This window comes from Komagataeibacter ossonobensis (assembly GCF_057359305.1).
Genome location: NZ_JBXAYQ010000023.1, coordinates 1 through 50,582 on the forward strand (window position 1 = coordinate 1; position 50,582 = coordinate 50,582).

The window sequence follows — 50,582 nt, forward strand, 5'->3', positions numbered from 1 at the left end:
GAGCGCCTGCGCGATAGCGATACACAAACAGATGGTTATCTGATGCTGTTTCCCCGAAATGACCTTCATAACCGGGGAGGCACGCCGTTACTCACTCCCGCCGGAGGCAGTCAGTCCAACACGGCCAGGTCAAATGCGTGGCTGATATCAATACCATTTTTTAGCAGCCCATATGAGCGTAGGTTATCGTATAACTCTTTGGTTCCTTTTATGACATTTTCATCAATAACGATCGAACGGCGATCACTTTCTTCGATGGCAAGTGCAGCGATGTTGTGCGGGAGATGAGATATCCTCGCATAGGTTTCACAATAGGCATCCTTATGCGTACGTGCCCATTCCAGTGCCCGGCCCACGCGTTTTTCAAGGTCGATGATGGCGGCGCGCTTGAGAGGATTTTCCAGTACGGCCTGATGCGCAAGTGCAAACACATAAAATGATAGAATTCCCTTTGCATCACGCAGAATGCGTGCGTCATCCATCCCCGTTGCAAGGGCCACATAGGGTTGCCAGGTAACCCACGCATCAACTTGGCCGGTTGCAAGAGCCATTCTGGCTACACTCTGCGGCACATTGACGACCTGCACATCAGTCCGGTCAACGCCGCTTTGAGCGAGCGCACCATATAGCAGGGGTTCGCCAAGCCCCGCCCGGCTTAGCGCAACGCGTTTTCCCCTTAGGTCCTGGACCGCATGTATTGCAGATTTGTTCCTTACCACAATGGCTGCGCTGCGACCGCCATCCACACTGCCGCCAATGGCGACGATGGGCGCACCCGCAGCATAGGCAAACAGAAAGGCGACATCCCCCGCATGACAGAAATCAATCACACCGGCGTTTTGTGCCTGCAGGAGCGGCTGCGCCTGGGAAAACTGTTTCCATTCGATGTGATATGGAAAAGTTGTTGCCTCCCCCGCGGCTTCCAGCAATGAACGGAGACTTTCATTCTGGTCCCCTACGGACAGAACCGTCCGGTCATCAGACCACGATGGATCGGAAAAGGTAGTCATGCCTGTTGCCATCATGGTCATCAGGCACATGCGACGTGAGAGGGGCAGGGAATTGTTTACCATGTATATCGCATCTTTCCATAGAAATAGGAGCCTTCAGCGCCATAAATAGATGCCGTGCTGTAATTCGGATTGATCTGATACAATGATGATGCTGATTGTGCCTTGCTGCTAAGAACATTGGGCCGTTTGTTGAATACATTGTTGCCCCCTACCGAGACAATCCATCTTTTCTTGAAGCGGTACGCAATATCAAAGTCCATGAGCCATGCTGGTTCAACCTTTTCATCATAGGTAGAACCCAGGTTGGACAGGATTGTCGTGGATGAATAACGCGATATACGTACCGTAGTAGAAAGGGGGCCAAAGTTCCACGTGCCCGTCATGCGCAGGGTGTTGCGCGGGTAGATAGTTGTCAGGTTACCAATCTCGTTACGGAAAAGAGGCTGCACCGCAGACCCAAGATTAAGCGCAAGCGGGTTGATCCGCTTTATCATATGTTGTTGCTGATTCATCATTATAGTCCAGTTGACCGTGCCCGCCGGTCCAAAACGGGACAGGTAATGGGCCTGCAGATCAAGGCCTTCGGTTTCGGTATGCGCCGCATTGCGCATGAACGTGTATTGATAATAATTTCCATCATCAGGCACGGCGCCGCTCTGATGGAGTATATTCATGACCTGCGCACCGGTTACGCCGTTGCCGGATACATTAAGGGGAACAATCTGATTGAAAATGTCAATTCGATAAACATCAACCGAAATATCAAGATTCTTGATCGGAGTTAAGACAAAGCCTGCTCCGAAGTTATGTGATGTCTCTGGCTTAAGATTTGATGCCCCCAGTGCCCTTGCCCCTACACTGTTGACTGAGGAATACTCGTTTGTCGTTGTAACGAGGGCGTTGTTCTGCTGTGACAGTGTTGTGTAAAATGTTGCCGCGCTCTGGAAATATTCCTGCTGTAAGGTTGGCGCATGAAACCCGTTACTTGCAGACCCGCGAAGGGCCAGCCATGGCGTAACCTGATAGCGCGCTGATACCTTGCCGTTAAGCGTATTGCCAAAGTCACTATAGGTTTCATTCCGTCCAGACAACTGTACGGACAGTTTTTTGGTCAGGCGCTGGTCAAGTTCAAGATAAAAAGCGCCGTTCATACGTGAATAGGTGCCCGCGGCAGAAGGGTAATAGGCCCCGAGCCCGGCAGCACTGGCAAGTGACTTGGTACCATTGGGAAAAACGTAACCGCCATCTTCCCAGGCAGCCGTTTCGCCTGCAACGATCTGATATTCGTTATAGCGATATTCCACGCCGGCCGCGACTGACAGTGGATATTTTAAAATACCTGTATCGAATTTTCTATGTATATCGTAATCAACTGTAAGTTCAGAATTAATCAATGTGCCAAGATTGAAATTATGAGGACTTTCAGGCCCCATGGATACATTGATCGAATTACTCAGCCCGGGCGTTGTCTGATCGCGTCCATAATTTACACTGAGATCCCAGCCCCATCCGAAAAAGTTTCGCCCCCGCAAACCAGCCGTGACCTGAAAATCCTGATCTTTCGTTGATATGATGGGTAGGTAGCCCTCAGGATATACGCTGGCGATGTTCTGTGATGAATTGGCAGGGCGGTACCAGCCTGGCTCATATGCCGTGCGGTGCGCATATGTGGCAAATGAATAGAATTCGGCCCATTTCCCCAATGGCACCGCCATATCATAGGATACGACCTGCTTTTCCGTTTCGGGAACACCATAAAGCTGTCTGTATCGGTTGCCATATTCGCGTGGGTCAAGCTGCCCATTTGCCTGCAGGGGGTAAAGCTGCGTGGTGACACCTCCCTTCCGAAGGGGGGCATAACCTGCGGTATTGGTCCATTGGTTTCCGGTAATGTCTGCACTGATATTTATATATCCGCCATCATGACCGATTTTGAATCCATCGTTAAAAAACAGATTGCCACCACGACCATAATCACCCAGTGTACCAACGGTTGAGCCATATTGATTATAGCTCAGTTCTGCTGATCCACCATGGTCGGACTTTTTCAGGATAATGTTGATAACGCCTGCAATTGCATCGGACCCATACTGTGCGGCGGCACCATCTTTAAGGATCTCTATATGGTCAATGGCACTCATGGGAATAAGGTCCAAATCCACGGGAGACTGAGCCTCCATGGCACCACCGTAAAAAATAGACGACATGGTATGACGGCGTTTGCCATTAACCAGTACCAGCGTTTCGTTTGCTGGCAAACCACGTAAGGACGCTGTTTTAGTTGTAAAACCCAGCTGTCCCGGATAACCAGGCGTATTATTAATGGATGGATCAAGCGTAGCCAGGGCATTGCGCAGGTTAGGCTGACCTGTCCGGGTAAGATCCGCGTGCGACAGAACTACAATAGGCGACATGCTGTGAGATGCTCGCACATTACTGCGCGTACCAGTTACAATGACCTGTTCGGCCTGAGGAGGGTGCGCGGCGCTGTATGGATGGACAAGAGCGCCTTCTGTATTAACGGATTTATGTGCACGGGGCCGCGCTGGTTTCACCGAGGTCGATGAAACCGATTGGGCGTGGGATTTTTCGTATGCGATATTTATCAGGAACAGGAATGATAAATATTTATACATATTGCGATCGGAAATTATTTTCATAATAACACCATCATTTTTTCCGATGCTATTTTTTCTATATTTCGTATAAATGTCTATAATAGTTTTTAGAAATATATCAAATCATCTGTTTTCATATTTTCAATAGTTTTTATTTTATCATGTAATTTTTGAGTAAAACAGATATTGTTATTACGTAATATGGATCTTTTTAGCTTCTGATATATTCCTGCACCCGGCTAGAGCCATGGTCGTTTTGAATTCCTGTATCAGGATGGAAATGGCAGCACGCGCGCCTTCTTCTCCCTCTGCGGCAAGACCCCATAATGGTGCGCGACCAGCAAGTACTCCTGATGCTCCCAGCGCAACGGCCTTAAAGATATCGCTTCCCCGCATGATTCCGCCATCAACAAGAAGGGTCATGTCCTTTCCGACATGTTGTAATATCTGTGCCAAAACAGATAAAGCAGAGGGGGATGAATCCAGGTTTCTCCCACCATGATTTGATAGTACAAGGCCATCTACCCCAATGGATTTAGCCAAAAGGGCATTCTCCACGTCTAGAATACCTTTAAGGAGGATTTTGCCCCGCCATTTGTCCCGCTATGTCTTGATGTCTTCCCATGTTAGGTCATTTGCAAGGCCGATAGAGCCGTCATTAGGGGCATGCAATATATTGGGTTGAGCGTTCGTAGGGTAATGTACCAGTGAGGGGAGGCCGGTTTCCCACAGATGTGGCAGGATGGTTGAGATAAGCCATGACGGATGCCGGGCCAGACCCAGGATGGAACGACATGAAAAGCGAAATGGCATGCCAAAACCATTGCGCCCGTTATATTCCCGGTTCGCCCGCACGGGTCCATCAACGGTTATGATGAGTTTATCGATACCGGCAGTTTCCACACGTTTAATCAGATTGTAAGTTTTTTCGCGGTTCTTCCAGAAATAAAGCTGGAACCATGGCGGGACGGTTGTACCCTGAGCTATCATTTCCAATGAGGTAATGGACATCATTGCAACGCAGGTAGGCACGCCAAGATGCCCTGCCGCACGGGCAATAAGCTGTTCTCCATTGTTCCACACAAGACCAGAGAATGCCGTAGGCGCAACAATAAGAGGCGTTTGATATGTGCATCCGAGTATGCAGGTTGCAGTATCGACTGAATGTACATCTCTTAGAAAACGTGGTATAATTTCTATACAGTCAAAAGCTTCCCTATTTGCTCTTTAGAGCAATTTCATTCTCGGAGCCTCGGTCAATATATTCAAAAATACCTTTTGGGATACGCTTTTTTGCCAGTTTCCTGTAATCAGAGATATTATATGCATATCGTGTCATTTGACCACTGTCTTACTTTTTGGGTTATGATATTTCGGGTGTGAACCGAGAATAGATGCGTATTGTAATTTTAGTTATTAATATTTAAATATTATTATATCCTGAAATCGGCACGCAGATAGTAAAAGCCGCCTTCTTCTGATAATTGCTGACTTACAGTATCATATTTGTTGTTATTGTAGTCAGATGTGTTGACCGGCACGCGACTAGGATACGTATTCCCGATATTATTTCCTCCGAGTGCAAGATGCAGTTGCGGAAGAACCTGGTAACCAATTTCGAGATTTGTTACGAAACGCGGTTTATTAACCTGTTCATAAAATACACTGTTTGACCATGCATTAGGGCCTGAGACGTAGGTCAGATTGGATGTGCTATGACCGTAGCGGATCTCATGCACGGACACATTCCATTTTCCCTTGCGCCATGTACCACCAAAAATCAGTTTATTGGCTGGGTTTTCCGTTGATATGTAATTGATCTGCTGGGCATTCAGAACAGGATTGCCATTGCCATCTTTCTGTATATCACTGACATTTGTATGATTAAAATTGACTGCGGCATCCCAGGTAAAATGACCGATACGCCCAAAATCGGTATCGTAGCTCGCGGTAATATCCAGTCCAGTCGTGCGTGTGTTGGCACCATTTGTAAAGAACTGGGCGCTGACGGAGTTGGGATCGGCCCCGAAACCACTCACGTCAATCCCATTGGCCTTGTAAGCATTTATTGCCATTTGACCATTATAGACGCCTCCATCAACCACACGGTGTTTTATTTGTATGGTATAGGCATCAACATTAACATGAAGTCGCGGCAACGGATTGAGAATCATGCCGACACTGAAGTTAGTGGATGTTTCGGGATGCAGGCCCGTTGAGCCGAGATAACGCGCTGCGGCAGAATTTGGAGAAATCTGTCCATTGGCATAATTGGGGCTTACTGTGAGGTTGGCAAAGTTTTCCTCAGCCAGCGTCGGTGCGCGGAACCCTGTGCTTGCAGTGCCACGGAACCCGATATATCTGTTTACATCATATCGTGTTGAAATCTTTCCGGTGCGTGCATTACCCACGTCAGAATAATGTTCAAACCGGCCAGCAAGATCAAATTGCCATCCGCGCAGGAATTGGGTGGAAAAATCGACATAGGCAGCAGCAACATGTCGGGCTGCATCTACGCGGGATGCCGGCGTAATGCCCTGGTAGCCCTGGGCTCCAGAGCCAATATATGACCATGGCTCCCCGGTATGCATGGCATATGTTTCATGTCGATATTCTGCACCAAAGGCTATATTAAGTGGTTTATAGAGGTGGGGTATATCTACAGGTCTCCTAACATCGAGATTATTCGTCCATTGTTGATTGCTGTAAGTGCCTAGATAGAAACGTTTTTTTGTATAGCCGGTCTCGGCATACTCGGTGGCGTTTGCGGAATTGTAGTCGCTCAGATTATCATGGTCGCTCCCAATGGTTGAGCTGAGATCCCAGTCAAAGCTGGCAAATCGCTTGCCCTTTACACCTGCGGTAACGCCGTAATCATTTTCAGGTAACGTCTCGACCGGTTCAAACCCGGTGGGATAGACAGCAGATAATCCGTCAGCCGCTGTCGTGCTGGGTGCGCGAAGATAGGCCCATCGTTCAGCATCACGATGGGTAAAGGTGCCAAAGGCATAAACTTCAATCTTATTCGTGATGTGGTAGCCAAAATTGCCCTCAATGGCTTCCCGCGTGACCTGCGGCTGACCCGTTGCAAGGTCGTTATCGCGGCCGGTGCGTGGGTCAATGCCGGTGCGTTGCGTTCGGTCCTGATGCTTGTATTCCGCACTCAGATTAAAAAAACCACGATTTCCGAGGTTGAATCCGGCATTGATATTTTCTCCTGTAGTAAAGCCATCTCCCGCATAATAACCACCATTGGTGGATTGCAGATTAACACCTTTATTATTTGATTTAAGAATAATGTTGATAACACCGGCAATCGCATCGGATCCATATTGCGCGGCGGCGCCATCCTGAAGAATTTCAATATGATCGATTGATGATATGGGCAGCATATCAAGATCGACCGGTGTTGTACCCTGTTGGGAACCACCGTCAAAATTGAGAGCTGCTGTTGTGTGGCGTCTTTTACCGTTTACAAGCACGAGTGTCTGGTCGGCATTCAGGCCACGCAGGCTTAGGGAATCAACGATGGAGCCCTGATCGGAGCCATTAACTTCACGACTGATGGATGGTGAAAGTTGTACAAGGGCTTCGCGAATGTCTGTCATGCCAGTGGAACGCAGTTTATCTCCATTGATCACGGTAATGGGGCTTGAACTTTTGCGAGCCGTCTGTGACGGGTCGCGCGTGCCAGTTACGATGATCTGCTCGGAACTGTCCTGTTCTTTGTTGTCATGATGGAGACTGCGTACGCGGTGGCGGAGAGGTGTGAGGCTCTCTGTATGTTTTATGTTATCTGCCTGCCAGGAAGGACGATCGGCTGCGTAAGCGGTAGTTGAAAGCAGAACGCCCACGAAGGATAGATATTTAGGAATATATCTCATGTACAACGTATCATTTCCTCTGGTTTTTCATGTATTTTATATGCTATGGTGAGGAAACAAGATAATAAACAATTTTAAATCATGATGTTATATTTTTTAATTTTATATTATAAATGAAAATATCGCCATGGCCGATTTAAATATAAATAAGAAACTTCAAGTAATATTATATATTGGTATTCAGGCTTCCATCCATTCGCTGCAACGCGCGGCAAACCAGGTTCGCACAACGTAATTTGGCAGGTGCCGGAATGGACTGGCGATCGGGGTTATCGCCAATACCGGCCTGGTGAAGAGGGATTATCCTTTGCGCTGCGCCCCAAAAGTCCTTGAAAACAGCATTGCCTTTTTTTCAAGAAAAACGACCTGTCAAACAGTCCATTATTAGAGAATAAAGCCAGTATCCATAATCGCGCGTGCATCCAATCGATGGGAAAGCATGCGGGTATCATACATGAAGTCACATACGTCCTGCTGCTTCTGTATGACGTGCGGATCCAGGGTAACAACATTCCCAAGCATGGTCGGTACGACATGTCGGGCAACGGCCAGGGGCAACCCGACATCAGCAGCCCAGGCGGTGGCATATTCGTCCAGGTGGGCACGACCCCATTGATGGGCGGCTTTCAACTGGCGTATATAAGTAGCCAGGGCATCCTTCTTTGCATGCAGGGCATCGACCGTTGCCACAATATAGCTCAGGCCACTCATCAATTGCCCACCGTTCACGATTTCCCGTGCACCATCGGTGATGACGGCCGTGGAGACATACGGCCCCCAGGTTGCCCATGCATCAACGGCTCCTGTCTGCAACGCCGCCCGCGCAGAAACGGGCGGCAGGAAGACAAAGCGTACGTCATCATCATGCATTCCAGCGGCACGGAGTGCGGCCAGGGTCAGGTAATGCCCGGTCTGGGCACGAAGGGTGGCGATGGACCTGCCTTTCAGGTCGCCAACCGTGTGGATCGGGCTGTCATGCCGCGTGATGATGGCGGTCGTCGTCCCATCGCTCTGAATGCCAGCTATGGCGCGGATCGTACTGGTTCCGTCCTGGGCAAACGCAAGCGGGGCATCCCCGATGGCGCCAGCATCCACCGCATTGGCCGCAAGTGCCTGGATCAACATTGGCGCGCCAGCAAACAGGCTCCATTTTATCATGGCATTATCAATATGCCCGGATGTTGCCGCACTCAACAAGGCATGCGTTCCGCCTTTCTGGTCTCCTACGAGCAGGCTGTCCTGTGCAGAGGCTGTGCGCATGGAAGCCAGCAGCCCCATGCCTGCCAGGCCTTTCATCATGGTCCGGCGTGATGGATGCGTAAGCAGCCGGGTTTTGAGGAATTCGGACATGGATGTTCCTTATGAACAGGCGGCCTGCCGCTGACATGTTCAAGGCACGAAGAATGTCAGAAAAAGGATACCGGACAGCTTACCAGTCGGCGCTATGCCCGAGTTGGACCAGAATATTACGGCGCAATGCAAGCAGGTGTGGATCATCGCGATGACGGTGATAGGGCAGGTCGATATTGACATCCGACACCACACTGGCCGGGCGTGCACTGAAGGTAATGACCCGCGTAGCCAGCAATAGGGCTTCTTCCACATCATGCGTAACCATGATGACGGTAAAGCCCCGATCCTGCCACAGGCGTAGCAGTTCGGTCTGCATGGTCAGTCGTGTCAGGCTATCCAGTTTGCCAAGGGGTTCATCAAGAATGAGCAGGCGTGGATTATTGACCAGTGCCCGTGCCAGTGCGGCCCGCTGCGCCATGCCGCCAGAAAGCTGGTGCGGCCAGGCACGTTCAAACCCCTGCAGCCCGACCATGGTAATGGCGGCATCCACCGCCGCACTGTCCACCCTGCCAGAAATATCCTGACTGAGTGCGACATTGGCCCGTACGCTGCGCCATGGGTAAAGGGTCGGGTCCTGAAACATGACAATCCGGTCAGGGCCGGGGCCTGTTATGGGCGTGCCATCAGCCAGCATGCGGCCGTCATGCGGGGTTTCAAGGCCAGCTATAAGGCGCAGCAGGGTGGATTTGCCGCAGCCTGAGGGGCCCAGCAGGGCAATGAACTCACCCGGCGCAATGTTCAGGTTCACGTTTTCCAGAACGGGCGTAAAATGCCCCCCGATATCATAGCCGTGACTTACATTGTGAAGCTGGATACCCAGCGGGGTCATGGTGGCGTTTACCATTTCAGTCCATCCTTCTGCCAGCCAAGAATACGGTCACGTATACGGAACAAAATGGTAATCAGCCCGGTGCACATAAGGGACATGACCACAAGGGCGGCATACATGTTGGGATAGGCCGCCCACCCCTGTGCCCACTGCATGTAAAAGCCAAGTCCTGATTTGACGCCCAGCATTTCAGCCACGACCAGCATGGCAAAAGACATACCCAGCCCCATGAACAGGCCCACGAATATCTGCGGAGCAGCCGCAGGCAGTGCCACACGAAAAACCAGAAAGCGGTCACGTGCCCCCATGGTGCGGGCCACGTCGTAATAGGCCGGGTCCACCGCCGAGATGCCCGACCATGTCAGCACAATGACCGGAAAGGCCGATGCCAGCGCCATCAGCGCCTCGCTTGCCGCCCAGCTTGAGGGAATGATCACAAAAGCCAGAGGCAGCAGGGCAACAGGCGGGAGCGGGCCAACCAGCCTTATGACGGGCTGCACCCAGTAGCGGAACCGGGCCGAACGGCCCAGCCCGACCCCAATGGCAATCCCCAGCAGGGACCCCGTGATGTAACCAACCGCGAGCAGGCCCAGTGAATGGAGCAGGCTGTCCCCCAGTTTGTGCCAGTCCGTCATGAACACATCCAGCAGGTCCTGTGGTGTGCCAAAAAAGGGACGGGGCAGGAGCAGCAGTTTGGCCTGAACCCCTTCCCATGCAGCAAAGCCGAGGGCAAGGGCGATCATCCACGGTGCTTTTGCCGAAAAGCGCCGTAGCAGTGCTGCGGGCACAAGAATGATACCCATGATTGCAAATACAATGGCAAGACTGTCAGTGGCCGGAAAATCATCAGCATCCGGCCAGAACCATGTCACAAAAGCAGCGAGGAACCACGCAGGCCCCGCCAGCCAGGGCAGAAGGCCAGATGGCCATGCCTTGGGGGGTGCGGTGGCAGTTTCCGGCACGGTTGCGATGTCATGCAGGGGGAAGGACGTTGTCTGGGTCATGCGCTGAACAGGTCCTGTGTGACACGGTTGGCGTAACGTGCGCTGTCAAGGGAAGGGCGGAATACACCGATATCCTTTAACGCATTGGCATACTGAACAATTTCATCATGGAATTTCGGCCCCACGCTCTGGTGGTGATGACCTTCAATCCTGATCATCTGCGCCAGATCCTCGGCGCTGACCCTGGGGGCATATGGCTTGAAGATGCGCCCGGCCTCATCGGGGTTGCACGCCAGCCACGCACCGGCATCCAGTATGGCGCGGGTTACGGCAACGGCCACCTTTGGTTCGTTACGGATCAGGCTGCCCCGCAGGCCGATCACGCAGCATGCCGCATGGGCCCAGGCGTCTTTCATGTTGTTGTCAATCTCGACAAGCCCGAACTGCCGTTTCTGCACATAGGTAAACGGATCGGAATCCGTGATGACCTGCACATCTCCGCGCTGAAGTGCCAGCGGCAGCAGGTCGGCGGGATACTGCCGCCACTGCACCTCGGTTTCCGGGTTCACACCGGCCTGTTTGAGGCGGATGCCAAAGAAATTACGGTCAGGCCCACCGATATCCGTGACCCCCACGGTCTTGCCGCGCAGATCCGTCAGTTGCCGGATGGCACTGCCCGGGGGCGCAAGCATGTACATGCAGCCCGCATGCAGGCCACCTACCAGCTTGACATCAAAACCCTGCTGCAATGGCTTGAGCCAGCGCAGCGCCATGCCCGGGGCTCCATCCGCTTTTCCGGTTGACAGGGCTTCAAGCAACTGGTCGGTCGCACCACCAAAATTGACGTAATCAACATCAAGATTGTACCGGGCAAAAAAACCTTTTTCCCGGGCAACCGGTATGGCCGCAACACACAGTGCCGTTTCATTCCATGCAATGGTCAGCTTGCGTGGCGGTCCCGGCAGCGGCGCAATGTCCGTGTTCCCTCCTGCTCCCACACAGGCCCCATGAGCGTCCATGCCGGGCATTTCATCTGCCGCACGGGCTGACGACCGGCGCCCGGACACGAGTGCTGCAACTGTCAGCCCGGTGAGCGAAGTCAGGGCCGTCCGTCGGGAAATTCGGGGAAATGTGGACATCGCGGAAAAACCTTGTTCTGGGCCGGTTTCAGGCCGGGAGCAGCGGCAGGGTATGGAACTGACGGTTGAACCAGGTCAGCCCGGTCTCCCCGGCAGGATGAACGTGAATGGCCTCTACCGTGCAGAACAGTACGTCATGCGTGCTGGAGGCATGGATGAGGGCAATGGTGCAATCGAGCGTAACCAGGGCATCTGCCAGCAAGGGCGCGCCGGTTACATCAGTGCGCCACGCGGCGGCTGCGAATTTTTCATCCGGCGTGCGGCGGCGGCTGGCAAATATGCCTGCAAGGCCTTCATGCCCCCGCGAAAGAAGACTGATCCCCACCACACCGTTCTGAATGAACGCAGCGTGGGAACGGTTGTCGCGGTTAAGGCATACAAGCACTGTGGGCGGCGTATCACTGACGCTGGTTATGGCGGAAACGGTCAATCCCTGCCGGCCAGCCGGACCGCTGGTGGTCACGACGGTAACGGGAGCGCCCAGTCGGCTCATGGCGTTACGGAAAAGATCCGCCGTGACTCCCGATGGCTCTTTCACAGATATAATGACTTCAGATTGCATGAAGACTTTCCTTTACGGGCAGCCCCAGGGCGGACAGGATTGCCGGTGTTTCCGTGCGGTCCATCCAGTCGGGTGAAATATCGGCAAACTGCACGATCCGGCCGGGCCTGATGACGATCACGGCGGGTTTGGGCAGTTCCCAGGCATCCGTGCCGTTCAGGCCGCAGCTGGTGCCGCCTTTTGCTTCCGCAGCACTGCGCGACGGCGCATCAAACACATAGGTGATCCCCAATGCGCGGGAGAGGCCGAGGTTGCTGTCGGTTGCGACGGGGAAAGGCAGTTCGTGCCGACTGACAATTTCCTTGAGCAGGGCAGGGGGCTGCGGCGAAATCGCGATAAGGGGAATATGGGCCGCCTGCAGCGCGGGCCAGAGCGTGTCACGATAGTGCGGCAGCGCAATGTTGCAGGCGGGACAACCGGCAAAGCGGAAAAAGACCAGAACGGCCGGCCCCTGCGCGGTCAGGTCATCCAACGTGATCGTGCGACCATCCACAATGGTCAGGCTCGTTGGTGGCAGGCTGTCACCCACGACGACATGCGGCTGAAGCCCATGCCCGGCAACCAGTGTTGCACGCTGCCTGGCGTTTACGGCCAGTGCTTCAGGCGCCCAACTGCGTTTGCGCTCGTTTTCCAGCTCAAGAAAACGGCTCCGTAATGAGGCGCCGGTATTGAAATGGTCGGCATTCATGTCTCGATTCCTGCGAAATCACGATCAGAAGTCGCTATTATTAATTAACACTACACCAACCGACAAAAGAGTTTCCCTCAACCTGTGTGTGAGGATTATTCATTGGTTCCCCGCCGCATCAGCGAGCAGGTCGGCAAAATCATGGGCACTGTCCGCCAGCCCATCACGCCGGACCAGAATGGTTTCGATATCGGGTACGGGGGGCAGTGATCTGGCAGTTATGACCGGCAGGCCTTCGGCGGCGGCAAACCGGCGCGTGCGGCAACTGATCCCGATCCCCCCGCGCACGCCTGCGCGCAGGGCGGGCAGGTTGGGTGTCTCCATGACGATGCGATAATCCCGCCGTGCTTCCGTCAGGGTGCGCAGGGCCGCATCACGAAAACGGCAGGGTGGTTCCAGCAGCACGAGGGGCAGTTCCTCGCGTTCGATATTGGCGGGATCGCCCAGCCAGACCATCTGGTCATGGCCCACGATATTCCATGATGCACCGGCCCGGTCGCCGTTCTGGCCAAGGCAGAGCACCAGATCAAGGCGCGAACGGTCAAACATATCAAGTAGTTCCATCGACCCACCCACCCGCACGATCAGCCGCGCGCGCGGATGCTCCAGGCGGAAACGGCCCAGCACGTCAGGCAGGATGGTATCGGCAAAATCCTGGACCATGCCGACCGTAATCGGCTCGGGGTCGGACTGCTGGCCCAGATTCTGCATGATCCGGTCATTCAGCGCCAGCAACTGGCGGGCATAGGTAACGAGTTCCTCGCCCGTTGCGGTCAGCAGCAGCCTGCGTCCATCGCGCCGGAACAGCTTCTGCTGCAGCATGTCCTCAAGCCGCTTCATCTGCAGGCTCAGTGCGGACTGGGTCAGGAAGATTGTTTCCGTTGCCTGCGCCATGGAGCCTGCCTCCACAATGGCAACAAACGAACGCAGCAGTTCAGTCTGAACATTGCGCGCCATCCGCTGTGGCGCGCGTGGGGGAGGGGGATGTGACACGATGACTTATCTCCACGAGGCAGGAAAGAGCATCTCATATTAACTATACTAAACCGTTATATAACGGTTTTTAAATTGCCAATTAACGATTTAGTGGTGATATTTTTATCTAAACGACACGTTGGCGTCGTGCAATATGGAGATAGCAACAATGCCTGTGGAATTTATCGGCTTTATCGGCAGTCGCAATCAGTCGGAAACCATTCCTCCGCAGGGGGCGGTTGTTGATCTCAACCACATCGAGGCTTCAGCCAAGATCCATGAAAACGCCGGTTTTGACCGTACGTTGATCGCGTTTCATTCCAACTCGCCCGAGAGCATTCTTCTGGCGCAGCATGTCACTGCGGTTACGCGCGATCTCGGGGTTTTGATCGCGCACCGGCCCGGTTTCAACGCCCCCACCATCGCGGCACGGCAGCTGGCAACGCTTGATAACCTGAGCCGGGGGCGCGTTGCGGTGCATATCATCACCGGCGGCAGTGATGTCGAACTGCAGGCCGATGGCGATCATACGACCAAGGCCCGGCGCTATGCCCGCACCAGCGAATACCTCGATATTGTCCGCTCGGAATGGGACAGCCGCACCCCCTTTGACTATACGGGGGATTTCTACAATGTGCGCGGCGCCGGTTCACTGGTCCATCCTTACCGTGAAAGTGGCATTCCCGTTTATTTCGGCGGCTCTTCCGATGAGGCGATCGTGGTGGCGGGCAAGCATGCCGATGTGTACGCCCTGTGGGGTGAAACCTATGAACAGGTGAGTGAAACCGTAGCGCGCGTGCGGACCGCGGCCGCAAGGCATGGGCGTTCGCCACGCTTTTCGCTTTCCCTGCGTCCGATCCTTGCGGATACGGAAGAGGCCGCCTGGGCCAAGGCTGACCGGATCCTTGAAACCGCCCGTGCCCTGCAGGCCGAAACTGGCTATGTCCGTGCCGCTGACATACCGAACGAAGGCTCGCGCCGCCTGCTGGCCGCGGCTGAAAAGGGGTCACGTCTCGACAAGCGCTTATGGACCGGCATCGCCGCCCTGACCGGCGCGCGCGGCAACTCCACCTCGCTGGTCGGCACGCCCGATCAGGTGGCGGAAGCGCTGCTGGATTATTATCGCATCGGAATCAGCACTTTCCTGATCCGTGGCTTTGATCCGCTGGAGGATGCCTATGAATACGGGCGTGACCTGATCCCGCGCGTCCGGGCCCTGATTGCGGCCGAGGACGGACGCGACCGGACTGCGGCGGCCTGAGGAGGGGGGAATGGCCGTAATTACCCGGCCTCTGGTCGTGGTCAACCAGATTGGCGCGTTCGTGGCGCCATCACTGGCTGAGTTCGGCGAGCGGATAGAGGTTGTCGCGGGGGAGCGTGGATGCGCGGCACCGTGGGATGTCGGCCATGCAGATATTCTGCTGACCGCACCCACGCCAGCATGGCGCGGCGCGCCCCTTCATCCGCCACAAGGATGGCAGCAGCGCAGTCCGCGATGGGTGCAGATAGCCTCTGCCGGCGTTGACGGATTTCCGCAATGGCTGCTGCGCGGGCGCACGGTAACATGTGGCCGTGGTGATGCCGCCATCCCTATTGCTGAATATGTCCTCACGGCCATCCTGCTGCGTGCCAAACGGCTTGATGCAATTGCACCGGATGGCCCGGACGGGTGGCTGCAGGCCAAGGCCACGCCGCCGCTGGGCACGCTCGCGGGCCAGACGCTGGGGCTGGCGGGCTACGGGGCGATCGGGCGTGCGGTTGCAGTGCGGGCGCGGGCGTTTGGCATGCGGGTGCTGGCATGGCGGCGCGGCCCGTGGGATCATGCGGATACGGATGTGCAGCCCGTTGCCACACTCGAGGCGCTGGTCGAGCAGTCCGATCACCTTGTCCTTGCCCTGCCGCTGACGGTCCAGACAGCATTGTGCGTCAATGCCGCCCTGCTGGCGCGGGCCAGGATCGGCCTGCACCTGATCAACGTTGCCCGTGGTGGCCTGATCGATCAGGACGCGCTGCTCGATGCGCTTGATCGTGGGCAGGTCGGGTTTGCCACCCTCGATGTCACCACGCCTGAGCCACTGCCCCGTGGACACCCGTTTTACAGCCATCCCGCCATACGGCTGACACCGCACCTGTCGTGGACAGGGCCAGCCGTGAGCCAGAACCTCGCCCGCCGCATCGCGGAAAATCTGAGCCGTTTCCTCGGAGATCGTCCCCTCCTTGATGTGGTGGATGCAGACCGTGGTTACTGATCTTTCCTGACAGGAAATTTTCTCCATGAATGTAGTACCATCTTCCCCACAGATTCAGGCACGGGCACGCAGGCTGCAGCCGCGTCCGGCAGCCCCTTCGTTTGAAGCCGAGCGCCTGCACCGCAAGCAGCGGCTGGCTGCAACATTCCGGCTGTTTGCCCGCTACGGGTTCGATCAGGGACTGGCCGGGCATGTGACCGCGCGCGATCCGGAATTTCCCGATCATTACTGGATCAACCCGCTGGCCGTTCATTTCTCCCAGATCAAGGTGTCTGATCTGCAGCTGGTGGATCACGACGGCACGATCCTGCACGGCGAGCGGCCCATCAACACGGCGGGTTTTACCATTCATTCCGCCCTGCACCGGGCGCGGCCCGACGTCATTGCGGCAGCTCATACCCATTCCACCTACGGCAAGGCCTTTTCCGCGCTGGGCAAGAAGCTGCTGCCGATCACGCAGGATTCCTGTGCGTTTTATGAGGATCACGCGATTTTTGATCCGTTCAGTGGTGTGGTGCTCGATGACAGCGAAGGCGAGCGCCTGGCCCACGCACTTGGCCCGCGCAAGGCGCTGATCCTGCAAAATCACGGCCTGCTGACCGTTGGCCCGACGGTGGAAGCCGCGGCGTGGTGGTTCCTGAGCATGGACAACGCCGCCCACACCCAACTGCTGGCCGAGGCCGCAGGCCAGGTCAAACCCATTGCCCCCGACATCGCGCGCCTGACCGCAAGCCAGGTGGGCACACAGCAGGGTGGATATTTCAGCTTCCAGCCCCTGTGGGACTGGATCGTGGCCCTTGAACCCGATTTACTGGACTGAATGACATGAGCACCATTTCACCCCTGCGCGATTTCGTGACCGATTTTACAAGGCTGTATGATCGCGGTCTTTCACCGGTCGCCATTCAGGCTAAAGGTGCCGATCTGCTGCGCAGGCTGGTCCGGCACGATGACTGGCTGCCCGAACCGTTTACGCGCCCCAACCCGGCGCGGTACAGCCAGTACCTGCTGCACTGTGACCCGCTGGAGCGTTTTTCGGTTGTCAGTTTTGTCTGGGGGGCTGGGCAGGAAACCCCGTTGCATGATCACCGTGTCTGGGGGCTTATCGGCATGTTGCGGGGGCGGGAGAGCGAGACCCAGTTCGCGCGTGATCCTGATGGCACGTTCCGTGCCATAGAGACCACATTTCTTGAGCCGGGGCAGGTGGCCTCCCTTACGCCGGGTGTCAATGACTACCATCTCGTAGCCAACGCCCTGCCGGACCGGACCTCCATTTCCATCCATGTCTATGGTGACAATATCGGCGGCGTATCACGCGCTACTTATGATGTGGCCACAGGGGCAGAGAAAACCTTCATCTCGGGCTATTCCAGCGAGGAAGTGCCCAATCTGTGGGATCGCTCCCGCCGCGCGGAGGTAGCATGAACGTCCAGATTCCCGCGGCTTCCCGCGTCGCTTCCGTTAGTTTCGTGCGCAATCGCCTGCGTGCCGGGCAGGAAATCGCCCTGCTCGACCTGCGCGAGGAAGGGCCGTTTGCTTCGGCACACCCCCTGTTTGCCGTCAACCTGCCGCTGGGCCGCATCGAGGAACGGATCGGGGGCCTGATCCCACGCTGCGATGCCCCCATTGTGCTGTATGACAATGCAGAAGGGCGGGTAGCCCGTGCGCTGCCCGTTCTGGCGGCGCTGGGTTACACTAATGTCAGCGTGCTGGAAGGCGGCCTCGAGGGCTGGCGGGAGGCCGGGGCGGAGCTGTTCATCGATGTCAATGTCCCGTCCAAGGCGTTCGGGGAACTTGTGGAACACGTGCGCGGCACACCATCCATCGCGGCGCGCGACCTGCATGAGCGGCTGGAGCGGGGGGAGGATATTGTTGTCCTCGATGCCAGACGGTTTGGTGAATACAATACCATGTCCATTCCGACCGCCCGCTCCGTGCCCGGAGCGGAACTGGCGCTGCGTGTGCGTGATATCGCCCCATCGCCCGATACAACGGTGGTGGTGAACTGCGCAGGGCGCACACGCTCCATTATCGGCACCCAGTCCCTGGTCAATGCGGGTATTCCCAACCCGGTCTTTGCACTGCGTAACGGCACGATCGGCTGGACACTGGCCGGCTTGCAACTCGATCATGACGCCACCCGGAAGGCTGGAGAACCATCGGCCCATAACGTGGCAAAGGCGCGTGAGGCCGCCCGGTCGCTTGCCCGGCGCACGGGTGTAAGGGAAATCGGGCGCACGGAACTGGAGCAGCTGGAAGCACAGAAAGCGCGTACCCTTTATCGGCTTGATGTCCGCTCACCTGAGGAATACGTGGCAGAGCACCTCAAGGGTTTCCGTTCCGCGCCCGGTGGGCAATTGGTACAGGCCACGGATGAATGGGTGGGCGTGCGCCATGGCACGATCGTGCTGACCGATGATGACGGCGTGCGCGCGCGCATGACAGGCCACTGGCTCCGTCAACTGGGCTGGCAGGAGGTCTATGTCCTGCACGACTGGGCAGACCTGCCGCGCACCACGGGGGCTGAACCTGCGGCGCTGGTGGCGCCATTACCAGATGTGGAGACGGTTGGTGTGCTGGAACTGGCTACCGAACTGAAAACGCTGCACGCCCCGGTTGTAATTGACCTTGCACCCAGCCCTACGTTCCGCCGTGGGCATGTGCCCGGCGCAGTCTTCGCCATTCGTAGCGATCTGCCTGCACAGACATGGGAGAAGAATGCCAAGATCGTCCTGACTTCCCCCGATGGGCTGGGCGCGCGCATTGCCGCGCCGGAACTCCGCAAACAGGGGTTGCACGTACGCGTACTGGCGGGGGGCACCCTGTCATGGCGCAACGCGGGCCTGTCGCTTGAAACCGGGCTGGATGAAAGCCGTGCCCTGTCGCGGGCTGATGATGTCTACAAGCGCCCTTATGAAGGCACCGATAATGCTGCAGCCGCGATGCAGGCCTATCTGGACTGGGAATTCGGACTTGTAGCCCAGCTGGAACGTGACGGGACACATGGCTTCAGCGTGCTGGAAGATGGCCATAACCTGATTGCAACGCCATTTGCCAGGACCGGGAAAAGAACATGACTTTTCCCGCGTCCTGCCATCTCGCAGCATGATCGTAACTGGCCTTCCGGGCCGCGACCGGGATCTCCTTTTGATGAACATTATCTCCGTGCCTGCTGCAGCCCGCCTTCAGGCCGCCCTGAGCGCCATCCGCGCAGGCGGGCTGGCCGGGCAGGTCAGCACATCGCCCTCGGTGCTCGAGGCCCACAGCCATGGCGAGGCCATGGAAGCCGCCTGCCTGCCCGCCGCCGTGGTCTTTGCCCGTAAAACGGAAGATGTGGCCACCGTGCTGCATGCCTGCCACGCCCATGCGGTGCCGCTGGTGGCCTTTGGCGCCGGCACGTCGGTCGAGGGGCATGTCACGCCGGCCGAACAGGCCATCAGCCTCGACCTGTCCGAGATGACCGCCATTGTCGGGATGAACCCCGAGGACCTGGACTGCCGCGTGCAGGCCGGGCTGACGCGGCAGGCGCTCAATGCGCAGATCCGTGATACGGGGCTGTTCTTTCCGGTTGATCCGGGTGGCGAGGCCACGCTGGGCGGCATGTGCGCCACGCGCGCTTCGGGCACCGCCGCCGTGCGCTATGGCACCATGAAGGAGAACGTGCTGGGCCTGACCGTGGTGCTGGCCACGGGCGAGGTGATCCGCACCGGCGGGCGGGTGCGCAAGTCATCCACCGGCTATGACCTGACATCGCTGTTCATCGGCTCGGAAGGCACGCTGGGCATCATCACCGAGGTGCAGCTGCGCCTGCATGGCCGCCCTGAGACGCTTTCCGCCGCCGTATGCCAGTTTGCCGACCTCAATGACGCCGTGCGGACCGCGATCGAGATCATCCAGTGCGGCATTCCCATCAGCCGGGTGGAACTGCTCGATGACGTGCAGATGGCGGCCTCGATTCGGTATTCGAAGCTGGACGGCTATCAGGATCTCACCACGCTGTTCTTCGAGTTTGGTGGCGCGCCTGCAAGCGTGCAGGAGCAGGTGGCGGGGGTCGAGGCCATTGCCCTGTCCAATAACGGGCTGGCCTTTGCCTGGGCCGATACGGCGGAGGAACGCACGCGGCTGTGGAAGGCCCGGCACGATGCCTTCTGGGCCGCCAAGGCCATCGAGCCGACCGCGCGCGTCATTTCAACCGACTGCATCGTGCCGATCTCGAAGCTGGGCGAACTGATCGCGGGCGTGCGGGAGGATATTGCGGCTTCCGGCCTGCGCGTGCCGCTGCTGGGGCATGTGGGCGATGGCAATTTCCACTCCCTCATCATCACCGATGATACGCCTGAGGGTCATGCCCGGGCGCTGGAGCTTGACCGCAGGATCGTGCACCGGGCGCTGGCCCTTGGTGGCTCATGCAGCGGTGAGCACGGCGTGGGCATGGGCAAGCTGGAATTTCTCGAGACCGAGCACGGCGCGGGCACGCTCGCGGTCATGCGCGCGCTCAAGAACGCCATGGACCCGCTCAACATCCTCAACCCCGGCAAGCTGCTGCCGCCGGGGCCGCTCTATCAGGGTTAAGGGGCATTGGCCCCGAACGCGTATTTCCACGGCATTGAAAACAGGACTTCCATGACCCAAGCCCCCGAACGCCTGTCCGATACCCCGGTCGAGCGCCTGATCCTTGACCGCTGGTCGCCCCGCGCCTTTACGCCTGCCCCTATTGCCGAGGCGGAGCTTCTGGCCTTTCTCGATGCCGGGCGCTGGGCGCCGTCGGCCTATAATTCGCAGCCCTGGCGTTTTATCTATGCCCGGCGCGATACGCCGGAATGGGAGCGGTTCCTGTCATGGCTGATCCCGTTCAACCATGGCTGGGCGCAACATGCATCCGCCCTGGTCTATATCGCATCGCACACCGTGATGGGGGGCGGAAAGGCCGAGCCCGTGCCCGCGCCAACCCACGCATTCGATGCGGGGGCAGCCTCGGTGCTGATCCAGCTTCAGGCCAGCAAGGCAGGTTGGGCCACGCATCCCGTCAGTGGGTTTGATCAGGAACTGGCACGTGCGGGGCTTGAGTTACCCGATGATTACGCGCTCAATGCCGCTATCATCATCGGTCAGCAGGGAGAGACAAAAACCCTTCCCGATTCATTACGGGAGCGCGAACAGCCATCAGGACGGCAGGCATTACACCAGCTGGCTTTTCAGGGACGTTTTACTGTCAGTCAACAAGATCAGGACATCGCATAGCTGACAGGTCTTCAGTCAGATGCCGGTGCCTGCAAGCCCATGGGGGACAGGTGACTTGAGGATCGTTTTTCCTTGGCAGGATGAAAGAGCGCTTAGCCCATAACCACCTGCGGCGACACCGACCCTGGGGCCGAGCGCCTCACACTGTCCTGTGTCTGCCTTTTTGCCCGCCCTGGCGCGCTCAGGGCGGGCACTGAGCGTTGTCTCATCAGGTAAAGATAGACGGGATCATGTCGGCCACGAATAGCCATGCAATACAAAACCTAACAGGCCCGCGTTCTGGATGGCAGGTTATCAGCAAATTGCGTCAACGCCGACAGACCGTCACGCCACATGCCGATATTCGCAACATTGCCAATATGCCCGACTGTACCAGCATTGACCAATTCTGCTTTCCACTCAGAGGCCAGGACATGTGCCCTGGATAAAGATAACCACTCATCATTCTCACTCGCCATGATGATAGCGGGAAAAGGCAGGGGTTTTCTGGGCAGGGGTTCGAATGCCTTTATGCGCGTGATGGCAGGGCCTTCATACTGCTCAATATCAGCGGGCGCGACCAGAAAAGCTCCCGCAACTTCAGGCAATCCCTCTTCAGCAGCCACGCGAGCCACCAGTATTGCCCCCAGACTGTGCGCAACAAGAATGACATGCCGATGAGCCTGCCGCAGTGTAGATAATAATCCCTGCTTCCACGTAGGATAAAATGGATGCATCCAGTCGTTCTGCTGAACCCGATATACGGATGCTCCATGCTGCTGCAACAATATTTCCCAGCAAGACTGCCAGTGCCGAGGATTTGATCCATCCAAACCCGGCACGATGACGACATCATAACTGGCAAGTGCTGCCGCTGCTTTTTCACTCGGGTCGATGTCCTGAACGGATGTTCTCAAAAAATCGCATGTCGTCATGGGATCAGTTCTTGTGCCGTAGTGCGGCATATTGAAAGAAGACATGGCATTTCCTGACGTATCAAGCGATGACGTTTTCATTTTTATATAACGACCACATGTCATGAAATTAGACATCAATGATCGATGTCTGCAAACCGACAGACGCTGACCTCCATCTACTCCCGAATCTAGCAAAGAGCATCTCCATGGCGTAGAAATTGGCAGGCATGACGCATGACAAAAGCGTCGCCATAACAATCTGTTAGGAGTCCATTTTATACGATAATGAAGATCACCTTTCATAAAAAACATAAAAATTATGCATTAAAATTATACCACTATAAAAAGTGATGTATATGTTGACCTACGATACGGGTCGTGTATGGTGCCCCATGTTTTCCCCTTAACCCGCGTGCCAGAGTTTGGGATTAAGATCATATGATCCATGCCATCAGACAAATGTGCTGCATGAATCGATGTAGCACCACGACCGCCGCACAATACGTGACGGCAATCGAATAGAACGGTCGGCAGAATGACTGTCGACCTTGAGACACGCGTGAAAGCGTGTAGATAATAGGGACAGGATTTCCATGCTCGAATCTCAGATTGTAGAAATTGATGGCACATTTCTCGGTGCCCTCATTTTGGAAGCTGACCGTAAAACCCGGCGCTTCTATGCCGCGCATGATAGCGTGCGCACCTTTCATAACCATACTGTCAGTGCGGCAGGTGACTTGATGAATCAGGTCGTCCGTCATTATCGCTGCGCACGTGCATCTGCTACGATTGGTTAGTCATATCATAAAAAATACATCTTCAATAAATATATTGAATAAAATTATTTCCTATTTTGTTAATACTATATTTTAATTACTGCTGAGTATAAATATAAAATATTAATTTTTATATTGCCCGTCTAATGCCATGGTGTGTTAGATCTTGAATCTCTTCCCATATTGTAGGGATGGAAGAAAGAGATGAAACCGGCGCTTTTACGGATGGGATGTGGCCGATCTGGAACGTCTGATTGAGGCGGTTCGCCCGAGAGGCAAGACGCCTTTCCATGATCCGCGGCCTACGATAGCAGCGTTTTTCTGGCGTCATGAGAATGGTGTGAAATGGCGGAGCATCCCCGCTGAACCGGGTCCATGGTGGCGGGCAGCCCAGCTTTTCATGCGCTGGGCGAAACGGGGCGTATGGGAACGCCTGCTTGCACTGGTTCAGGAACAACACAGAGCGGCGCTGGGCATGACTTTTTCTGGATGGCATGAGCATCAGGGCTCACCACAAAGCGGCGGGTGCCCAAAAAAAGGGGCCTCTTTCAAAGAGCGAGACCATCGTGAAGCACAACGACGTGATGCTCCGGTCGTCTGTCCAAAATGGGCCTATCGGCGGTGTCTGCACCTCGTTGAGAACCTCTGGGCTCGCCTCAAGGAGTGGTGCGCTGTCGCAATCAGATACGAAAAAACAGCAACGTCCTTCCTCGCGATCATTCATATCGCTGCCGCTGCAGACTGGATCAAGCCCTAACAGGCCCTAATTTTCCTGGGGGGCATGATCTTCGTACCTGCTGGCATCGTGTTCGGTCGGAATCGGTCCGATCCAATGGAAGCCACCTTTACCACAGTCGATATTATGGGAATTTTCTGGTGACAAACGCTCATCCGCGCAAGGCGCCCACGCGCAGGCAACTTCTAACCCGGATCGGCACCCTTGCCGGCAGTGCGGCACTGTATCAGGCCATGACGTCCATGGGGCATGCGCAGGGCACGGACTTTACAGCGCCCCCCGTCCTGTCCGGTGCAAAACGTGGCACACGCGTGCTGGTTCTGGGGGCCGGGCTCGCGGGCATGCTTGCCGCCTATGAACTGCGCAAGGCAGGCTACCACGTGCAGGTTCTGGAATTCCAGAACCGCGCCGGTGGCCGTAATATCAGCCTGCGTGGGGGCGATACCGTAACCGAGCTGGGAGGTGTTACCCAGAAGGTCGGTTTCGCATCCGGCAATTACATCAATCCGGGTCCGTGGCGTATTCCCTACCACCATCAGGGCCTGCTGCATTACTGCCGCGAATTCGGGGTGGAACTGGAACCGTTTGTGGAACTGAACCACAATTCATGGCTTCATTCGAGCCGGGCGTTTGACGGCAAGCCGGTCCGGTATCGGGAATTCGCCTCGGATTTTCATGGTTTCACGGCGGAACTGTTGGGCAAGGCGATCAACCAGCACAAGCTTGATGACATGGTTTCGGCCGATGAGCATGATCACATCATGACCGCCATGCGGCGGTGGGGCAGTCTGGATTCCGGGCTGAATTACAGCAAAGGTATTATCAGTTCCGAAACCCGTGGTTACGAAAAGGCGCAGGGTGGCGGCATAAATGGCGCGCCCATCCCGTCCGAGCCATTTGCCCGCAAGGATGTCATGCGCTCCGGCCTGTGGACATGGCTGGCCTTCCATGAACGTCTGGACATGCAGACCACCATGTTCCAGCCCGTGGGCGGCATGGACATGATCGGCAAGGGCTTCAACAGGCAGGTGCATGACCTGATCACCCTGAACTGCAAGGTCACCGCGATCCATCAGGACGACAGGGGCGTAACGGTTACCTATAACGATATGACCCATGGCGGTGCCGTGCGTGAGGCGCAGGCCGATTTCTGCGTGTGCACCATCCCGCTTCCCATCCTGTCTCAGCTTGACGTGCAGGTTGGCGCACCGCTCAAGGCTGCGATCATGGCGGTGCCCTATGCTTCCTCCGTCAAGCTGGGGCTGGAATTCAAGCGCCGGTTCTGGGAGGAGGATGACCAGATCTATGGCGGCATCAGCTTTACCGACCAGCCGATCAGCCAGATTTCCTATCCCAGCCATGGCTACTTCTCCCGCGGGCCAGCGGTCCTGCTGGGGGGCTACATGTTTGGTCCGGCCGCATATGATTTTGCCGGCATGACCCCGCAGGAGCGGATTGAACATGCCCTTGCGCAGGGTGAGGTCTTCCATAAGCAATACCGCAAGGAATTTTCCAACGGCGTCAGTTTTGCATGGAGCCGCGTGCCCTGGACCATGGGCTGCTGCTCCATGTGGAGCGAACAGGCCCGCAAGACCCATTACAAGGCCCTGTGCACGATGGACAACCGCATCGTGCTGGCTGGTGAACATGCATCCTATGTGGGCTGCTGGCAGGAAGGGGCCATCCTGTCCGCGCTGGATGCCGTAACCCAACTGCATAAACGGGCACAGGGAGCCAGCTGATGCGCAAGATCCTTTTCCTTTCCGTTCTTGCCTCCCTGCCGCTTCTGGCCACCTCCCATCCCGCGCGGGCGGATAGCGCCAGCGCTGTTGTAGGTGAGGTACAGCCCCTGAACACGGGCGAGGACGTATATCGCCATGTCTGCCAGGGCTGTCACATGCCCGACGGCAAGGGGGCGACCGGGGCTGGCGCTCAGTTCCCCGCCTTTGCCGGCAATGCAAAACTGCAGAGCAGTGCCTATCCGGTTTATGTCATCATGAACGGATATGGCGGCATGCCATGGTTTTCGGGCACGCTGAAAGATGACCAGATTGCCAATGTGGTCAATTACATCCGCACGCATTTTGGCAATCATTATACGGATGCCATTACACCGGCCGATGTCGCCGCCCAGCGACCCGCCACATCACCGCAGGAGCAGTAGACAGATGTTCGACCTTAAGAAGACAGTTGCGGGCCTGACCATCATGACGGGCATGGCTGTTACCGTCCCTGCCTGGGCTGATGACGGTATCGTGCGTCACTCCGCAGGCAAATTTCCCATTGCATCGTCTATCGAGGTTCCAGCCGGGGCGAGCACCATCTACCTCAGCGGCATGGGCGCGCCGGTGCAGGACAAGAAGGCAGACCCGCACACCATTGCCGCCTATGGGGACACGCAGGCCCAGACCTTTGCTGCCCTGCGGCGTATTCAGGATGAACTGAAAAAGCTGGGTCTGGGCATGGGCGATGTCGTGCAGATGCATATCTACATGGTTGATGATCCCAAGCTGGGCAAACTCGATTTTGACGGGATGATGAAGGCCTACACCCAGTTTTATGGTATCGACAAACAGCCGGCTCTGCCGGTCCGGTCGGCCTTTGGTGTTGCCCGTCTGGCCAATCCGGGCTGGCTGGTGGAAATCGAGGTTACTGCGGCACGTATGCCTTTAAAGTAACCGGTCGCATATATCATCGAACTGACGCGTTTCGTTGCAGATGTATTCATAGGGCGTGAGACTTTTGAGTATTTTGAGCCTTCGCCCGAAATTACAGGCGGCCATGAGATCATTGAGGTGCGTCCTCAGCTGCTCATGGCTGTCATAATGGAAGTGTTTGACTGTTGATTTTCACTAAGAACTGGGCTTTTCCGCAAAGTGTGTGGTGCGAGGACTTGTACTGCGAAAAGGAAGCTGAGAGATCCTGAAGGTATGCAACTTTTGGGAATTTTTCTGTCGTGTCACGTTTCCGATGCCTTGATCTTCCTCCCGCTCTCGTTGTTGATCAGGTCACGCCGAGCGACAATACGGTGCAGATTGAAGCGAGTTTGCGTGATCGCAGTGCTGTCTGTCCCGACCGTCATATCCGGACGCAGCGGATCCATAGTCTGTATCGCCGCACATTGTCGGAGCCTTGATGCCCGCTAGTTTTGTCAGCCGTGCCACGCGGTTCGGGCAGCAGGTCTCGCCCTGATCGAGCAGATCATCGTGCAACTTACGGTAGCCATAAATCTTGCCACTGTCGTCCCAGGCCTGACGGATCAACGTGGTCTGTCGGGCCTCCTCGCAAGCCCGTCGGCTCAACGGCTCCTTCCGCCAAGCATAATACCCACTGGGCTGCACGGCCAGACAGCGGCACATCGTCCGAACTCCAAAACAATCACGATGCTCGGCAATGAAGGCGTATCTCACTTTGCATCCCTGGCGAAATACGCGGTGGCTTTCCTAAGAAACAGCAGGTTGAGGATCTCCCGATATGGGCTGCAGTATGAACCCCAGAGACTGGGCGCGACGGTGTAAATTGGAGACGACACGTTTACGATGGATCTCGTCGTAATGATCCGCTCCAGGATCGGCATAGGCCATGCCGTGCCTGAGGGTATTGTAAAACAGGACCGCTATTTTTCGGGCCGTGGCGGTCACGGCCTTTGCTTTCCCGACCCGGGCAGACAGGCGTCTGTAAAAGGCCTCCAACGCCGTATCGCTTCGCCCGAGGGTCGTCGCAGCCAGACGCAGAAGGGCTGCGGCTCGGCTTGAGGAGCGACGGGTACGCGATGAAAGAAGTTTGCCGCCAGAAATCTTGTTCCCAGAGGCCAGGCAGAGCCAGGACGTGAAATGTTTTGCACTCGGCCAGGCACGAAGGTCTGTACCACATTCGGCTACGAGTTTGAGGGCCAGCGAAACACCGATGCCATGGATCTGCGTGAGATCCACCCCCAGCAATCGATACAGGATGCTGCGCACGTCGAAGGATGGGGCGCTAACCTGCTTTGTCCTGATCCGCGGCTTGGGGAGGTCTGCCGCAGGCTTCGCACTCTTGTGGCTCAGACGCAGCAGCAGCCCTTCCATGCGACGGTCACAGGCCACGATCCGTTCCTGGTAGATATCATAAAGCTCCAGCGCCTGTGTCAGCGCGAACACATGCTCGTCCCGATAATTTCCCATCAGGGCTGCCGATATCACTTCAGCCGATGAGCGGCACCTGATGTCGCGATTGGCAGCCAGCGTATCCGGATCGCGTTCACCACCGACAATTGCCCGGATGATCTGCATTCCTGTGACGCCCGTAATATCGGACACAACGTGATGGAGTTGCAGGTTCATTTCCATCAACGCTTTTTGCATGTGCTGAATATGTGCCGCTGCATACTCAACAAGACGCGCGCGTTGGCGCAGGTAGGCTCGTAAAGCGGCAATATCGGCCTGAGGCCGAAAGCTCCCGCGCAGCAGGCCGTAGGAATGAAGTTGCTGGAGCCAAGCGGCATCGCTCACATCCGTCTTGCGCCCGGGCACGTTCTTGGCGTAGCGCGCATTCACGAGGATGACCTCGAAACCATGCTGCTCAAGGATTTCATAAACCGGGATCCAGTAGACGCCGGTGGATTCCATGGCGACACTGGTAACGTTACAGGCCCTGAACCACTCAGCCAGCGCATGCAGGTCCGAGGTGAATGTGCCAAAGGACCGGATCGGATTCTTTGCAGTCTCGGGTGAGACGGCCGCCATATGCATCCGTGATCCAATATCGATCGCGGCCGCTCCGTGAATGTGGCGGGTAAGCTCAGGGGACGCTTTTGCAGACTTTCGAGGCATCGTAACATCTCCATGCACTATGCTGCAGGAGGGCGTGGAACATGCCAGTCAATCATCTTCCTAACCGGGATCACCGCAAGGCAGTGTCACCATTCTCAAGTTCGCACAGTTCCATGGACCACGTTTTTTAACGGGGACGAACCCGCCAATAAGCTAACGGCCGCTACCCTCCTGTCCGACACGATAGCACGACCTGTTTCTATGCCGCACAGGCGGGCATACGCCCGGGATCGTTTTTTAGGATTTCCCTCTCCTCCCGCAAAATCCGGTTCTCCAGGCGAAGACGTTCATTCTCGCGGGCCAGATCAGCCTGAGGCCCTGATGCCGGCTCGTCCGGACGGTAATCCACTATCCATTTCGCCAGGGTGGATTTGCCAATACCCAGATCGGCTGCAATACGCGTGCGTGACAGCCCACTGCTCAACGCAATCCTTACGGCCTCGCGCTTGAAATCTTCCGTATGCTTCATGATCTCGTCGGTCTCCTGATACCAGCTTGAAACGCTCAGATGACCGGCACAAAACCGTTACAAGTCCACTTTTGTCCTGGCGATTGCGCAGCCGTCATTGTTGCTCAGGACCACCACAAGCGCGCTCCGGATCCGCGCTTCGAACACCCACTGGCACGAGCAGTAAAACGAATTGGCATCGATCAGGCCGAACGCCGGCATGTCTAGACCGGCGTGCGGACAAGCGTGGATACCACGGCCCAGACCTCGGCATCCTGCTCCGGTGCCAGCTCGCGCAACTGAGCATCCTGCCCTTTGCCGGAACGAAGCCACCAACTGCCGCGCTGGCGGGTGACCTCGCATATGATGGTCTGGTCCTGCCAACGGGCCACGACCATACACCCGGATTGCGGCTGCCCGGCGGTGTCCACCATCAGGATATCGCCGGGCAGGATGCCGCGGGCAGTCAAAGCATCCCCCCACAACGCGCACGGGGTAGCGGTTAGGCCGGTGAAGGCCGAGCGTCTCGCTCAGGTCGATCGGCCCCTCGGTGCTATCAGCGGCGGGGGAGGCAAAGCCTAGTGTCCTGTCTCCTGCGTATCCAATCGGCATCGATATGCCTCCCCTCATCAAGATGGACAGAACTTAACACGAACATTGAGCGGGGAGTCAAGCGCCATGGAGGCACGGCTGTCTACGGCGGCGCCATCGGGGACCGATAATCGCGGTGGTCGTGATGAGAGAATGAACGGACGGGAATAGTAGTTATCGCGCGTAGCGCAGCCTGGCGTGCGCCGGGGGCAGCGAGAGCCAATCCGTATTCCCGGGTTCATTCCAGAAAGAGGCCGCCCGATGGTTCACCGCAGAAAATCCATATTTACGCAATTCCAGGTCGAGAAGGGCTCTCCTGCATGGGGAGCAGGTGTCGCAGCATGCATTGGCGGCTTCCTGCTGCTTGCCATCACCTGCCTGACAGGGTGCAGTGACCAGCCGCGGGTCGCCACAACCATTCCCCAGGCCATGGCGTCCATCCAGTCCAGCCTTGCACAGTCGGGCGCGGTTGCCGTGCCACATGCCGGGAACTGGACCCCGGAGATGGATGCCCGCTTCACGACCGCAGTCCGTAGCGTGCAATGCAGCCAGCATACCGCAGATCCCGTAATGGGGGTTCTGGCGGGCACGATCACCGGCACCCTGTCAATTCAGTTTACGGCTGGCGGGCAGGCCACGGTCGGCGCCCTGACCAGCATGCCGACCGTGGGTGTCGAGGCCAGCGGCAGCCGCACCCGCGGGCAGACACTGAGCATTCCCCTGTCCTACGCCTCCCTGTCGTCCCTGCCTGATGTCGAGATGTCGCGCCAGCTGGGCTACGAGACCGAGATGCTCGCCCAGAATGACGATGCCCGGCACAAAGAAGCGGATCGGCTTATCGCAGATCGGGAGGAACTGCGCGGCCGCGTACAGGTGATGATTGATTCGTGGGGTCCTGTTGCCTGTGCACCGGTAATGCCGTTTGTACCGCTTGTGGGCGTTCTGGGAAGATAGAGAATAAGATATCGGAACCCTATGAGGGTAATTATCCTTGACAAATAACCCTAATAGGGTAATCTCCTGCTCGTGGCATAAGGAAAGGAGATTCGCCAATGTCTAAACCTACCTATTCTCTTCCACTGGTCAAGAACCACGTCAACCGATTACAGGCTCGGGCGTTCAGTAGGACAGCCATACAAGGCCTGTACGATTTGGGCATGCTCGTTAGTGAAGCTATTGATGTAATCAATAGCATTGTGCCTAGTATGTTTCATAAAACCATGGAGAGCGAATTATTCAAGGGCCAATTTCAGGACGTATATCGGGCATATTCCTCGGAGGGAATTCCCCTTTACGTTAAATTTTCTCTCGGACCGAGGGGAAATATTGTTGTTAGTTTTAAGGAGCGATAGCTCCTTAAAACTAACAACATAAAAACCTGGACCACAATCAGGAATAGACTCTTCTCCTTCTGTAAATGCCGTAATGAAATAATACCCTTAAATGTGTAAACTCGTTAATAACTATGTATGAAGTGAAAATGTCTGATCTATTACTTGTGGAGCGCAAGAAAATGACCAAAAATGAAGAAATGGAAGGGTTTGAACGGTTTGATAATGTCACAATGCGTGTTGGGAGTGTGGAAGATGATAATTACATAGATGTGGAAAATCTTTCTGGATGGAAAAGTACAATTTCGGACGAATACATATTCGATGACAGCACAGATAGTGCAATAAGATATGCGCAAGCGTCCGATACTCTGGTTTTGAGGCAACGTGAAAAGGATGCGCAATTCTTAAAACAAGCCAGAAAATCATTGAATATTACGCAGCAAGAAGCATCAAAAATAACAGGTGGAGGCCATAACGCATTTTCAAGATATGAAAACGGAACGGCAAAACCGATGCCCGCAGTTATAAACCTATTTAAATTACTTTCATTAAATCCTGATCTATTAGGAGAATTGATGATTAGAAATTAAATATACCTTTACCCCCTGACATAAATAATATGTCGGGGGGTATTTTATTAAGATATGTCAATAGGGCTGCAGTTTATAAAAAAACAGTTGCCGGTCCCTCCCGACTGTACGACGTTATGTGACCTCTTGAGCCGTCGAGCCCGCAGAAATCCTGTGTCACTTTGGTTGCGGCGCGTTCCCCCTGAACGTGCCCGACCCTTATAAGGGCGCATGGTCGAGAGTACAAGGCTCATCCGCAAAAAGTCTCGTCATTTGACAAGAGCTGACGAGAAGAATGATTATCAAAACATCGTGCATACCTGATCATTTTATTGATGGATTAGGTTTTGTTAAGCCTCGATATAGTCTGCTGTAACGAGGATGCAGATGACGGACAGAAAGGATGCTGCCGTATTCTCGTATCAGATTGCGACATCTCGCCAATTCCCGGTCCATCGCCAGCCCTCATCATAGGCGGTCTCCCGGGAATCAGTGATCCGGCGCCAAGGGAATCGCTTCCCAATGTTTTCTGCCAAAGTAATGCTAGAGTATTCGTTGTGATCAAGCTACTTTAGGGCCCCAGGTTCGGGCATCGCGTAATAGCGCATTGGTAAGAATAACGAGTTTGCGCATGACGTGCATCAGCCAGCAGAATCCTGCCAGCGACGGTCAACTGCGGGTAGCAGCCAGGCCGCGGCCGAGAAGCTGCCTTCATTGCTCGTGACAATGAAAGCTCGCAGTTGATCCAGTGATACGCGATTCAGCATGGCCGCCAGCCCATCGGTTATTCCGGTATTATATATCGGAATATAGCGGCTTTATAGATGTCCGCGTTCATGGAACATGCTGGATTATGTTTTCGGGCCAGTATCAGCGTGTTTTCAGGGCGCAACAGATGGCCTGCGTCCTCCTTCCTGCGGAGAAGACCTGCGTGCACATGGTGGCCCTTTAACAGAGGCCACGCTTGAACGGAACTGGCGGTCGGAAGTCCCCATATCGAGGATTTGGAGGTGGCCGACATCATTGTGATCGGCGTGCCAATGTGCAATTTTCCTCTTTCTCGCACAGTTCAAGTCATGGATTGATCGTATGGTCGTGGCCGACGGGACATTCCAGTATGGTACTGCTTATGCTCTGAGTCAGAGATCAGCACTGATCGAGAACTTGAAGGTCTCCGGATCGCCCATGACCAGGTCACTTTGGTAAACCGAAGCCCAGTAGCGCTGGTTGCCGATGTTATCGACTTCGAAACGCGCGGTCAGCGGCTTTTTGGCTGCAAGGAAAGTATAGCGCGCGCCAAGGTCGAAGCGGGACCACGCCGGCAGGTGCGTCGTGTTCATGCTGTTGAACTGCTGCTTGCCGGTGCTGATGACACGGCCCACCAGCGTCAGTCCCTTGATGAACGGCACGTCGTATTCAAGGTTGCCGTTGATGGTGTAGTTCGGCACGCCGATCACGGTCTTGCCGTTATATTCGCCGCCCGCCGTATTCATCTGCTTCGCATCGATCAGCGTCAGGCCGCCGTTGAAGCGCAGGCCGCGCAGGATTTCCCCGTTGAAGGTCAGTTCCATGCCCCGGTTACGCTGCCGGCCATTCTGTGTGTACAGCATCTGCCCGGTATTGCCGTAGGCTTCGGTCATGCCCTGTGGCATGGAGGTCTGGAAAAATGCGACACCCGCAGCAAAGCGGCCGATATCATATTTGGCGCCCACTTCGTACTGGGTGCTCTGGTACGGGGCAAAGACCTGCCCGGCATTGACGTAGGTGGCCCCCACCGTCTGCCCCGCCGACAGGCCCTGTATGCGGTTGAAATACAGGGCCGCATGTTTGACCGGATGAATGACAAGGCCAATGACCGGCGAGAACGCCGCCGCATCGTAATGGCTACTCAACGTGCCGGTGCCATAGGCAAAGGAATCCGCCAGGATATCCTGGTACCGGAAGCCCCCCGTCAGCGCGATGCGGTCGTGCCAGAAGGTCATCGTGTCCGATAGGAACAGGCTATACAGCTTGTTCCATGCCACCCGGCCCGGGTCATTCATGTTACCCCGGGCATAGGTTTCTGCAGGAGTGAACTGCGTGGGGCTGTAGATGTTGCCTGCGTGGGATGTCAGGCTCATGGCATAGGCGGCATCCGATTCCTCCCATATCGCGGACGCGCCCGCGTTGATTTCATGCTTGATGGGGCCGGTGGAGACATGTGCGTGAATCCCGGCCTGCGTCGCCTCGTTCATCACGTTGTACGCATCCGCCATGGCGCCGACCTTGCCTGCCCCCGTTACGGAATCCGTCAGCGTGGTGGTGGCGTAATTACCCATCTCATTACCGCCCTGCGCGCCGAATTTGCCGTAGGCGGTAATGTGACTACCAAAATCATGTTCGATGTTCAGCGTGCCGAACAGGTAGCTCAGGTCGGTATAGGCCCAGCGCTGCCCCCAGTTTTCCGAAGGTGACGTGGCCTTCGGGGCAGGCATGCCGGTTGCCAGGCTGGAGACGATGATGGCGCTGCGCCCGCCAAAAACCTGCTGCTTCTGGTAATTCATGTTCATGTCGATGCGCGTATCATCGTTATGCCAGTCAAAGGCTGCGCCAAGGGCCACGTCATCGCGCCGTTCGCCCTTGATTGCCGTCTGCCCATCCATACCGGCGGCGTTGAAACGGAAACCAAAGGCATGGTCCTTGCCAAACCGGCGGCTGACATCAAATGCGCCACCACCCTGTCCGCTGCTGGTGTAATCGCCGGTAATGCGTGTGATATCCGTCGCCGCCGCACGCTTGGGGATCAGGTTGACATTGCCGCCAACGGCTGACCCGCCGGGGGCCGCGCCGTTGAGGAACGCGCTGGCGCCGTTGAGCACCTGCACTGAATCATAAAGCTGGGGCGAGACGAGCTGGCGTGGGGTCACGCCATACAGGCCGTCAATCGCCACGTCATCGCCATACAGCGTGAACCCGCGGATCTGGAAGAGCTGCGCATAATTACCGTACCCCATGGTGGTGCGCACGGTAGGGTCGTTCAACAGCACATCGCCCAGTGTCTGTGACTGCTGGTTCAGGATCAGGCTGGAATTGTAGCTGCGGATGTTGAAGGGCACGTCGAGACCCTTCTTCTTTCCAAGTGCGCCCAGATCACCCCCGCTGCTGACATACATGCGGTTCTGGCGGGCCGCTGTGACGACGATGTCCTCGTGCTGGCCGGGCGCGGCGTCAGGCGTGTCTTTCGCGTTCGCATCCGCGTCTTTTGCTGCAACATTGCCTGGTGATGCATTGGCGGGAGAAGAAGACCGGACTTTTTTATGCACGGGATCAGACGCGTCCGTGGCAGCGGTGGCTGCCACCCGACCGTCAACGCCGAGCAGCAGGCTGGATGCCACGACGGTGGTCAGGCAAAGCGCACGAAGATTCATTATCAAAGCTCATAGAATGATGTTTCCACCACCTTATTTCGCAACTGATAGTAATTTGCAATGGCAGGTAAGCAGCCATGTTGGCACGTAAGCCTGAAATTCGTCATCAGGCCTGATGCCTATCGCAGCGCCGATAGAGCCCATCATATAACTGACTTTAATGAGCTTTAGCCGCAGCTATTGCTCCGGTTCCGGTCATCACATGGAATCCGGGAGGAATCACATGCTGTCGAAAATGCACGAACGTGAACGCAGCTTCGGCATTTTGTAATATTTTGTATTCGACGGGGCTTTGGCTGTCTGGCGAGGAAAGACGTCGTGCAAACCGCATCTGAAACAGTTGCGTCAGGCCCATCATGAACACGGAGAACAAGGAACAGGCGAACTGCTGGCCTGATGTAATGGGCGTGTGATGTGATGCGTCCGGTCACCACGGTTCAACCGGACGATCGAATTTGAAAATCCGGTCATGTCACGCTTTGGAAGGCAAGGCGCGAAATAAACCATCCGCGCCAGGCGATCTTCTCAGGCCGTACGCCGGATGCGGCTGGATTGCCTCAGGGCCTATGGCATATGCCGCGAAGCGAGTTCACTCCGGCGAAAGTGGCGTGGTTTCATGAAAAAGACGACCGCGTGTTTGATGATGGTCGTCGGGCTTATGGCTGGTGGCAGGTGTATTGTGTTTCAGGCGAACGGATAGGGGCCACATGGCGGTTGAACCGCTCTCTGCTGCTTTATGATCGCGATCCTGGTGGCGACACGGGGATAGGCCCATTTGAATACACCGGACGCAATAATCACCGCGATGCCCACAAAGGTCCATTCATCCAGCGGTTCATGAAAGACATAGAAACTGAAGGCCACGGCCCACAGCATCTGGCTGTATTGCGGCAGGGCGATCGCGCTGGCCGTAGCCCGGGTCGCGGCCATCATCATGAGCAGTTGCCCGAGTGCTGCAAGGAAGCCATAGCCGAACAGGAACATCCAGATCGTGGCTCCCTGCGGCCAGCTTGCATGGGCCACCATCAGGGCGCCGTTGCCCAGCAGCGGGCCGCACAGGCTGGAACTGAACATGGACAGGCGTGGCGTGTTGCGTCCCGACATCCGGTAGGCAATAACCCCCACGGCATTGGCAACCGCCGAGATCAGCGCACACAGATGCCCGAAGTGGAGCGCACGCAGGCCGGGCCGCAGCACGATCAGCACGCCGATAAAACCCACGATGACCGAAAGCCACCCCAGCGTGGACACTTTCTCCCGCAGCAGCACGACCGAAAGGACGGTCACGAAAAGCGGCATGAGGAAAATGAGCGAAAACGCTTCCGGCATGGGCAGGAGCATGAAGGCCTCGACACTCGCCGCCGTGGCGGCAAAGGTGGCGGCTGCGCGCACCAGCCACATGACCGGCTGCCGGATGACGAACAGGTCACGGTAGGATTCGTTTTTCCCCCGGATGAAGGGGATGAGCAGCAGCCCGAATACCCCGCCGGAAAACGCCACTTCAAACGGGTCGATCTGTCCCGCCAGCAGCTTGGAATAGGCATCACTGATCGAAAACGAGGCGTATGCCGCGAATGCCAGCATCATGCCCGCCGAAAGACCGGTATTCTTCATCCGCACTGCTCACGAAAAAATTGTTCAGGCGCAAATATGGATGCCGCGATGGAAAGACCAGCGCTTGTCAGTAAATCCAGTCATGCGTTTTCTGCGTCGGATTTTATATGACGCACCCATTTTTTTCGGGTAGCAGATTGCGCCCGAAAATCACGGCTTACCCCTGTAACGAGTGGTAAATCGTAAAGAAATTTCTGGTGAAGCTTTTGATCGAAAAAGCTTTGAAAGATGCGGCTTTTTGCAAAAGGCGGCACCCAAAAGTTTTCTTCTATTTACCTATGCCGTGGCGTCCAGTTCCAGGATGGTGCGGGCATTGGCTTCGGTCGTGGCCAGCGTGGTGATGGTGCCGGTGCGCAGGGCGGCCAGGATGGCGACGATCTTCGTGCTTTCCGATGCAATCGCGATAACATTGGGGATCCGGCGCAACTCATCGAGCGAAAGCCCGATGACGCGCCCCTGCATGGGCACGTCGGCCGCCTTGCCTGCAATCGTGATGAAGTCATAGCCCATCATGTCGCCAATCGCGCCAGCGAGTTTAGAGGCCGCGATCTCGGCAGGGGAGAACCAGCCCATGCGCACCATGTTGCTGTCTTCATTGACATCGCCAATGCCGATCAGGGCGATATCGGCCCGGCGCGCCCGGTTGAGCGTATGCTGTACGACGTCATTGGCCATGAGCGCGCGACGCATCTGCGCGTCGGCCACAAGGGCGGGAGCATAAAGCGTTTCGCTCTCGCCGCCAAAGCGAGCAGCAAGGCGGCGACAGATGTGGTCGGAACTCATATGCTCGCCCGCGCGCATCGACCCGCCGATGGCCGAGACAAAGGTAATGGCGCGGGTCACGGGCATGCCGATATGGCCAGCGATGGCCGCAATGTTCCGGCCCATGCCCACGGCAATGATCATTTCGTCCTGCAGGATACTGTCGAGATGCATGGCGACGATGGCGGCCACGCTGTCACGCTGGGCATCCTGGTCGCGCTGGTCCACCGCAGTCAGTAGCCGGGTTATGCCAAAGCGCCGCTGGAATTCCTGTTCCAGTGCGGCTGCCGCCGCAGGGCGGGTGCGCACCCGGATATCGACAATGCCTTCCTCACGCGCGCGCTTGAGTAGCTTGCTTATGGTGGGACGCGACATGGAAAACCGCCGGGACAGGTCCTCCTGCGTTACCTGCTCAAGGTAATAGAGGGCTGCGATTTCCGTGATCTGGTCGAGTGTGACTTCGCCGCGGCCGTTGGATTTTGTATCTGGCGCGGCCTGCACGGCGTCGCGCGATCCCGAACGCCGCCGGGGACGTTCGGGCGATGCCGTGCGGGACGCTTTGCGAGGCGTGTCAGACAGGGAGGCGCTCCTCGTAATAAGCAATGCGACTGATCTTCTCGGCTGACGGACCGCCGGAAAACGCTGATGAGAGGTACGCTTTCACGATCGTCTTGGCAAGTTCGGGGCCAATCACACGCGCCCCGAGCGTAATGATCTGGGCGTTGTTGCTCTTCATCGCGCGCTCGGCGGAATAGGTGTCGTGTGTCTGGGCTGCGCGGATGCCATGGACCTTGTTGGCGCTGATGGCGACGCCAATTCCCGTGCCGCATATCAGGATGCCGCGTTCGTGTTTTCCGGCCTTGATGGCTTCGGCCACGGTCACCGCAATGTCGGGGTAGAGTACCGGCGCCCCATCATATGTGCCGTAATCGGTCACGGTGTGGCCTTCCGTCTCCAGAAAGTCACGGATGGTTTCCTTCAGGGTGAATGCTGCTTCATCGCAGCCAATGGCGATGTCCATCATGTCTATCCTTTTATGCCGTTAGCCAGGAGCAAAAGCCTCCCGGATGGGGTCTTGTGGTCAGGTCTTTTTATTGTGCGCCGCACAAACGATAACTGGACAGCACAAAAGACAATTATAATAACCTTTGTAAACCGGATATATCTGTAAATATCACGTTATAGTGATGTGAAAGCGCCGGAAATATGTGCGTTAAGGGGATCAGAGCATATGTGAGATGCTGTTGTTCTACGATTCCACGTAAACAGGTGTTCCACGGAGATTACAAAAGTTCCGGGAACCAGACTAAAAACAACAAGGCGGCCCAATGTCGCACGAGGAAAGACGGGAAAGTTCCATGAATACCATCGACATTCACCTGCGCGCCGCGCGTCCGCTGGACCGTATTTTCAATGATCCCGACCAGATCGTTGAAGATGGAATCCGCGGCTACCTGCTGGCGCATCCCGATATCCTGGCGGGCACGAAAAACCCGCGTGTCCTGCGCCGTGCGCACAAGAGCGCCACGCGCAAGGTTGGCGTGATTACCGGCGGCGGTTCCGGTCATGAGCCGGCATTCCTGGGCTATGTGGGCAGGGGCATGCTGGATGCGGTGGCGATCGGGGAGATCTTTTCCTCCCCCACGGCAGCCAGCTTCCTTGATGCGATGCGCGAGGCGGATAACGGCGCGGGGGTGGCCTGCCTGTTCGGCAACTATGCAGGCGACACCATGAATGTCCGCCTGGCCGTGGATGACGCAACGCGGGAAGGGATCGCCGTGGGCACGGTGGTCGCCAATGACGATGTTGCCTCTGCCCCGAAGGATGACGCAGCCCGCAGGCGGGGTGTCGCGGGTGAAATCCTGATGTGGAAGGCCGCTGGTGCCCGGGCGGAGGAAGGGGCTTCGCTGGAAGAGGTGCTGGCCACGGCCCGCAAGGCGATCGACAACACACGTTCGATCGGCGTCGGGCTTTCACCGTGCACCATTGTCGCCAACGGCCACCCCAATTTCATGATCGAGGCCGGGACGATGGAAGTCGGCATCGGCCATCATGGCGAACCGGGGGTGGAAATCAGCAGGCTGGGCTCGTCGCGTGAAATCGCGCGGATGATGTGCGACCATATCCTGCCCGACCTGCCCTTCACGGCGGGCGATGAGGTGACGGTGCTGGTATCGGGCCTCGGGGCCACGCCGGTCATCGAGCTTTACGTGCTGTTTGCCGATATTGCCGACATCATGCGCGAGCGTGGCATCACCATCCGCCACAACTTCGTGGGCAACCTGTTCACCTCGCTGGACATGAAGGGGGTGACGCTGACGGTGATGAAGCTGGATGCGGAACTGGACCGGCTGATGTCCCACCCGGCCCACGCCATCGGCCTGACGCGGGTGGGCAACGCGCCTGAAAGTCCGGTTGTGGCGGCCCCGGCGGCCGCGGCGCATGATCAGGGCATACACGGGGCACTGGCTGAGACCGAACGCTACATCCCCACATCGGGGATCGCGGTCGAGAACACACGTGCGGTGGTACCCGCGCTGGTCAGCGCCATTGTCGGCGCGCGTGACTGGCTGAGCGAGATTGACGGCAAGATCGGTGATGGCGACCACGGTATCAACATGGCCAAGGGCTTTGCCCGCTGTGGCCAGGCGCTGGGCGATGCGCCGCCCACGATGGAAGGCGGGCTGCGCGCCCTTTCGGACGCGCTCATGGCCGGTATTGGTGGCTCGATGGGGCCGCTGTATGGGCGGTTTTTCGAGGGGCTGGCCAAGCCGCTGGCGGGTGTGACCTGTATCGACGCCCACCTGTTCGGCCTGATGCTGGACGGTGCGGAAGCGGGCATCCGCTCGCTGGGCAATGCCGATGTGGGCGACAAGACGCTGATGGATACGCTCGTGCCCGCCGTCAAAGCCTATCACGCGGCGGAAGGGCAGGGGCTGAAAGCAGCACTTGCCGCTATGTCGGTGGCGGCCGAGCATGGGCGCGATTCAACCCGCGACCTTGTGGCGCGCATCGGCCGCGCCAGTCGGCTGGGTGAGCGCTCGCGCGGCGTGCTGGATGCGGGGGCCACGTCATGCTGCCTAATCCTGCAGACCCTGGCGGCCAGCCTGTCAGGCATTGCCGAAGCCTGAACTTTCACGTGCCCATCCCCCCGTGGTCGTTGCCAGCGACCACGGGGCACCATCCCTGCACTGATAATAACAAGAATAACAACTTCTGCGGAAAGTGCGCGCCCAGGCTGCGCCATCCGCGCTGCTGGAGGGTAAGATAATGGCCCAGACAGTCCTGCTGGACCCCACGCGGGTCGGCGATGAAATCCCGCATGAGGAAAGACCGCGCACCGCCATGGGCCGGTTCCTTTCCCGCATCGGCATGCCGCCTGCGCTGGCGTGGGGGTTTGCCGGGGTCCTGATCTTCATGACTGGCGATGGGGTGGAGAGCGGCTATCTCTCGCCCTATCTCGTCAGCATGGGGTTTACCGAACATGACGTGGCCCTTTTGTTTACCATCTACGGGCTGAGCGCCGCGGTTGCGGCGTGGCTGTCCGGTGCGCTGTCCGATCTGTGGGGTGCGCGGCGGGTCATGCTGGCCGGGCTTGCAATCTGGGGGCTGCTGCAGGTGGGCTTCCTGCTTGTGGCACTTCCCGCACGTTCCCTGCCACTCATGCTGCTGTTCTACGGCATAAGGGGATTTGGTTATCCGCTTTTTGCGTTCGGCTTCCTTGTCTGGGTGGTGACAACAGTCAATCCGGGCAGGCTGGGGTCCGCCGTGGGATGGTTCTGGTTCTGCTTTACCGGCGGCATGCCCACGCTGGGGTCCGTGTTTGCCGGTTACACCATTCCCTATATCGGCCCCATCGCGACGCTGTGGCTGGCACTTGGCCTTGTCATGCTGGGCGGGGTCATGGCGCTGGGCGGCATCAGGGAAAAACATGGCAATGTCCATGCGGCCACTGCCGACAAGCATCCGTTGAAAACCCTGTTCGCGTCGCTGTCGATTGCGTGGGAACGGCCCAAGGTTGGTCTTGGCTGTATTGTCCGCGCCATTGATACCTCGGCTGAATTCGGTTTCCTGGTCTGCCTGCCGCTGTATTTCATGCACGACCTGCATTTCAGCCTGGGGCAGTGGCTGATGGTGCTGCAGGCCATCTTCATCTCCAACGTGATCTGGAACCTTCTGTTCGGCATACTGAGCGACTGGCTGAGCTGGCGCGGCACGGTCATGTTGGGCGGCGGCGTGGGGTCTGCCATCAGCACGCTGCTGCTATACTGGTGCCCCACCCATTTCGGGCCGGGTCATATGCTGCCCACGCTGTTGGCAGGCGCGCTGTATGGCATGACGCTTGCCGCCTATGTGCCACTTTCAGCCCTGATGCCCTATCTGGCGCCTGACGACAAACCGGCCGCGATGTCGCTGCTCAATCTTGGCGCCGGGGCGAGCGTATGGATCGGGCCGGCCGTTGTGTACCTCTTTGAACCACGTTTTGGCATCTTCGGTGTCATTGTCACTTATGCGGGCATCTACCTGCTTAGTGCCTGCCTTGCGTGGTTCCTGACCCTGGACCCGGCGTTGCAGGCGGAACTGGACCGTTCCCGGCGCGCCGTGGCCAGAAGCCAATAAACCCACAAATAAAAACATAGACGGAAATAATAAAATGAAACCGTTCAGTGAACTGCTTAGCCTTGCGGGCCGTACCGCTGTCGTAACCGGTGGCGCATCGGGCATTGGCCTGGCAATTGCCCAGCGGCTTGCAGGGCAGGGGGCCGTGGTGTGCCTGGTGGACCGGAATGAGAAGGTGGCCGAGATCGCGGCCAGCCTGGGCAGCCAGCATTGCGGCGTGCATACCGATGTGACGGATGAAGCTGCGATCAAGACCGCGTGCAGCACCATCCTGTCCCAGCTTGGGCATGTCGATATCCTGGTCAATAATGCCGGGATTGCCCTGATTGCCGCGGCGGCGGAACTGGAAACATCCGCGTGGGACCTGACGATGGCGATCAACCTGCGCGCGCCCTTCCTGTTTGCCCGTGCGCTTGGCCCGGCCATGTGCAAAAAAGGCTTCGGGCGGATCGTGAACATTGCCTCACAGGCAGCGCTTGTGGCGCTGGACAGGCATGCAGCCTATAGCGCGAGCAAGGCGGGCATCCTTGGCCTGACCAAGGTTCTGGCGTTTGAATGGGGGCCATCGGGGGTGACGGTCAACGCGATTTCGCCCACCGTGGTCGAGACGGAACTGGGCAAGCAGGTCTGGTCCGGGCCGGTGGGCGACGCCTTCCGCGCGCAGGTGCCAACCGGCCGCTTTGCCCAGCCTGACGAGGTCGCCTGCGCCGTCGCCTATCTGGTCAGCGATGCCGCCAGCATGGTGAATGGCGAAAACCTTGTAGTGGATGGCGGCTATACGATCCGCTGAACAGTAAAAAAGTTTTTGGTGAAGCTTTTTTCAAAAAGCTTCGAAGAACGCCGCCTTTTCCGATCAAAAGGCGGCACCCAAAAACTTTTTTATTTTCTAATAAACTTTCAAGACATGGGAAAACCGCAAGACATGCGCCACACAATCCCCGCTGCTCCTGATGGGGGCGGCCACGCCAGCGCCAGTATCGACCAGCTCTGCATCAACACCATCCGCACCCTGTCCATGGATGGCGTGCAGAAGGCGAATTCCGGCCATCCCGGCACCGCGATGGCGCTCGCACCCTGTGCCTATGCCCTGTGGCGCAATGTCATGAAGTACGATCCCGCCAACCCGCTATGGCCCAACCGGGACCGCTTCGTGCTGTCCATCGGGCATGCGTCGATGCTGCTTTATTCGCTGATCTATCTGGCAGGCGTGCGTGATGTGCAGGCGGGCAAGGTGACGGATGCGCCATCGCTGACACTGGGTGATCTGGAGCAGTTCCGCCAGCTTGGCTCAAAAACACCCGGCCACCCGGAATACCGCCACACCACGGGCGTGGAAACTACAACCGGGCCGCTGGGGCAGGGATGCGGCAATTCGGTGGGCATGGCGATGGCCGAGAAATGGCTGGCCGCGCGCTATAACCGCCCCGGCTTCGACCTGTTCGATTACCACATCTACACGCTGTGCGGTGATGGCGACATGATGGAAGGCGTGGCCAGCGAGGCCGCGTCCGTCGCGGGCCATCTCAAGCTGGGCAACCTGACATGGATTTATGACAGCAACCGCATTTCCATCGAGGGTTCGACCGATATCGCTTTTACCGAAAACGTGCGCAGGCGCTTCGAGGGCTATGGCTGGCACGTGCTGGAACTGATGGATGCCAACGATACGGGCAACTTTGAACGCCTGCTGGCCGATGCGAAGGCCGAGACCACGCGGCCCACGTTGATCATCGCCCATTCCATCATCGGCTGGGGCGCGCCGCATAAGGCGGGCACGGCGGCGGCCCACGGCGAGCCGCTGGGTGTGGAAGAAATCCGCGAGACCAAGAAATTCTACGGCTGGCCGGAAGACAGAAGCTTCTATGTGCCCGATGGCGTGCTGGCGCATTTCCAGTCCGGGCTGGGCGCTCGCGGGGCTGCGGCCAGCGCACGGTGGCAGGCGCTGTTGAGCGCTTACCTTCAGGCCCATCCCGACCTTGGAGCCGAGGTTACGGCCATCATCAACGGCACGCTGCCGGTCGGGTGGGATGGTGGCATCCCGACCTTTGATGCAGATGCGAAAGGTGTGGCCTCCCGCGCCAGTTCGGGCACGGTGCTCAATGCGGTCGCACGGCATTACCCGTGGATGGTTGGTGGTTCGGCCGACCTGTCGCCTTCCACCAAGACCCACCTGACATTTGCGGGCGCGGGTGATTTCCAGCCGCCGCAATGGGGTGGCACCTACGGCGGGCGCAATGTGCATTTTGGCGTGCGTGAACATGCCATGGGCTCGATCTGCAACGGGATCGCGCTGGCGGGTCTTCGCCCGTTCTGTTCCGGCTTCCTGATCTTTTCCGATTACATGAAGCCGCCAATCCGCATGTCGGCACTGATGAACCTGCCGGTCCTTTATATTTTCACCCATGATTCAATCAGCGTGGGCGAGGACGGCCCCACCCACCAGCCCATCGAGCAACTGGCCCAGCTGCGCGCCACCCCCGGCGTGACCCTGATCCGCCCCGCCGATGCGAACGAGGTGGCGGAAGCCTGGAGGGTCATCATCCCCATGACCGATCGCCCCGCCGTGCTGGTGCTCAGCCGCCAGAACCTGCCAACACTGGACCGCAGCGTTTACGCCCCCGCCACGGGACTGGCGAAAGGGGCCTATGTCCTGGCCGAATGTGGCGGAAAGCCAGACCTGATCCTGATGGCGACGGGTAGCGAGGTTTCCCTTGTGGTGGCGACGTACGAGATCCTGAAAAAGGAAGGTATCAGCGTTCGTGTCGTCTCCATGCCGTCATGGGATCTGTTCGAGGCCCAGCCCGAAGCCTACCGCAACAGCGTGCTGCCGCCCGATGTCACCGCCCGCGTGGCGGTGGAACAGGCATCCGGCATGGGGTGGGCGCGCTATATCGGCCTGACGGGCGAGGCCGTGGTGATGCATGGCTTTGGCGCATCCGCCCCGGCGGAAGCGTTGCAGGAAAAATTCGGCTTTACCGTGGCCACTGTCCTTGCCGCGGCAAGGCGGCAGATCGCGCGCGCCTGACCCCATGAAGAGCCGGAAACACAGATCATGAACGAACTCCACAGCATGACTCTGACCAATCCATTATGCGCACTGGCCAGCCTTGGCCAGTCGCCGTGGCTGGACTTCATCCAGCGCTCCTTTACCGAAAATGGCAACCTGAAACGGCTGGTGGATCAGGACGGGCTGAAGGGCGTGACCTCCAATCCTGCCATCTTCCAGAAGGCCATCGGGCAGGGCAGTGAATATGACGCCCGCATCCGGCAGGTGCTGGCCGAACGGACAGTCGACGCGGCAGCCCTATATGAAATCCTGGCGGTGGAGGACATACAGGCCGCAGCCCGCGTGCTGTACCCCGTCTATGAAGCCAGCAGGCATATTGACGGGTATGTCAGCCTCGAGGTTTCACCCCATCTGGCGCATGATGCCATCGGCACACTGGCCGAGGCACGGCATTTATGGAAACGGGTCGACGCGCCCAACCTGATGATCAAGATCCCCGGCACGCAGGAAGGGGTAGAGGCCGTGCGAACCGCGATCGCGGATGGCATGAATGTCAATGTGACGCTGCTGTTCTCGCTTGAGGCATACAAAAAGGTGCTGGATGCCTACATGGCCGGGCTGGAGGCGCGGCACGCGCAGGGTCTGCCGGTATCGGGCATCGCCTCGGTCGCGTCCTTTTTCGTCAGCCGCATTGATGCCCGTATCGATGCGGCAATCGACGCGCGGGTTGCGGCAGCGGATCCGGAAGCAGGGGCGCTGGAAAACCTGCGTGGCAAGGTCGCCATCGCCAATGCCAGGATGGCCTATCAATACTGGCGGGAGGTGACACAGGGTGCGCGATGGTGGAAGCTGGCGGCCCTTGGCGCGCAGCCCCAGCGCCTGCTCTGGGCCTCGACCGGCACGAAAGATCCTGCTTACAGCGATGTGCTGTATGTCGATGCGCTGATCGGGCCGGAGACAGTCAATACCATCCCACCGGCTACATTCGCAGCCTTTCGCGACCACGGCACGGTGGCCCCGACGCTGACACAGGATATCCCGGGCGCGGAACGGGTGCTGCATGAGGCGGACCGGCTGGGGCTTGATCTGGCCGGGGTGACGGAGACCCTGCTGCATGAGGGGCTGGGCGCGTTTGAGGAAGCCTTTCATGTCCTGCGCGACAGTATATCCACGAAGATATCAAGCCTGAAGCCACATTGAAAAAATAAGGGTTTTCGGGTGCCGCCTTTTGATCGAAAAAGGCGGCATTCTTCGAAGCTTTTTGAAAAAATCCTCACCAGAAGCTGCTTTTTACTGTAGCCCGGATCATCATGAGTGGGCATCCAGCCATTGGCTGATCGCGTCAACTACCTGGTCTTCAATCCCGTAATACCCATGCGGGGTGAGTGAACCACACGCCTTTTTCGATCGGGTGGTGCCGCCTGCAACCATCAGCACATGCACATCCCGGCTACCCGTCATGGCGTCCGCAATCCGCTGGGCGGCCTGTGGCGGTGCGACGTTGCAGCGGTCATCACGGTTGGCGACGACAAGGACGGGTGCGCGTATTGCCTGCGGATCGGCGCTGAAAACTGTCTCCCTGCTGCCCCCCATGACGGAAACGGATTCCGTCAGCACCACACCGGCAAGGCTGCCCGCTGGGGCATGTGCTGCGCCATTCACGGCCGCAATGCTGCCCTGGCTCGTGCCCAGCAGGAAAACAGGTTCCGTCCCCTGCTGGTGCGCAAGCGCGATGATCTGCGCCACAACACGGGCATAGGTTGGGGAGCTGCGGTGGCCCCTGAGGTTGGCGCGGTCGATCGTATCGGGAATGAGAACGGCAAAACCCTTCTGGTTCCACAGGCTGCGCGTGCGCACGACAAAATTGTCGCCGTGTCGGATGTCTCCATTGTCTTCAAGGCCGATATCGCCAGCCCCGCCAGGCAGCATGACAATGATCCCCCGGGGGCGGTCGGGCGCGGTAGACAGCACACGGACTGTTTCACCCCCGTTCAGCGGCAGGTTGAAAAGACGGTCGTTCTGGCCCGGCTCGGCGGTGATGGCTGGCATTTTCTGCAGGGGGTGATCACGCGCGAACGCCGCGGCGGGCAGGAGGGCGAGAAGCGACAGTGTCGCGATCATGTTTCGCGGGTATTTTCGCATCGGGGTTCCTTGGTGGCTTCTGGCCAGGTTACGGGCGAATGCCGTGGAAAATCTCCACAACCCAGTCAATGAAAAGGCGCACGCGTGGGGACATCTGCCGGTTATGCGGATACAGCAGTGCGACGGGGGAGGGGGTTGGTGGAAACGCCGCCAGGATTTCAACCAGTGTCCCGGCCCCGATGTCGTGCGCCGCGTGATAGCGCGGGATCTGGATGATGCCCAACCCGGCCCGTGCAGCCGAAACATAGCTTTCCGCCGCATTGACGGCCATGTGGAGGGGCAGGGTCATATCACGCTGTTTTCCATCAATGACGAACTCCAGCGGCAGGATGCGCCCCCGCAGGCTGGACTGGAAACCGACCATGTAGTGGCCATCCGCCAGCGCGTCCGGGTGGGTCGGGACGCCATGCGCTGCCAGATAGGCCGGGGCGGTCAGGGTCACTTCCTCCAGCATGCCCAGTTGCCTTGCCACCATCTCGCTATCCTTGAGTTCACCCACCCGCAGCACGCAGTCCATTCCCTCGCGAACGGGATCGACCAGACGGTCGCCCTCGCTCATATGCAGTTCGATATCCGGATAGGCGGCAAAGAACGCGGGCAGGGCCGGGAGCAGGAAATGGCGCGCGAGCGTGCCATGCACATCGACCCGCAATGTGCCTTTTGGCCGGACAGTGCCGAATGCCGCCTCGGCATCTTCTATATCGGCCACGATATGTCGGCAGCGGCGGTAATAGGTTTCGCCTTCCGGTGTCGGGCTGACCTGACGCGTCGTGCGATGCAGCAGGCGCACGCCAAGCCGGGCCTCCAGCGCCTTGATGACATCGGTCGCGGTTGAACGCGGCAGGTTCATGTCCTCTGCCGCCTGCGTAAAGCTTTCGCGGTCCACGATGCGCATGAACAGGCGCATGACATCCAGCCGATCCATGGACTGTTCCCTTTTTTCGAATAGTTTGTCCGGATTATGCGGGATTATCCGGCGGCCGAAAAGGGGCAGGGTTCCCTCCATGGTCCAGATGGCCACTGACAGAAGGAAAATGGATATGACACGGAACGGGAAAGTCGCGATCGTCACCGGCGCATCACGCGGGATTGGTGCCGCCATCGCCACACGTCTGGCGAAGGATGGTCTGGCGGTTGTCATCAATTACGCGGGCAACGCTGCACAGGCGGAGGACCTCGCAGGGCAAATACGCAAGATTGGCGGCGAAGCCCTGCCGGTCAGGGCCGATGTGTCCGATCCGGCAGCCGTGACCGCGCTGTTTGATGCGGCGGAAAAAGCCTTTGGCGGGGTCGATGTGCTGGTCAACAATGCCGGGATCATGACGCTGGGCCGGATTGCCGATGTGGATGATGCGGCCTTTACACGCCAGGTGGATATCAATCTCCGCGGCACCTTTAACACGCTGCGCGAGGCGGGCAGGCGGCTGCGCAGGGATGGGCGGATCGTCAACCTCTCGACCAGCGTCGTGGGGCTGAAATTCGAGAATTATGGCGTCTATGCCGCCACAAAAGCGGCGGTCGAAACCCTGACGGCCATCATGGCCAAGGAACTGCGTGGCCGGAACACCACGGTAAACGCGGTCGCACCAGGACCGACCGGAACGGCGCTGTTCCTTGATGGCAAAAGCCCGGAACTGATCGAAAAGCTGTCGAAGATGAACCCGCTGGAGCGTCTGGGCACACCGGATGACATTGCGGCGGCCGTGGCCTTTCTCGTAGGCCCCGATGGCGCGTGGATCAATGGCCAGACCCTGCGCGCCAATGGCGGCATGGTCTGAGGCGCTCATGGAAGGGAAACAGAGCATGGGCAGGCAGGTTATCCTGATTACCGGGGCGTCGAGCGGGTTTGGCGCCATGACCGCGCGTGCGCTCGCCACCGCGGGACATTGTGTCTATGCCGGTATTCTGGACCCCACGGGCCGGGGAAAAACGGCGGTGGAGGACGCGGCCCGCTTTGCCGGGGACTGGAAAGTTGACCTGCGGACCGTCGAACTCGATGTGCTTCAGGACACACAGGTCGGGGCGGCGGTCAACCGGATCATCGCGGAGCAGGGCCAGATCGACGTCGTGATCCATAATGCGGGCCATATGTGTTTTGGCCCGGCGGAAGCGTTTACGCCGGAGCAGCTGGCGGCGCTCTATGACGTCAATGTCCTGTCCACCCAGCGCCTCAATCGCGCGGCCCTGCCGCATATGCGCAAAAGGGGGCAGGGGCTGGTCGTGTGGGTCTCGTCATCGAGCACACGGGGCGGCACGCCGCCTTTCCTCGGCCCCTATTTCGCGGCGAAGGCGGCAATGGACGCGCTGGCCATTTCCTATGCCGGTGAACTGACCCGCTGGGGGATCGAGACGACCATCATCGTGCCGGGCGCCTTTACCAAGGGCACCAACCATTTCCGTGATGCCGGTGCCCCGGCCGATCAGGCCGTGGCGCTGGCCTATATGGATGGGCCATACAAGGGCGTGAAGGAAAAGGCGCTAGCAGGGCTGGCGGCCCTCGAACCGGCCGATGCCGACCCGCAGAGCGTGGCCCGGGCGATCGAGGCAGTGGTGGATACTCCGCGTGGAAAACGACCTTTCCGGGTGCATGTCGATCCGGCACAGGACGGGGCGGAAATCGTCAACGGTGTAGCCGACAGGATGCGGGCAGAACTGCTACGGCGCATCGGTCTTGAGGATCTGCTGCATATCGCAGCACCCAAACCATCGGCATCGCCCTGATCGTGCGTTAGGCGGTGTCTGAAGCCGCCTGTCTTTGCAGAGTAGGGCAGAAACAATAAATGTGCTCCGGGTGTCGTTCTTTATGGAAACGCGACACCCGGAAATTTTATGTCCGTTTATCGGGGTCAGGCATCCGTTGAACAGGACAGCGTCCGCCAGTATTGGAATTCCGCCTGCAGGCGTGCCAGTTGATCGCCGACAAGCCGCACCGCGTCACTGCCCAGCAGCAGGTGCGCAGGCGGCGCCTCGACCTTCAGGATTTCCAGCATTGCGCGCGCGGCCCGTTGCGGATCACCCAGATGAGGCCCGTCATTTTCGGCACGGCGTTCGTGTAGCTGCTCAAAGACTGCGCGATAATCGGGAATATGACGTTCTGCCCTGACCATGGACCGCCCGGCCCAGTCGGTCCGGAACGCACCGGGTTCGACGGCTGTGACATGAATTCCCAAACCGGCCACCTCCTTGCCCAAGGCCTCGGTAATGCCTTCGAGGGCAAACTTGCTGCCATGGTAAAGACCCAGACCCGGCATGGTGATCATCCCCCCCATCGAGGTCACATTGAGGATATGACCTGTTGATTTTCACTGAGAACTGACCCGGGTAGGGCGGAAATTTTCATCGAGATTTGACCCATGCCTTCACACTCCCCGGCA

41 protein-coding genes and 5 pseudogenes are annotated in these 50,582 nt (G+C 57.6%); 22 read left to right on the forward strand and 24 right to left on the reverse strand.

Annotated features, from left to right (window positions below; translation table 11 throughout):
- Positions 1 to 110 precede the first annotated feature (110 nt).
- From AC1RQ9_RS12450 to AC1RQ9_RS12500, 11 genes and pseudogenes are all read right to left on the reverse strand, one after another.
- Positions 111 to 1,073, reverse strand: a complete 963-nt coding sequence (locus AC1RQ9_RS12450) for an aliphatic sulfonate ABC transporter substrate-binding protein (protein ID WP_217419952.1) — start codon at positions 1,071 to 1,073, stop codon at positions 111 to 113.
- Complete coding sequence (locus tag AC1RQ9_RS12455) at positions 1,067 to 3,673, reverse strand: TonB-dependent receptor plug domain-containing protein (protein ID WP_254511695.1); 2,607 nt, start codon at positions 3,671 to 3,673, stop codon at positions 1,067 to 1,069. The genes AC1RQ9_RS12450 and AC1RQ9_RS12455 overlap by 7 nt, the downstream gene beginning before the upstream one ends.
- Before the next feature lie 150 nt (positions 3,674 to 3,823).
- Positions 3,824 to 4,846 (reverse strand): annotated as a pseudogene (locus tag AC1RQ9_RS12460) (alpha-hydroxy acid oxidase); the annotation flags it as partial.
- Positions 4,847 to 5,064: 218 nt separating this feature from the next.
- On the reverse strand, positions 5,065 to 7,515 hold the full coding sequence (locus AC1RQ9_RS12465) for a TonB-dependent receptor plug domain-containing protein (protein ID WP_217419954.1): 2,451 nt from the start codon (positions 7,513 to 7,515) through the stop codon (positions 5,065 to 5,067).
- Positions 7,516 to 7,899: 384 nt separating this feature from the next.
- Positions 7,900 to 8,865, reverse strand: a complete 966-nt coding sequence (locus tag AC1RQ9_RS12470) for an ABC transporter substrate-binding protein (protein WP_254511698.1) — start codon at positions 8,863 to 8,865, stop codon at positions 7,900 to 7,902.
- Between the two features lie 79 nt (positions 8,866 to 8,944).
- Positions 8,945 to 9,712, reverse strand: a complete 768-nt coding sequence (locus tag AC1RQ9_RS12475; protein ID WP_217419955.1) for an ABC transporter ATP-binding protein — start codon at positions 9,710 to 9,712, stop codon at positions 8,945 to 8,947.
- Complete coding sequence (locus AC1RQ9_RS12480) at positions 9,706 to 10,701, reverse strand: ABC transporter permease (protein ID WP_485987214.1); 996 nt, start codon at positions 10,699 to 10,701, stop codon at positions 9,706 to 9,708. The genes AC1RQ9_RS12475 and AC1RQ9_RS12480 overlap by 7 nt, the downstream gene beginning before the upstream one ends.
- Positions 10,698 to 11,780, reverse strand: coding sequence for an ABC transporter substrate-binding protein (locus AC1RQ9_RS12485; RefSeq protein WP_485987215.1), 1,083 nt, complete (start codon positions 11,778 to 11,780; stop codon positions 10,698 to 10,700). The genes AC1RQ9_RS12480 and AC1RQ9_RS12485 overlap by 4 nt, the downstream gene beginning before the upstream one ends.
- 28 nt (positions 11,781 to 11,808) lie before the next feature.
- Entirely contained in the window at positions 11,809 to 12,342 is a 534-nt protein-coding gene (locus tag AC1RQ9_RS12490; RefSeq protein WP_485987217.1) for a flavin reductase, read from the reverse strand.
- Positions 12,332 to 13,030, reverse strand: a complete 699-nt coding sequence (locus AC1RQ9_RS12495) for a peroxiredoxin-like family protein (protein WP_485987218.1) — start codon at positions 13,028 to 13,030, stop codon at positions 12,332 to 12,334. Before AC1RQ9_RS12495 ends, AC1RQ9_RS12490 begins: the two co-directional genes overlap by 11 nt.
- 99 nt (positions 13,031 to 13,129) lie before the next feature.
- On the reverse strand, positions 13,130 to 14,023 hold the full coding sequence (locus AC1RQ9_RS12500; protein ID WP_240906384.1) for a LysR substrate-binding domain-containing protein: 894 nt from the start codon (positions 14,021 to 14,023) through the stop codon (positions 13,130 to 13,132).
- Between the two features lie 151 nt (positions 14,024 to 14,174).
- Between AC1RQ9_RS12500 and AC1RQ9_RS12505 the strand changes: the two genes are divergently transcribed.
- The 7 genes from AC1RQ9_RS12505 (at position 14,175) to AC1RQ9_RS12535 (ending at position 21,495) form a co-directional block, all read left to right on the forward strand.
- Positions 14,175 to 15,266, forward strand: coding sequence for an LLM class flavin-dependent oxidoreductase (locus AC1RQ9_RS12505; RefSeq protein ID WP_485987219.1), 1,092 nt, complete (start codon positions 14,175 to 14,177; stop codon positions 15,264 to 15,266).
- Between the two features lie 10 nt (positions 15,267 to 15,276).
- On the forward strand, positions 15,277 to 16,254 hold the full coding sequence (locus AC1RQ9_RS12510; protein ID WP_485987221.1) for an NAD(P)-dependent oxidoreductase: 978 nt from the start codon (positions 15,277 to 15,279) through the stop codon (positions 16,252 to 16,254).
- Between the two features lie 25 nt (positions 16,255 to 16,279).
- Entirely contained in the window at positions 16,280 to 17,074 is a 795-nt protein-coding gene (locus tag AC1RQ9_RS12515; RefSeq protein ID WP_485987222.1) for a class II aldolase/adducin family protein, read from the forward strand.
- A gap of 5 nt (positions 17,075 to 17,079) precedes the next feature.
- Positions 17,080 to 17,679: a cysteine dioxygenase family protein gene (locus tag AC1RQ9_RS12520; protein ID WP_159263000.1), complete on the forward strand. Its 600-nt coding sequence runs from the start codon at positions 17,080 to 17,082 to the stop codon at positions 17,677 to 17,679.
- On the forward strand, positions 17,676 to 19,331 hold the full coding sequence (locus AC1RQ9_RS12525) for a rhodanese-like domain-containing protein (protein WP_485987223.1): 1,656 nt from the start codon (positions 17,676 to 17,678) through the stop codon (positions 19,329 to 19,331). The genes AC1RQ9_RS12520 and AC1RQ9_RS12525 overlap by 4 nt, the downstream gene beginning before the upstream one ends.
- Before the next feature lie 73 nt (positions 19,332 to 19,404).
- A complete protein-coding gene (locus AC1RQ9_RS12530; RefSeq protein WP_217419963.1) occupies positions 19,405 to 20,826 on the forward strand; it encodes an FAD-binding oxidoreductase in 1,422 nt (473 codons plus the stop codon).
- A 51-nt stretch (positions 20,827 to 20,877) separates the two neighbouring features.
- Positions 20,878 to 21,495 (forward strand): nitroreductase family protein, encoded by a 618-nt coding sequence (locus tag AC1RQ9_RS12535; protein WP_217419964.1) that lies wholly within the window; start codon positions 20,878 to 20,880, stop codon positions 21,493 to 21,495.
- Between the two features lie 263 nt (positions 21,496 to 21,758).
- On the opposite strand, the gene AC1RQ9_RS12540 is transcribed toward AC1RQ9_RS12535, so the two are convergent.
- Positions 21,759 to 22,454 carry an RBBP9/YdeN family alpha/beta hydrolase gene (locus tag AC1RQ9_RS12540; RefSeq protein ID WP_254511700.1) on the reverse strand — a complete coding sequence of 232 codons (696 nt, stop codon included), beginning with the start codon at positions 22,452 to 22,454 and terminating at the stop codon, positions 21,759 to 21,761.
- A gap of 530 nt (positions 22,455 to 22,984) precedes the next feature.
- Between AC1RQ9_RS12540 and AC1RQ9_RS12545 the strand changes: the two genes are divergently transcribed.
- The 5 genes and pseudogenes from AC1RQ9_RS12545 to AC1RQ9_RS12565 all read left to right on the forward strand — a co-directional run bounded on the left by AC1RQ9_RS12545 (position 22,985) and on the right by AC1RQ9_RS12565 (position 26,581).
- Positions 22,985 to 23,188 carry a hypothetical protein gene (locus AC1RQ9_RS12545; RefSeq protein ID WP_110570198.1) on the forward strand — a complete coding sequence of 68 codons (204 nt, stop codon included), beginning with the start codon at positions 22,985 to 22,987 and terminating at the stop codon, positions 23,186 to 23,188.
- A 211-nt stretch (positions 23,189 to 23,399) separates the two neighbouring features.
- Positions 23,400 to 23,924 (forward strand): annotated as a pseudogene (locus tag AC1RQ9_RS12550) (transposase).
- A 119-nt stretch (positions 23,925 to 24,043) separates the two neighbouring features.
- Positions 24,044 to 25,645, forward strand: a complete 1,602-nt coding sequence (locus tag AC1RQ9_RS12555; RefSeq protein WP_026018749.1) for a flavin monoamine oxidase family protein — start codon at positions 24,044 to 24,046, stop codon at positions 25,643 to 25,645.
- On the forward strand, positions 25,645 to 26,067 hold the full coding sequence (locus AC1RQ9_RS12560; RefSeq protein WP_010509603.1) for a c-type cytochrome: 423 nt from the start codon (positions 25,645 to 25,647) through the stop codon (positions 26,065 to 26,067). Before AC1RQ9_RS12555 ends, AC1RQ9_RS12560 begins: the two co-directional genes overlap by 1 nt.
- A 4-nt stretch (positions 26,068 to 26,071) precedes the next feature.
- On the forward strand, positions 26,072 to 26,581 hold the full coding sequence (locus AC1RQ9_RS12565; protein WP_217419965.1) for a RidA family protein: 510 nt from the start codon (positions 26,072 to 26,074) through the stop codon (positions 26,579 to 26,581).
- 33 nt (positions 26,582 to 26,614) lie between these two features.
- On the opposite strand, the pseudogene AC1RQ9_RS12570 reads toward AC1RQ9_RS12565, so the two are convergent.
- The 5 genes and pseudogenes from AC1RQ9_RS12570 to AC1RQ9_RS12590 all read right to left on the reverse strand — a co-directional run.
- Positions 26,615 to 26,749 (reverse strand): annotated as a pseudogene (locus AC1RQ9_RS12570) (IS481 family transposase); the annotation flags it as partial.
- 282 nt (positions 26,750 to 27,031) lie between these two features.
- A pseudogene (locus AC1RQ9_RS12575) lies at positions 27,032 to 27,346 on the reverse strand (IS3 family transposase); the annotation flags it as partial.
- Positions 27,347 to 28,714, reverse strand: a complete 1,368-nt coding sequence (locus tag AC1RQ9_RS12580; protein WP_217419966.1) for an IS110 family RNA-guided transposase — start codon at positions 28,712 to 28,714, stop codon at positions 27,347 to 27,349.
- A gap of 235 nt (positions 28,715 to 28,949) precedes the next feature.
- Positions 28,950 to 29,183: pseudogene (locus AC1RQ9_RS12585) on the reverse strand (transposase); the annotation flags it as partial.
- Between the two features lie 203 nt (positions 29,184 to 29,386).
- The gene (locus tag AC1RQ9_RS12590; protein WP_485987224.1) at positions 29,387 to 29,632 is read right to left on the reverse strand and encodes a S24 family peptidase; all 246 of its coding nucleotides are present in this window, start codon (positions 29,630 to 29,632) and stop codon (positions 29,387 to 29,389) included.
- A 382-nt stretch (positions 29,633 to 30,014) separates the two neighbouring features.
- On the opposite strand from AC1RQ9_RS12590, the gene AC1RQ9_RS12595 reads away from it, so the two are divergent.
- The 3 genes from AC1RQ9_RS12595 (at position 30,015) to AC1RQ9_RS12605 (ending at position 31,677) form a co-directional block, all read left to right on the forward strand.
- Positions 30,015 to 30,707, forward strand: a complete 693-nt coding sequence (locus AC1RQ9_RS12595; protein WP_408886979.1) for a hypothetical protein — start codon at positions 30,015 to 30,017, stop codon at positions 30,705 to 30,707.
- 98 nt (positions 30,708 to 30,805) lie between these two features.
- Positions 30,806 to 31,105, forward strand: coding sequence for a type II toxin-antitoxin system MqsR family toxin (locus tag AC1RQ9_RS12600; protein ID WP_217419967.1), 300 nt, complete (start codon positions 30,806 to 30,808; stop codon positions 31,103 to 31,105).
- Between the two features lie 161 nt (positions 31,106 to 31,266).
- The gene (locus AC1RQ9_RS12605) at positions 31,267 to 31,677 is read left to right on the forward strand and encodes a type II TA system antitoxin MqsA family protein (RefSeq protein ID WP_485987227.1); all 411 of its coding nucleotides are present in this window, start codon (positions 31,267 to 31,269) and stop codon (positions 31,675 to 31,677) included.
- Positions 31,678 to 32,795: 1,118 nt separating this feature from the next.
- On the opposite strand, the gene AC1RQ9_RS12610 is transcribed toward AC1RQ9_RS12605, so the two are convergent.
- From AC1RQ9_RS12610 to rpiB, 4 genes are all read right to left on the reverse strand, one after another.
- Positions 32,796 to 35,063, reverse strand: a complete 2,268-nt coding sequence (locus AC1RQ9_RS12610; protein ID WP_217419969.1) for a TonB-dependent receptor — start codon at positions 35,061 to 35,063, stop codon at positions 32,796 to 32,798.
- A 684-nt stretch (positions 35,064 to 35,747) separates the two neighbouring features.
- Positions 35,748 to 36,677, reverse strand: coding sequence for a DMT family transporter (locus AC1RQ9_RS12615; protein WP_217419970.1), 930 nt, complete (start codon positions 36,675 to 36,677; stop codon positions 35,748 to 35,750).
- 276 nt (positions 36,678 to 36,953) lie between these two features.
- On the reverse strand, positions 36,954 to 38,042 hold the full coding sequence (locus tag AC1RQ9_RS12620) for a sugar-binding transcriptional regulator (protein ID WP_239029849.1): 1,089 nt from the start codon (positions 38,040 to 38,042) through the stop codon (positions 36,954 to 36,956).
- Entirely contained in the window at positions 38,011 to 38,463 is a 453-nt protein-coding gene (gene rpiB, locus AC1RQ9_RS12625) for a ribose 5-phosphate isomerase B (protein ID WP_217419971.1), read from the reverse strand. Before rpiB ends, AC1RQ9_RS12620 begins: the two co-directional genes overlap by 32 nt.
- 334 nt (positions 38,464 to 38,797) lie before the next feature.
- On the opposite strand from rpiB, the gene dhaL reads away from it, so the two are divergent.
- The 5 genes from dhaL to tal all read left to right on the forward strand — a co-directional run bounded on the left by dhaL (position 38,798) and on the right by tal (position 46,266).
- The gene (gene dhaL / locus AC1RQ9_RS12630) at positions 38,798 to 40,570 is read left to right on the forward strand and encodes a dihydroxyacetone kinase subunit DhaL (protein ID WP_254511705.1); all 1,773 of its coding nucleotides are present in this window, start codon (positions 38,798 to 38,800) and stop codon (positions 40,568 to 40,570) included.
- Between the two features lie 139 nt (positions 40,571 to 40,709).
- Positions 40,710 to 42,059: an MFS transporter gene (locus AC1RQ9_RS12635; RefSeq protein ID WP_217419973.1), complete on the forward strand. Its 1,350-nt coding sequence runs from the start codon at positions 40,710 to 40,712 to the stop codon at positions 42,057 to 42,059.
- A 34-nt stretch (positions 42,060 to 42,093) separates the two neighbouring features.
- Complete coding sequence (locus AC1RQ9_RS12640) at positions 42,094 to 42,849, forward strand: GolD/DthD family dehydrogenase (protein ID WP_217419974.1); 756 nt, start codon at positions 42,094 to 42,096, stop codon at positions 42,847 to 42,849.
- 132 nt (positions 42,850 to 42,981) lie between these two features.
- A complete protein-coding gene (gene tkt / locus AC1RQ9_RS12645) occupies positions 42,982 to 45,084 on the forward strand; it encodes a transketolase (RefSeq protein WP_217419975.1) in 2,103 nt (700 codons plus the stop codon).
- 27 nt (positions 45,085 to 45,111) lie between these two features.
- Complete coding sequence (gene tal, locus AC1RQ9_RS12650; RefSeq protein ID WP_217419976.1) at positions 45,112 to 46,266, forward strand: transaldolase; 1,155 nt, start codon at positions 45,112 to 45,114, stop codon at positions 46,264 to 46,266.
- A 108-nt stretch (positions 46,267 to 46,374) separates the two neighbouring features.
- On the opposite strand, the gene AC1RQ9_RS12655 is transcribed toward tal, so the two are convergent.
- Together AC1RQ9_RS12655 and AC1RQ9_RS12660 are read right to left on the reverse strand one after the other, a co-directional pair.
- Positions 46,375 to 47,208: an alpha/beta hydrolase gene (locus AC1RQ9_RS12655; protein ID WP_254511708.1), complete on the reverse strand. Its 834-nt coding sequence runs from the start codon at positions 47,206 to 47,208 to the stop codon at positions 46,375 to 46,377.
- A 28-nt stretch (positions 47,209 to 47,236) separates the two neighbouring features.
- Positions 47,237 to 48,133: a LysR family transcriptional regulator gene (locus AC1RQ9_RS12660; RefSeq protein ID WP_217419977.1), complete on the reverse strand. Its 897-nt coding sequence runs from the start codon at positions 48,131 to 48,133 to the stop codon at positions 47,237 to 47,239.
- 115 nt (positions 48,134 to 48,248) lie between these two features.
- Between AC1RQ9_RS12660 and AC1RQ9_RS12665 the strand changes: the two genes are divergently transcribed.
- Positions 48,249 to 48,986 carry an SDR family oxidoreductase gene (locus AC1RQ9_RS12665; RefSeq protein WP_217419978.1) on the forward strand — a complete coding sequence of 246 codons (738 nt, stop codon included), beginning with the start codon at positions 48,249 to 48,251 and terminating at the stop codon, positions 48,984 to 48,986.
- A gap of 25 nt (positions 48,987 to 49,011) precedes the next feature.
- Entirely contained in the window at positions 49,012 to 49,929 is a 918-nt protein-coding gene (locus AC1RQ9_RS12670; protein WP_217419979.1) for an SDR family oxidoreductase, read from the forward strand.
- 125 nt (positions 49,930 to 50,054) lie between these two features.
- Here the strand turns inward: AC1RQ9_RS12670 and AC1RQ9_RS12675 are convergent, their stop codons facing one another.
- Positions 50,055 to 50,495: an SDR family NAD(P)-dependent oxidoreductase gene (locus AC1RQ9_RS12675; protein ID WP_367651105.1), complete on the reverse strand. Its 441-nt coding sequence runs from the start codon at positions 50,493 to 50,495 to the stop codon at positions 50,055 to 50,057.
- Positions 50,496 to 50,582: the final 87 nt, after the last annotated feature.

Bases quoted from the DNA above. Each gene is read 5' to 3' on its own strand.
- AC1RQ9_RS12470 (WP_254511698.1), bottom strand. From the start codon at position 8,865: ATGTCCGAATTCCTCAAAACCCGGCTGCTTACGCATCCATCACGCCGG.
- AC1RQ9_RS12505 (WP_485987219.1), top strand. From the start codon at position 14,175: ATGCCTGTGGAATTTATCGGCTTTATCGGCAGTCGCAATCAGTCGGAA.
- tkt (WP_217419975.1), top strand. From the start codon at position 42,982: ATGCGCCACACAATCCCCGCTGCTCCTGATGGGGGCGGCCACGCCAGC.
- tal (WP_217419976.1), top strand. From the start codon at position 45,112: ATGAACGAACTCCACAGCATGACTCTGACCAATCCATTATGCGCACTG.
- AC1RQ9_RS12520 (WP_159263000.1), top strand. From the start codon at position 17,080: ATGAGCACCATTTCACCCCTGCGCGATTTCGTGACCGATTTTACAAGG.
- AC1RQ9_RS12615 (WP_217419970.1), bottom strand. From the start codon at position 36,677: ATGAAGAATACCGGTCTTTCGGCGGGCATGATGCTGGCATTCGCGGCA.
- AC1RQ9_RS12635 (WP_217419973.1), top strand. From the start codon at position 40,710: ATGGCCCAGACAGTCCTGCTGGACCCCACGCGGGTCGGCGATGAAATC.
- AC1RQ9_RS12480 (WP_485987214.1), bottom strand. From the start codon at position 10,701: ATGACCCAGACAACGTCCTTCCCCCTGCATGACATCGCAACCGTGCCG.
- AC1RQ9_RS12535 (WP_217419964.1), top strand. From the start codon at position 20,878: ATGACCCAAGCCCCCGAACGCCTGTCCGATACCCCGGTCGAGCGCCTG.
- AC1RQ9_RS12605 (WP_485987227.1), top strand. From the start codon at position 31,267: ATGACCAAAAATGAAGAAATGGAAGGGTTTGAACGGTTTGATAATGTC.
- AC1RQ9_RS12660 (WP_217419977.1), bottom strand. From the start codon at position 48,133: ATGGATCGGCTGGATGTCATGCGCCTGTTCATGCGCATCGTGGACCGC.
- AC1RQ9_RS12540 (WP_254511700.1), bottom strand. From the start codon at position 22,454: ATGTCTTCTTTCAATATGCCGCACTACGGCACAAGAACTGATCCCATG.
- AC1RQ9_RS12450 (WP_217419952.1), bottom strand. From the start codon at position 1,073: ATGGTAAACAATTCCCTGCCCCTCTCACGTCGCATGTGCCTGATGACC.
- AC1RQ9_RS12610 (WP_217419969.1), bottom strand. From the start codon at position 35,063: ATGAATCTTCGTGCGCTTTGCCTGACCACCGTCGTGGCATCCAGCCTG.
- AC1RQ9_RS12510 (WP_485987221.1), top strand. From the start codon at position 15,277: ATGGCCGTAATTACCCGGCCTCTGGTCGTGGTCAACCAGATTGGCGCG.
- AC1RQ9_RS12595 (WP_408886979.1), top strand. From the start codon at position 30,015: ATGGTTCACCGCAGAAAATCCATATTTACGCAATTCCAGGTCGAGAAG.
- AC1RQ9_RS12490 (WP_485987217.1), bottom strand. From the start codon at position 12,342: ATGCAATCTGAAGTCATTATATCTGTGAAAGAGCCATCGGGAGTCACG.
- AC1RQ9_RS12485 (WP_485987215.1), bottom strand. From the start codon at position 11,780: ATGTCCACATTTCCCCGAATTTCCCGACGGACGGCCCTGACTTCGCTC.
- AC1RQ9_RS12600 (WP_217419967.1), top strand. From the start codon at position 30,806: ATGTCTAAACCTACCTATTCTCTTCCACTGGTCAAGAACCACGTCAAC.
- AC1RQ9_RS12580 (WP_217419966.1), bottom strand. From the start codon at position 28,714: ATGCCTCGAAAGTCTGCAAAAGCGTCCCCTGAGCTTACCCGCCACATT.
- AC1RQ9_RS12455 (WP_254511695.1), bottom strand. From the start codon at position 3,673: ATGAAAATAATTTCCGATCGCAATATGTATAAATATTTATCATTCCTG.
- AC1RQ9_RS12525 (WP_485987223.1), top strand. From the start codon at position 17,676: ATGAACGTCCAGATTCCCGCGGCTTCCCGCGTCGCTTCCGTTAGTTTC.
- AC1RQ9_RS12530 (WP_217419963.1), top strand. From the start codon at position 19,405: ATGAACATTATCTCCGTGCCTGCTGCAGCCCGCCTTCAGGCCGCCCTG.
- AC1RQ9_RS12655 (WP_254511708.1), bottom strand. From the start codon at position 47,208: ATGCGAAAATACCCGCGAAACATGATCGCGACACTGTCGCTTCTCGCC.
- AC1RQ9_RS12640 (WP_217419974.1), top strand. From the start codon at position 42,094: ATGAAACCGTTCAGTGAACTGCTTAGCCTTGCGGGCCGTACCGCTGTC.
- AC1RQ9_RS12670 (WP_217419979.1), top strand. From the start codon at position 49,012: ATGGGCAGGCAGGTTATCCTGATTACCGGGGCGTCGAGCGGGTTTGGC.
- AC1RQ9_RS12465 (WP_217419954.1), bottom strand. From the start codon at position 7,515: ATGAGATATATTCCTAAATATCTATCCTTCGTGGGCGTTCTGCTTTCA.
- AC1RQ9_RS12565 (WP_217419965.1), top strand. From the start codon at position 26,072: ATGTTCGACCTTAAGAAGACAGTTGCGGGCCTGACCATCATGACGGGC.
- AC1RQ9_RS12495 (WP_485987218.1), bottom strand. From the start codon at position 13,030: ATGAATGCCGACCATTTCAATACCGGCGCCTCATTACGGAGCCGTTTT.
- rpiB (WP_217419971.1), bottom strand. From the start codon at position 38,463: ATGATGGACATCGCCATTGGCTGCGATGAAGCAGCATTCACCCTGAAG.
- dhaL (WP_254511705.1), top strand. From the start codon at position 38,798: ATGAATACCATCGACATTCACCTGCGCGCCGCGCGTCCGCTGGACCGT.
- AC1RQ9_RS12545 (WP_110570198.1), top strand. From the start codon at position 22,985: ATGCTCGAATCTCAGATTGTAGAAATTGATGGCACATTTCTCGGTGCC.
- AC1RQ9_RS12475 (WP_217419955.1), bottom strand. From the start codon at position 9,712: ATGGTAAACGCCACCATGACCCCGCTGGGTATCCAGCTTCACAATGTA.
- AC1RQ9_RS12665 (WP_217419978.1), top strand. From the start codon at position 48,249: ATGACACGGAACGGGAAAGTCGCGATCGTCACCGGCGCATCACGCGGG.
- AC1RQ9_RS12560 (WP_010509603.1), top strand. From the start codon at position 25,645: ATGCGCAAGATCCTTTTCCTTTCCGTTCTTGCCTCCCTGCCGCTTCTG.
- AC1RQ9_RS12515 (WP_485987222.1), top strand. From the start codon at position 16,280: ATGAATGTAGTACCATCTTCCCCACAGATTCAGGCACGGGCACGCAGG.